Here is a 57,671-nt window from a genome sequence, read left to right on the forward strand (position 1 = left end):
ACTGCAGCTAAGTTAGTACAAGTACTGGATTTTGCTTCACTAGGCATCGAGCTAGTAATAGCTAAAGTCAGAGGTGCGCCATGACTCGTGGAAAATAATAGATTAGTTCTCAGCGAGCGGAATGCCTCAGCCATGGCAGAGGTAGGATCTTGATAGCTAATTAAAGCCACGTCTTTATCAGCATGATGCTTAATGAGTGGTGTAATGCCTAATAAAGGTAGTTTAACAACCTTTTCTAAATCATTGGTGGTTTTAACGCGATCATCAAGAAACTCTAATAAGAACGCCAATACCGTACCTAAAAATAAACCTAGCACTAAACCTAAGGCTAAATTGAGTTTAGTATTAGGTTTATGCTTTGCAAAAGGTATCACTGCGGGGTCAACTACGGATATATTATTGGCCTTGATACCGCCTGCTACACCAATCTCTTTAATACGCTGTAATAAGGCGTCATATAAATTACGGTTGGTTTCCACCTCACGTTTGAGAGTGTTATAGCCAACACTTTTATCATTAAGTTCGGTTAATTCAGCTTTTTGCTTTTCCAAGTCTGCTCTTAAAGCGGCTTCGCGTTGTTGTGCTGCCTTAAGGGCGGACTCTAATTCATCGGTGCTGGTTTGCGTAATTTTATTAGTTTCATCTTGAATTTGTGCCCGTAGTCTACCAATACGCTCTTCAAGGTTCTTTAAGGTGGTTTTGGTAATTGTGGAAGATTCTTGAGTAATCTGAGCGCGTAACTGATCAATGCGTTGAGTTAAATTATTCACTGTACTTGATTGTACAGTACGCGTTTCAACGGCGATTTGTGCTTCTAACTCACTAATTCTTTGTCTTAGATTATTCAGTGTAGTATTACTGACAGTTTGAGTTTCACGTAGAATCTGAGCCTCTAATTCGGCAATTAATTGTTTAAGATTATTAATATTATTACCTTTTACTGTCTGCGTTTCAGCAGTAATTTGACTTCTGATAGTATCAATTTTTTGTTTTAATTGTACCATCGTGGGGTAAAGTGGCTTATAGACTTGTAGTTTTTCTTGATATTCGGCTTGTAAAGTTTGTAGTTGGCGTGTTAAAGCTTGAATAGTAGGATCGGTACTCTGTACCTTGGAGGCTTTAACTTCTGCTTGATAATCACTTTGTAGCTTAGTTAGTTGTTGGCGTAAGCTAGTCACTACCGGATTATCACGGGCAGTAGAGGCTTTTAATTGGGCTTGATACTCACCTTGTAGCTTAGTTAATTCTTGGCGTAACCCACGTACCACTGCATTATCACGTGCCGAAGGAACACTTCTTTCAGCAATATAATCGCCCTCCAGTTTAGCTAATTCTTTGCGCAGGTTTTTAACCACTTCGTTATCATAGGCAGTGGGAGCGGTTAGTTCAGCTTGATATTGGGTTTCTGCTTGAGCTAACTGTTTTTTAAGCTCTTGGATGGTAGAGTTACTGAGTGTTTTGCTCGCACCACTACTAGCACGAGTTTTTTCGTATTGACTTTCTGCCTTAATACGCTCGCTTTGAGCGTCTGATAAAGTCTTGGTTAAGTTTAATAGTGTTTGACCTACTAAAGTTTGCTTATTTTCTGGGTCGACACTAATAATGCCTTTTTCTTTAGTAAAATCAACCAGTTTGCGCTCAGACTCATCTAGCTTACTTTTTGCCTTGATTAGTTCCGTATTTAAAAAGCCTTCTGCATAACTAGCCGCTTCACGCCGCCGCTCTAAATTCATTTGAATGAAGTTTTCGGTTAGCGTATTGGCAATACTAGCGGCTTTGACAGGATCAATATGGTCGTAGGAAACGGTGACAATTTGTGAGTTTTTGACAGGCGATACCGTTAAGCCTGCTAGAAACTTGTTCTCTAGAGGCGGTGCACCCAATTTTTTTGCTAACTCTTCAGGATTAGGCTTAGTGTTGGGTATAACAATATTGTTATTAGTTTCATCGACAATCTCAGTATCACTGTTCTCAGAAACCGTATTGGTAGTACCACCGAATAGAGCTTTGACTTCATCTAGGGTTTCTGCAAAGAAAGGTTTAGCTAATTGTTCACCTGTTAAGTCACTTTCTAAGTTTAACGTATCAATAGTACGTCTAGCTAAGTTACGGCTTTGCAATAACTCATATTGAGTTTGATAAAAATCTTTATCATTGACACGAGTATCTTGTGCTTCAACACCGAACTCTAATAATTTACCGGAAGTCTCTGGCTGAATTTGCAGAGTGGCACTGGCTCGATAAATAGGCGTCATCATTAAAGTGGCAATAAGTGCTACCATAAACACTAGAGCAGCTATGGATATAATTAAGCCTTTACGTCTAACAATGACTTGCCACAATTCACGTAAATCAATTTCATCATCCGCTTCATCATTACTAGGCTCTTGATAAGAGGCCGTAATGACTTGTTGGTTAGCTTGGGAGGGAAAAGCTTGGCGTCGCCCATACTCTGGCGCATTTAACTCGGCATTCATTGGTTCTATTATCCCTGTTTAGTTAATTAATGTATTGAGGGCATTAATAGGGCTGATAAATGATGCAGCCTCTTTGATCCAATAACGGCTATCAGAACGATGTACTACAATCCTATCATCATTTTGTAAATAAGGATCATTAAGCTGACCATTGCGAATCGCAGTAAGGTTGAGGCGGTAAGCTTTCACTTTATTATTAGGTAGGGTACGAAATAGTATCACTTTATCTTTAGAGGCTAAGGTAGTGGGGCCACCTGCTTGTGCAATAGCTTGCATTACGGTCATAGCGCCTTCAATAGCATATACATTGGGCTTGGTGACCTCACCTTCAACAGTCACGCGCTGATTAGCTGCTTCTTTAACCAAAACGGTAATTTTGGGATTATTTAAGCCTTCGGGATGATTGGAGTAGGCTTGCTCGAGCGCACGAGCTAATTCTTGCTGAGTCAAACCTTGGGCTTTGATTTCTTTAATGATTTGTAAAGCAATATAGCCACGCGAGTCGACTCTTACCTCTTGGTTTAAGCCTTCAGCAGGGAAGATTGTAATGGCTAATAAATCTGAGGCTCCAATCCGATATTCAGTTTGAGGAGGAACATAGCTCAACTCATTAATATTGGAAAAAATTTGGTTTCCATTATTCGTCGCAGGACCTGATGTAACAGGAAGACCACCACCTGTGCTACAGCCTGCTAGGGCTAGACAGCATACAATAGATGTGAGATTTAGTTTTAGTTTGTTCATCATATCCAAATTTACTATTCAATCGAAAATCATTAATGGCGACCAAAAAGACGCTGCAAGAAAGTTTTAGACTTAGGACTGTCATTGGCAGCAGGTCGCAAAGGCGTTTTCAGTGGGTCGATGCGTAGGGCAGGTATTGTAGGTACTGAGCTAGGCGCAAGGTTATCCACGATGGCCAAAGGGCGCTCCCACACGCAATAATGGGCTTCTTGTTCACCTACAAGCAATGCAGCAGCTTTAATGCCTTCAGATAAAATAGGCGGACGACGTTCTACTCCATGCGCATCGGTCGCTATTATATGCACATAACCGTCTTGTAGGAATTGTTCCGCATATTTTTTAGCACTGCGTCCAAATTGTCCCGTAATAGCACCCGCTGTAATTTGAATCCAAGCCCCCATACGAGCCGCATCAGTAAACTGCTGGTAGTGCTCGCCTACCCAAGTTAAACGTTCGGGGTGAGTAATCAGTGGAACATATCCCGCATTTAAAAAATTTTCTACTTGTCCCAGAAAATCATTAACCGGAACATGATGTGAAGGCTCTAGGAGAAAATAGCGTGAATGATTAAGCGTTGGAATACGCCCCGTTTTTAACCCCCGCATAACATCCGGGACCATATGGGTATCTGCACCAATCAATAACTTGAGTGGGATTTGAGCAAGATCTAACTGAGTTTGTAATGCATCCAGAGCCGGTGCAATCGTATTTGCACTATTTTCGTATAATCCCGGATAGATATGAGGCGTACAGGCTAAATGCGTAATACCGTCTGCAACTGCCATACGCGCCATGGTCAGTGAGGTTTCTAGATCCTGCGACCCATCACATAGGGCGGGGAGTATGTGGCTATGTAAATCAATCATATAAGATTTTTGTAACACCAATTGGGGAAGCAAACCTTAGGCTAGTATAGCGCAACTTCTGTGTGAAGCGTTATAAATCTTATTTGGGTTTGAATTTAAAGTTAATGTCGATATTTTACTTGGCTTTGTAATAAGTAATTAATTTTATTATAATTTTAAAGAGTGGGTACAGTGTTTAGTATTTGTTAGAGGGTAGACACTTAGGTCTACCCCTACATTTTGTTGTTAAATATAACTACAGAGTTGAATTTAACAACTTTAAGATTTTGGTGTGGTTTTATCTACTTTTGCGGGTTGTTTAGTCGTTTCTGATGGTGGTGTATCTTTGGATAGGTTGGTTGGAGCTGGAGTACTGGTTTGAGTACTACCCAGTCCCTCGGTTAAAGAAATATCAGCTTTGATTTTCTCAAATAATTTAGGGCCAATGCCTTTCACTTCCTGAATTTCTTCTAGGGTTTTAAAACCACCCTTTTCAGTACGATAATCAATAATGGCTTGAGCTTTTTTCTCCCCTACACCTTTAAGCTGTTCTTGTAGAACCTTAATGTCTGCGGTATTGATATTGACTAACTCAGCTAAGACGGTTGAAGAAGAAATGAGACTCATAGCTAAGACAGTGGCTTTTATTAGTTGTTTTATCATGGGGTTTACCTGAGTAGTTTATTATTATGGTTGATTCAACCGTAAAGAAATTTATTATTTATTTTTATATGAAGCTAATTTTTCTGTATTAACGGTTGGTTTAGAGTGCTCCTTCTAAGGTGTAGGTAAAAGCTCGTTTTAGGTTATGTTGACATTTAATAAGCTCAAATGTAGAGGTTTTGATCATAGGTGGTTTGGTTCATGGTGCTACCTGTGTATTGGAAGAGATAGCCATCGAAGGGGATGTAGGTTTGTGTTAAAGCTGGCATTGCCATTCCTACTTAAAATCAACGTCTTCATAAAAATCGGTAATTGGGCAGCATAAGCCTACACAGGTGAGTTCTACGTTGCTATTCTCGCCTGCAAAGCTAAATAGTTCCCATCGGTGGTTTTCGTTGAGGCGAAAAACTTGTACAAGGTATTGCGTAGGGTCAATTAACACATATTCACGCAGACTGGTTAGCTGGCGATAGGCATCAAATTTACCACCTTTGTCATAGTCTTTGGTACTTTCCGAGAGTACTTCAATCACTAGAATAGGTGCATATTTAGTGGTGTTGTGCTCGCGGTCATTGGGGTTGCAGGTGACCATGACATCAGGGTAGAAATAGGCTTTATCGTTGGCGTCGATTTTGAGGCGCATATCAGACATGTAAAGGCTACAGCCTGAGCCGCGAAGATGTGTTTTTAGTGCGTAGTGTACATTGCCTGTCACTTTAACATGCGCATCGGTAGCCCCCGCCATATTGGTGATAGGATTCCAATGTAAAGGGTAGACAAAGCCATTCAGGTACTCGTGTTTCTCGGTGGCAACTGTTTCAGTAGCTAAGTAATCAGCTTCGGTGATAACAGGCTGTTCAGCGAGGTTGCGACTCATGACATATACCTATGTTTTATTGGAGTTAGGTGTCGAGTATAGCAGTTTAGCGTTGGAGTTGCAGATAGGCTTGGGCGCTTAGTTCAGTCCTTAACTCGAAGAGGCTTGTTTTAGGGGAAAGGGGATAATGATGTTAGGGAGAAGGGTAGTAGCTTGAGAAACATTTGAGGGAGGAGCGTGGTGTTCATTACTAGCGGGTAATGATAACTCGGTTGGGAGGTGAGTGGGTTTGAAACCATTAACATGTTGTAATAGTAGTTGATAAATCGTATGCAAATCACGTTGGGAGCAGGCGTATTGTAGTGAGTTAATCACTTGTTGGATTTTAGGCCAAGTTAAGTAGTCTTCATAGGCTTGGCGGATGCGAGGGTGTTGTGTGGTTTGCGCATTATCATCAATCAGTAACTCTTCATAAAGTTTTTCGCCCGGTCTTAAGCCACTAAACTCAATAGCAATATCGCCGTAAGGGTTGGTTTCATCCTTAACCGATAAGCCCTTCAAGTGAATCATGCGCCGCGCTAGATCGACAATTTTAACAGGCTCACCCATATCCAATAAGAACACTTCCCCTCCCTTAGCTAAAGCACCTGCTTGGATCACTAACTGTGCTGCTTCAGGAATGGTCATAAAATAACGAATAATGTCAGGATGGGTGACAGTAATCGGGCCACCTTGCTGGATTTGTTTGCGGAATAAGGGGACGACTGAACCGGACGAGCCTAATACATTGCCAAAACGTACCATGCTAAATTGAGTATATTGGGATTGCTCGGAGATACCCTGTAATACTAATTCAGCCATGCGTTTGCTAGCGCCCATGACATTAGTGGGGCGCACAGCTTTGTCAGTAGAAATTAATACAAAGTGCTTGACCTTATGAGCGAGTGCTGCCTGTGCAGTATGATAAGTGCCTAAAGTATTATTGCGTATGCCCTCAATCGGGTTGTGCTCAACGAGGGGAACATGCTTATAAGCGGCGGCATGGTAGAGCGTTTGAATCTGGTGGGTTTTAATGGTTTCATCAAGTCGCTGGCGGTCTTGTACCGAACCTAACACTGGGGTAATAGGGATAGTTAAACCTTCACTGCGATTAATTTCCAAAAGTTCATGTTCAATTTGATACAGGGCATATTCACTCAGTTCGTAAAGCACGATAGAGCTAGGTTGTTGACGGATAATTTGGCGGCAGAGTTCTGATCCTATAGAGCCACCCGCACCCGTGACCATGACATGGTGATGGTGGATACATTGGCTTAGTAACTCTTGATTGGGTGCTACTGCTTCACGCCCCAGTAGCTCATCTATATCAATCTCGCGTACTTCCTCAATGGAACGCTGCCCGGATAATAGCTCAGTCATGCTAGGTATAGTGCGTACATGTACCGGCAGTGGCTCTAAGGCTTGGATAATTTGGCGCTTGCGGGTGTGAGAGATGAGTGGCATGGCTAAGAAGATGTGTTTCACCCCATAATGTTCAATCAAATGTGTCGCTTGTTCGGGTGAGTGAATAGATAAGCCCTGAATTAGAGACTTATGTAGGCTGGGATTATCATCTAAAAAAGCTACTGCACGATAATGTTCGCTATGTTCTAGGGCTGAGGCTAGTTGTGCGCCTGATTGTCCAGCGCCGTAGATAATAATGGAGGCGCGTTGTTGTTGGTGTTGTCGTGAGTTGAGTAGTTGATAATAGCGGCGCATCAGGTAGCGACTACCACCAGTAAATAATAAAGCGGTTCCCCAGTAGATAGGGTAAATAGATTGAGGGATGCCTTTCCAATTGGCAAGCGTTGCTATGACCCAGAGCACCAATGTGCTTAAGGTTACCCCTATAATCACTGATTGTAAGGCGCGTACTCCCATAAAACGGATAATAGAGCGATAGAGTCCGAGCCTAGTAAAGATGATCAACGTCACTAGGGGAGCAACTAGCATAAGCCAAAGTCCATCATTGAGCTTGGGTGTCCAAGTGCTAAGACGTAGGGCAAAGCTAACCCAAATGGCAAAAGGGAGTATGAGCAGATCTGCACCAAGCATGATGATGCGTTTTTGCCAGCGGGGTAGGGCGAATAGGGTATGTAGGGATTGAGGTGGATTAAACATAGTTATAGGCTCTGAGGCTGTTTATAGTGCTTGTATGTAGCCGGTTTTTAAGAAAGTTATGAGATTATTAGAGTTATTGTACTACCCGATCTCTTTGTCCTTAAAAGTATGGGTGAGCCGACGGTTAAGCCGAAGGCAGAAAAATGAGTTTAGCTTACATTATAATATTATTAAGAATCAGCACCCGGTAGGCGGGTTGGTATTGCCATTTCAGCAGGTGCATGAGCAGAGTTTCCAAAAAGGATTGCAAGGCACGCTTTTCGGATTTACTCATGTCCTCGATTTCCTCGATGATGTGTTCCCAATCTACTTGATCGAATTTGCGTTCGCGCAGGAGTTGTGCTTGTTGTAATGACCAAGTGTAGAGGTCTTGGTCGTAGGTGGCTTGGTTCATGGTGCTACCTGTGTATTGGGTGGGATAGATAAGCGGGCGGGTTCGCCGTGCCTACTTGCGCCGTAGATGTAGTTACGTTTTCCCTGCATATTATCAGGTCAACTCATTGGGGCGATGCTGTAGTGTTTATCCGTTTTTTTGCATGGGGAATGGAACATCTAACCCGACTTCACGCCTGACTCTGCGGTAGATATGGTGTACGGCTATTTCTAAACCAACCGATTCCAGCATTAGGGTGTCTTCGGCGTAATAGGATTCTAATTGCCAATGGGTGCGGCGGCGGTAAACCCGTAGATAGGGCGTTTCTTGCGAAACCACGACGTATTCCAGCAGGGTAGGAATTTGGGTGTAATTATCGAATTTTTCTTTGAGGTCAACCCGCTTGGTTGAGCCAGATAGCACTTCGACAATCAGTATGGGGTTAGTGCGGTAATACGGGTCGTCAGTATTTTCACCACAAGCTGCCATGATGTCAGGGTAATAGGAAAACGGTTTGTTGTCGCGGGTTTTTCCAATCACTTTCATGTCAGATTGCCAGACGCGACAGGTGTCTTTCAGGGCATTATCGATAGCAGAACCAAGTGTATGAGCGATGGTGTTATGGGTTTCACTAGCGCCTGCCATGGCGTAGATTTCACCCTCCACGTATTCGCTGCGGGTATCTACGTCGCGTTCGCCTTCCAGATAGTCATCGAAGGGGATGTAAGTTTGTTTTAAAGCTTGCATTACCATAGGATTGCTTCCGCTCTACTGTGTTGATTTAGTAAATATTTCAACAAGTATAGCAAATTAGCGCTGGTTTTGCTGGTAGGCTTGGGCGGTCTGGTGTAGGGCTTTGTCGACGCTGACGGGGGGCAAGCCAAGCAAGTCGCGGGTTTTGCTGATGTCGATTTGTAGGTGGTCGCAGAAGTGTTGGGTGATGGCGTGCGTGCCCATTAGGATTAGTGCGGTTTCTAGCCAGCCTTGGGGGATGGGGAGTAAGCGTGCAGGTTTGCCTAAGGCGTAGCTGAGGCATTGCAGGAGTTCGGTGATGGAAAGGTCTTCGCCTAGCTCACAATGGCTCTAAACGTGCGCATGATCAGTATGAGGTCTAACAGTACGTTGTGGTTGGTGGCATATTGAGTGTAATAGCGAAGCTTAATCGGCAGTATGGTTTCTTTGTAAGTTTGTTCGGGATTATCAGATTGCCCTAGCAGGGTATTTTCATTTTTGAATTCGATGGATGCTAGATCCGTAATGCCGGGTTTAACGGAGAGTACGACTTCACGCAGGTGCTCTGGGTAACAGGCGACGTATTTGGGGACTTCGGGGCGAGGACCGACTAAACTCATCTTGCCGATGACAACATCGATCAGTTGTGGGAGTTCGTCGAGCTTATAGTAGCGCAGAAACGCACCGGAGCGAGTGATGCGGCTGTCATTGCCAACCGTAATTTGCAGGCCACGCTTTTCTGCATCCGTTACCATAGTGCGGAATTTGTGGATGCGGAAGGTTTTGCCGAATTGTCCAACTCGTTCTTGGCGAAAGAAAATGGGACCGAGAGAATCCCACTTAATCCAGACTGCAATTATCAGAAAAAGTGGGCTAAGTAAAATTAAACCTACAGTGGCAAAGAAAAAGTCGAAGAGTCGTTTTGACATTCTTGTAGAATTCCCTTAATGGCGTTGATAACTCTTGTTTGGTCTTCATCTGTCATTTTGGTGTAGAGAGGCAAACTCACCGCTTGTTCATACGTTGCTAGACTATAAGGGAAATCTTGTGGTTGTAAGTGATAGCTATCACGCCAATAGGGATGTAGGTGTAAAGGGATGAAATGAACACTGCAACCAATGCCATGTTCTGCCATCGCTTCGATAAATTGGTTACGCTCGATACCCATTTGTGGGGTTAAGCGTAGCACATATAAATGCCAAGCGTGTAAATCGCCATCCAGTGCGCTAGGTGGGAAGAGCAGGGGTAAGTCTGCGAGTTCACGGGTGTAGCGTTCTGCCATTTCCTGACGACGTTGTTGGAAACGGTTAGCTTTCTGTAATTGATGGATACCAAGTGAAGAAGCTAAATCAGTAAGATTGTATTTGAAGCCGGGGGCTACCACTTCATAATGCCAAGCGGGTTTGTTGGAGGTGTAGCGGTCGAAAGCATCGCGGCTAATACCATGTAAGCGCATGATTTTGCAGCGGGCGGCTATTTCTGGGTTGCGTGTCACGATCATGCCGCCTTCGCCGGTGGTGATGGTTTTGGTGGCGTAGAAGCTGAAAACGGTGACATCGCTATCCAGTGAGCCAATTAGCTGATCTTGGTAGCGCGTGGGAAGAGCGTGGGCGGCATCTTCCACTACTTTGAGGTTGTGTTTACGGGCAATCGTTAAAATGCTCGTCATATCACAGGCTAAACCGGCGAAGTGGACGGGGATGATCGCTTTGGTTTTAGGGGTAATGGCTGCTTCAATTTTGTTGGGGTCGATATTGAAGGTGTTGGGGGCAATATCAACAAAGACAGGGTGTGCGCCTAAGTACCGGATGACTTCGGCGGTGGCTGTGAAGGTGTAGGGTGTGGTGATGACTTCATCGCCTGCGCTGATACCGATAGCTTCGAGTGCTAAATGCAAGCCAGCAGTGGCAGAGTTGACGGAAATGGCTTCACAATTACCACCGATGAATTCAGCGAAGTCGGATTCAAAGCGTTTGGTTTTGGGACCGGTTGTTACCCAGCCTGAGCGCAGAGAGTCAATAACTTCGTTAATTTCAGCTTCGTCAATATCAGGTAGGGCAAAAGGCAAGAAGTTATTGAGGTTGTTCATGTTTTATTCTCTAATTGCTTTTCCATATAATATTGTCCCTTGATATACCCTGTGATTATGAAGCCTGATTTTATGTAAAAATTAATAGCTACTAAGTTAGAGCAGGTGACATATAAGCCGAGTCTTTTAATTTGGTTGTGTCTACAGTATTCAAAAGCCCACTCCATTAAACAGGTTCCAACTCCCTTGGTATCAGGGCGAGCTGCAATAGATAAGATAATATCACTAGCTTCAACAAATGATTCACTATGTTGAAAACTGTGCTTGAGTTTTTTTAATAAAATTTTAAGTAGCAGCTTGGGTTTAAAAATAAAGTAAAAGAATAATTCCACTCTTTCCTTTTGTTTGAATTGACTGATTTTTGATGGCAAATCTTTTCCAAAAAAAAGGAAGCCAAGCAAGTTGTTTTTTTGTTGGTTAAGACAAGCTATGGAAACAACATCATTACTTAAAAATAAGGAGTAGTATTTTTCTAATAGTTTTTGACTAAGACTTCCTGAAAGATGATCTTTTGGATAGCTTTCTCTATGAGTTTTAGCGACTTCGCTTATCTGGTCTTTTGTTATCGGCTCAACTAAATACTTCATTGATTTATCTCGAATGAATTTACTACTGAACTAATTAGCATGGCTTGATCTGTTGTTAGAGTAGGTGATATTGGCAGACTTATTACTTGACGATGTATCTGTTCTGTCAATAAATATTCATGATTGTTCCACTGCTTAAAGGCTTGTTGTTGGTGAGGTGCTATAGGATAATGAATGAGTGTTTGTATGCCAGCAATATTTAAATGTTTTTGTAATGATTCGCGATTTGATGTTCGGATGACATATAGATGAAAAACATGTCCATCTAGTGATTCTAATGTGCTTTCTAAAGAAATGGGTGTCTGAATGTCTTTATGGTTAATATGCTTGGTGTAAGCAAGTGCAACCTCTTTACGATGTTTTATTTCTTTATCAAGATACTTGAGTTTTACTCGCAATATAGCCGCCTGCATTTCATCGAGTCGGCTATTTAGACCCTGATAGATATTTTCATATTTTTTATGACTGCCGTAGTTGCCAATAGCTCTGACCGTATTAGCTAACTCATCATCGTTAGTCGTAACCGCACCTGCATCACCTAATGCACCTAAGTTCTTACCAGGGTAGAAACTAAAACCTGAAGCATCCCCCCAGCTACCTGCTCTTTTCCCATTAAGAGATGCTCCATGGGCTTGAGCAGAGTCTTCTAGAACTAACAAGTTGTGAGTTTTAGCTATAGCAATAATTTCAGGCATTGGAGCAAGCTGACCGTATAAATGTACCGCGAGTATGGCTTTTGTGTTAGGCGTAATTGCTTGTTCAATTAGATCTGGATTGATATTGTAAGTAGTAATGTCAGGCTCTACTAATATAGGTATTAGTCTGTTCTCCGTGATAGCCAATATAGAAGCAATGTAAGTATTTGCTGGAACAATAATCTCATCACCTTCCTTAAGCTTTCCTAGTTCTTTCCAAGCTCGTAATACTAGAATGAGAGCATCTAAGCCATTGGCAACACCGATGCAATGTTTAGTTCCACAATAGTCAGAAAATTCACGCTCAAAGCTGTACACTTGCTCACCTTGAATATACCAGCCAGAGTCAATAACCTGCCTAACTGCTTCTGTTAATTCATCCTTGTATTGTGAATTAACTGCTTTTAGATCTAAAAAATTAATCAAGTTGCTTGCCTATTTAAAGTATTTTCGTTAAGTTGATAACCTGCCAAGCAGGCTGGACACGTATAATTTTCCAGTTTTGTACCACATTCACAAACATATCCATATTGTTTTGCAGGGTTACCATATACTAATGCATAAGGTACGATATTTTTAGTGACTACACTACCTGCACCTACCATGGCATAAGCTCCGATTTCAATACCACCAATGATCGTAGAGTTCGCTCCAATAGATGCGTGATGATTAATAACTGTTGATAAAAAGCTGATGGGGCGTTGTTTAGAGCGTGGTGTGAAATCATTGGTGAAAGTTACATTTGGACCAATAAAGACATTATTCCCAACTCGCAGACCATCCCATAATTGAACGCCTGATTTTATAGTAACATTATCACCGATCACGACATCATTTTCGATTAATGTTAAAGCATTGATGTTGCAATTATTCCCGATTTTTGCTTTTGCTAAAATAACGCTGAATTGCCAAATTGTAGTATTTTCACCAATATGGCTAGTTTGCACATCTGCTAGAGGATGAATGTTAGAATTGGTTAGTGACATTTAAAAACTCTTGATAGTCACGAATATAATCGTTTTCATCGTAGTATTGGTTAGCTAGAACCATCAGTACGCAATCTGAGGTAAAGTTGTGCATCTCTCTCCAAGTCAAGTCCTCAATAATTAAACCAACAGTGGAGTTATCGAGCGTGATTTCCTCTCGCTGTTTTCCATTGTCTAATATAAATTGACAAGAACCCGTAACACATACAGCTAGTTGTTTTAGATTCCTATGTGCATGAAAGCCACGTGATACACCATGTTTTGTTCCAAAAATATAGTAAACGCGCTTTATTTCAAAGGGTACACTTTTATTAGCTTCCAGCGCGACTAATGAACCACGTTCATCACCAAGCGGTTTAAAATTTACAGTTTTTATTAAACTCATAGACTTTGCTCCACTAAACCTATCAAATATTGTCCATAGCTATTTTTGGATAAATTATTTGCAGCCTGCATTACTTGCTCTTGTGTAAGCCAGCCATTTCGCCACGCTATTTCTTCTAAGCAGGCTACCTTATAACCCTGACGTTTTTCAATGGTTTCTACAAACATCGCTGCTTCTAACAGACTTTCATAAGTACCTGTATCTAGCCAAGCAAAACCACGACCTAAAAGTTCAATATTTAAACTACCACGTTCAAGATATAATTGATTTAATGTGGTTATTTCTAACTCCCCTCGATGTGAAGGTTTTATCTGTTTAGCAAGTTCAACTACATCACTATCGTAAAAGTATAAACCAGTAACCGCATAGCTGGATTTAGGTTTCGTGGGTTTTTCTTCTATGCTGATAACTTTCTTGTTTTTATCAAATTCTACAACACCAAAACGTTCTGGGTCTTTAACTTGATAGCCAAATACAGTGGCACCCATTTTACGGTTGGATGCGCGTTGCAGAATAGGCGTGAAACCTTGTCCCCAAAAAATATTGTCACCTAAAATTAAGCACACATTATCTCTTCCAATAAAGCTTTCTCCGATGATGAAGGCTTGTGCTAATCCATCTGGACTAGGTTGAATGGCATAGCTAAGTTGAATTCCGAAATTATTGCCGTCACCTAATAGTTTTGTAAAATTAGGTAAATCTTCCGGGGTGGAAATGATTAATATTTCACGAATGCCTGCTAACATTAACACAGATAGCGGATAGTAGATCATGGGTTTATCGTAAATAGGCAGTAACTGCTTAGATACGCCCTTGGTAATTGGGTACAAGCGAGTACCAGTACCACCAGCTAAAATAATACCTTTCATTTTGTTGCTACTCTTGATTGGTTTCACCGAGCCGAGTCAACTGGTAATCACCATTCAAGACTCTTTGCCACCATATGGTATTATCTAAATACCACTGTACTGTTTTCTTCATACCACTTTCAAAACTTTCTTTTGGTTTCCAGTGTAGTTCACGTTCGATTTTACTAGCATCAATGGCATAGCGGCGATCATGGCCAGGGCGGTCTTTTACGAAAGTAATCAGGTCTTCGTAGCGTGCTTCTTGTGGGCGCAGCTCTTGCAGAATAGTGCATAGTGTTTTCACCACTTGAATATTCTGTTTTTCATTATGACCGCCGATATTGTAAGTTTCGCCAATCCGTCCCTTGGTTACAACCTGATAAAGAGCATGGGCATGATCTTCTACATACAGCCAGTCACGAATTTGGTCACCTGTACCGTATATGGGGAGAGGTTTGCCATGCAGAGCATTCAGGATAATATGTGGTATTAACTTTTCGGGGAAATGATAAGGTCCGTAGTTGTTGGAACAGTTGGTAATAATCGTCGGCAACCCATAGGTTTTACGCCACGCACGAACGAGGTGGTCGGAGCTGGCCTTACTGGCTGAGTAAGGACTGCTGGGTTCATAAGCCGTACTTTCGGTAAACAGGTGTTTTAGTGCTTGTCCGTTTTCATTAGGATGAGGTAAATCACCATAGACTTCATCAGTGGATATATGGTGAAAGCGAAAGGTCTGTTTACGCATTTCGTCCAAACCTTGCCAATAAGCACGAGCCACTTCTAGCAGTTTATAAGTACCAATGATGTTAGTTTCAATAAAGGCAGAAGGACCATCAATGGAACGATCTACATGACTTTCTGCCGCTAAATGCATAATGGAATCAGGCTGATGTTGGCGAAAGACGCGCTCTAATTCAGTGCGATTACAAATATCCACTTGTTCAAAAAAATAGCGATTTGAATCACTAACCTTTATGAGGTTTTCAAGATTACCTGCGTAGGTTAACTTGTCCAGATTGATAACACTATCATCAGTATTTTGAATAATGTAGCGAATAACTGCTGAGCCAATAAAGCCCGCACCACCAGTAATTAATATTTTCATAAAAATCTTTTAATGAACTTAAAATCGGAAATTTTTGAAATGATGTGATCGTAAAAATAATGAAGCAAAATAGCTCTTAACCATACATTAGGGCTGACCAGATGGTAATTTTTTGCAAGAATAAAAGCTTTCTGTTGAAAAATTTTTCTTCTTCCAGCAGTTATCATCGTATTTTGATTATGAGTCCTGTACATTAAAAGAGGCTCTGCAACATGTGTAAATTCAGTTTCGGCAGCGGCACGTATAACAAAATCCCAATCCTCCTCACGTAGATTCTCATCAAAACCACCTATTTCATCATAAAGTTTTCTTGAGAAAAGCATACTGCCAGCAGGGACATGTTGCCTGATGAAAACAGAATTTAAAATTTTTCCCGACAATGGCTTGGCAGGAAAAAGACGAATAATTTTCCCTGAGTCAGAAACGAATTCCTGGGCCTGAGAAAAGCAAAAATGAGAGTTTCTATTATTTTTTAGCACTTCAATCTGTTTTTCAATTTTAGTTGGTTGCCAATAATCATCTGATGCCAGTAATGCCACATAGTCACCTTTTGATAGTTCACGTATACCACGATTTAGTGTTTTGCATACGCCAATGTTACTTTGTGAAATAAAGTGAAAAGATTTTTTTTCGGCTAATTCAGTCAATAATTCAATAGAGCCATCTCTTGAACCATCATCAATAACTATTAGTTCAATATTTTGATAGGTTTGACTAATTACGCTGTCAATGGCATTAATAATGTATTTCTCATGGTTATAAGACGGTATAATGACACTGACTAAAGGATTCTTATTCATTTTTATTCTGCTAAGATAGATTGGTAAAATTTCAGTAGTTTATTGCTTTCTGAAGACCAATTGTATTTTTCAATAACAGCCTGTCGAGCATTTTTCCCCATTTCTAGCATAAGATTAGGATTAGATAGCAGTTGTTCGAGTGCTTGGCTAATATCCTTAGCTGATTCAGGATTGACACAAATTCCACAATTGTTGTCTTCTATTATTTCCTTCCATAGTGGAAAGTTGGATGCAACAATTGGAAGACCAGCACTCATGTATTCAAACATTTTATTGGGTTGCGATTCGATGTGATTTGGTGCAGGGAGAAAAGTAACAGCAGCTACTCTCGATTGAGACAGTAGTTTTGCTATCGTTTCACGATTTACTTGACCAAAATAATCTACACAAGACCAACCCATACTTGTTTTTAGCTTTTCTTCGATAGCTTTATTTGCAAAAGTACCTGCTATAGCCATAGATTTTTGAGAGCCTAATGCACAAGCATCCACAAGAAAAGAAACCCCTCTTATTTCAGATATTGCTCCAATGTAAATAATATCGTATTGCTTGCTGTGCTGTTCTATTGAATTAAAGTTTAGTTCGTCCACAAAAGGATAGTTATTTATGTCGATAGACTTTGCACCTGCATTACAGAAATGATGATTAATAGATGGTGTGGCAGCAATAATTCCATCAAGCTTTCGTATTGATTTTTTTTCATAATATTTGTATGCAGCAGCGATTAATGCTCTAAAATATTTTGGTATATATGGCTTTTCACTAATATCGTCGGCATAGTTTTCATGTGAATCAAAAATAACTTTAGAGCCGGGAAATTTACTTTTTATTTTTAGACCAATGTGAATCAATTCTGGATCATGAAAATGATAAATATCAGCACGCAAATTTGATGCCATGCGATAGACTTTTTTTGTAGAAAAAAACATGCGAGCCAAGCGATTTCCTGCAGGTTTTCCAGCATCAATAATATTTACACCTTGCTTGACCTCGTTACCTAAACCATCTGCTACAACAAAAGTAACATCGTAGCCATGTTGAGCAAGTGTGACACACTCTTTCAAAAATATTCTTATGTCATATCTTTGGTGAACGGATGAAAAGTGAACTATTTTTTTCAAGACGAAATCCTTTCACGCAAATGTTGCACAATTCTTAATGAAGCTTGACCTCCACCATATAATTGATGGGGATCCTGCACTTTTCTACCGATGTTACGTATCACTGCATCAGCGATTTTTAGGTTATCCGCGCCAACTAACTCGTTGACACCCATTTCAATGAGTTCTACCCATTCAGTTTGATCACGCATAGTGATGCAGGCTTTGCCAAAAAAGAATGCTTCCTTTTGTACTCCACCACTATCAGTGAGTACTAATTGACACTTATCCAATAGCCAGACCATTTCAAAATATCCTACTGGATCGACCAAGCGAACATTCAGTTTTAGCCCTTGCTGTGTAATGAGTTTTCGTGTGCGGGGATGCAAGGGTAAGATAACGGGTACTTGTTCTCGATGAATCTGATTAAGAGCTAGTACAATATTAGCTAAACGTTCTGGATTATCAGTATTTTCAGCTCGATGAAGAGTGGCTAGAACGAATTGTTCTGGTAGAGAAATATTAGGTGGCGCAATAGCATTCTTGGAGAATAGCAGAGCAGCATCTTGCATAACATCGCCAACTTTTAACACTTCCACATTTTTTGTAGCAAAGCCTTCATTATTCAAGTTTTTAACAGCAGTATCAGTGGGGCAAAACAGCAAATCACTAATTTGATCCGTCAATATTCTGTTGATCTCTTCAGGCATTTGCATATTGAAGCTCCGCAACCCTGCTTCTACATGAGCCACCGGAATATGCAGTTTGGCGGCAGCTAATGCACCTGCTAACGTGGAATTAGTGTCGCCATACACCAGTACGCGATCAGGTTTGTGGGATAATAATGCCTGTTCGATTTCGGCAAGCATACGACCAGTCATTTCCCCATGACTACTACTGTTGATATTTAGTTTAATGTCTGGTTTCGGAATGCCAAGCTGATTGAAGAAAATATCTGACATATTAGCATCGAAGTGTTGACCGGTATGTAGCATAATTTCTTTGATGCCACTGGTTTTTCGAATAGCATGAGAAATCACACTGGCTTTGATAAATTGAGGGCGTGCCCCAATAATGGTGATTATTTTCATAAATAATACTCTTGAATTCAATTATCAATTTCATTCTATCGAAAAGTTGTATGCATTAACGGAAAAATGAATGCAGATGAGAGGTAGATTTTTTGAGGTTAGTATATTTTATTAGCACATTTCGATTTTGTTTTTCATGTAATACACAAGTGATATTAAGTAGGACAATGATTGACATCAATTGATACCCTGAAAAAATATTATTTGTCGTCATGGTTACACAAGAAAAAATAATAAAAATGAACAGTGTTATGCCCCACTGGGATGAAATATTACGCATTGCAAGGCGTAAAAGATAAATTATATAAAATCCAAATAGAAAAATACCTAAAATTCCATACCTTTGAATTATCAAAGCGTATTCAGAGTCTATAACAGTTGAAAATTCAGACTTGGCTGGTCCCATACCAAATAATGGTGATTCATAAAAACGTTCTATGGCTAAGGAGAAATTATCTAATCTAATGTTCAAACTTTCATTTTCCCCCTCAGATGTTAGTTGAGCACCCAAATAAATATACTGTAGCTCCAATGAAAATACTAAGAAAATGATTGAGGTAATGAGTAATGTAAGTAAAATAATTTTAATTATGAAATTTAATTTATAGAAGAATAAAAAATAGAAACTGAATGTTGATAGAAATGCACCCAAAATGGTTCTACTTTGAGTTGACAATATCAAAAAGGAAAATAGCAATGCAAAAATTAAGTATTTATATGTTTTTTCTTTTAAAAATAATGTGGTAAAGTAAATACTAAAAAAGCTAGCAATGACTGCGCCGATATTAGGATCAGAGCCAGTAATGGTTATTCGATATCCAGCAAGAGCAGATGCCAAATGTGAACTATCCGCACCTAAGTATTTCTTCAGGAGCCATTCCGCAAGGAAAGGTATATTTAGAACTTGAATGTAGCCGATCAATAAAACAAGTATGGCAGACCAAAATAGTAATTTATGGAGATGTGATAAGCTCGCTATTCCAATAAAAGTTATAGCCATCATGTAAGGTACAAACTGTAAGTATTTTATTGACTCAATAATATCCCCAGAAACAGGCGATGAATAACCAGCCGCCCAAGAAAATAAAGCAGAAATCATAACCATTAACCCTAATGCTAATGGCATAAGTGATGCAGTATTAAAAAAAGATTTCTTTGATAAATGTAATAAAATTATTAAGAAAACTATGGGGCTTATGAGTGTGACGAGATAAATATGTATATCACCAAAGGCTATGGAGGGTAATGTAATTGAGGATAGTAGCCCTAAAAATAGTAAATTAACCATTAATTTATTTGGCCGAGTTGTTTTCTTGATATTTTTATCGTACTGCATTTTAATTTAAGTGGACTTTATGGGGATTTAAATAAATTAACTTTTGATTTTTTAATTTTACAAAAAAGTGTTTCTGTATTACTTGAGTGTGATTTTACGTAAATGTAAAATTTATTGCTTGTCGTGCAATGTCACGAAAAATGAACAAAGCAAATACTAATAAAACACCCCATAACACCATAAGCATTACAACATGGCTTTCACCCAATAAGCTAGCAGCAATAGCTAACATCACGCACATAAGAGAGAAAAAATAGAGTGCTAATCTGGGTATTGGTTGCCACACCAATATGGCAAATTCAGTGCGGCATACAAAGAATATCCAGAAAGAAGCACAAGTACTCGCTGCTGCACCCGCTGCACCGTAATGGGGAATCAACAGGTAATTTCCTATAAGATTTGAAATTAAAGCGATTACTGAAGCAGCTAGCGCAAAAAGCGTTTTCTTAGTGATACCAATACCTACAACCGTAGTTTCAGACAGGGTATAAAGCAATGGAAATCCAAGACAAGCGGCAATAATGTACTGTATGTTATGATAAGCATCTGGCAAGATAAGGTTTATCACCCATGAAAATAGCCCAACAAAGCAAAAGATCAATATTACAATAAATAACACATAATTCGTAACTTGCTGCACTTTATCCAAATTTTTTCCTGAACTTACCCACTTATAAACAGTGGGAGCCCATACTGTCGTGAAAATACTTTGAAAAATAGTCGCTACTGCGGCAAAACTTACGGCGACTGAATAAATACCTAGTTCTTCATAGCTAGATAAAGCACGTAAGAAAACTTTATCTACTGAGATTAACCCCCAATAAGCTAATCCTCCAAAAATAAGTGGGATGGAATAGCGTAACATGCTAAGAATTTTTTCGTTATCAAATTTTTTCGGAATAGCTGCTAAAATTTCTTTGCGTGTATTCCATCCATAAATTATGCAGACTAATAAAATAGATAGAGTGTGTGCTGCGATAATTTGCAGGGTTGTGAAGTTAGAGTCTAGTAATACATATGAACTAATTAGGAAAAGAAAAAACACTTTTGGTAGAACTTGGCTCATTGAAAAAGCCAGCCCTCTTTCTTGCATTCGTAATATCAGGGATAAAAAGCGAGAAATAAATGAGGCTAGCAGGCAGAGCAAGATTAAGATGCCTAAATGCTTATCATCCAAATTAAATAGCCATATCGATATTTTTTCTGGTTGAAATGAAAAGATCACAAGTGTAAATGAAAGTAGTAAAAAGCCAACTCCTATAGTGTTTTTTAGTAGCAAGGGTGTATTGTTGGATTCATGAAACTCGCGAACGTAGGCTTGATCTAGTCCTAAGCTGAAAATTAATAGTACAAAACTAATGGTTACTTGCAGCATAGACAAGCGACCAATGTCATCTGGCGAAAAAAACCATGTAATAACAGGTAAGGTAATTAGACCTATTGCTGCTGAACCAATAGGTCCAATAGAAAAATGTAAAATCTTTTTAGTGTTCAACTAAAGACCTTGAGTAAGTATTTTTTACGCTTTTGATTGGGCTTCATGCGAAAAACTCGCTAACCGCTTGAGTAACAGCTTGTTGAGTTTTACGTTCCATTCCAAACCAAATAGGTAGTCTGACTAAGCGTTCGCTGTCTTGCGTTGTATAGCGGTCAGTACCATGAAACCGCCCAAACTGCTTACCCGCTGGTGCACTGTGCAATGGAATATAATGGAATACAGAAAGAATATTGTTTTTACTCATATGTGCTAAGAATGCTGAGCGTTGCTCTATATCTCTGCATTTGAGGTAAAACATATGCCCGTTTTGCTGGCATTCGGCTGGAGTAATGGGGAGTGAAAGTATCCCGTGCTGTTGCAAATCATTGAAAGCAGTATAGTAGTGATCCCACGTAGTTAAGCGATTGTTATTGATAACTTCTGCACGTTCAAGTTGTCCCCAAAGGTAAGCTGCTTGGATTTCTGAGGGTAGGTAACTACTGCCAATATCAACCCAAGTATACTTATCTACCATGCCACGAAAGAAGAGACTACGGTTTGTGCCTTTTTCGCGTATGATTTCAGCACGCTCTATAAACCGCTCATCATTGATTAATAGTAAGCCACCTTCACCGCCGCTGGTATAGTTCTTGGTTTCATGGAAACTGTATGTGCCGATATGTCCAATTGTGCCTAAAGGTTTGCCTTTATAGGTTGCCATCATGCCTTGAGCAGCATCTTCAACAACAAACAAATTATGACGCTGGGCAATGTCCATGATGGTGTCCATTTCACACCCAACGCCTGCATAGTGTACGGGGACAATGGCTTTTGTTTTGGGAGTAATTGCCGTTTCAATAAGGGTCTCGTCAATATTCATGGTATCAGGGCGAATATCCACGAAAACGATCTTCGCCCCTCTTAGCACAAAAGCATTGGCAGTACTTACAAAAGTATAGCTAGGCATGATGACTTCATCGCCGGGTTCAATACCGATGAGGATAGCCGCCATTTCCAGCGCATGTGTGCAGGAGGTCGTAAGCAAAGCTTTTTTGCAGCCCGTTGTCTCCTCAAACCAGCGATGGCAACGTTTGGTGAATTCGCCGTCACCTGAGATTTTCGAGCTTTTCATTGCTTCCAGAACATATTGCTCTTCATTTCCTGTCAGAGGTGGTTTGTTAAATGGAATCATTTTTGATACTCCTCAAGAAATTGTTTTTCCAGAACTAATAGTTCTTTACTGCGATCTTTAATTTTTTTAGCGGGATTGCCAACATAGATGCTCCATGCTTCAGTTGACTGACGCACTAACGACATTGCGCCCACTGATGTTCCTTCGGCTAAGGTAACGCCGGGCATTATCATTGAGCCAGCTCCAACAATAGAGTGTTCGGCAATGTTAACTGTTGATATAAACTCATTTTTATATTTTTTAGATATATTAGAGTTTGTCATGGTCATTCCACTGTAATCGTCCGACTGTGTGAATATTTTTACGCCGTATGCAAAAGTACAAAAATCACCCACTTTCATGCCTAGTTGACCGCCTGCAAATAAACACATTGGTGTTATGTGTACAAATCTTCCGATTTTGATTTTTCCAGAAATTACACAAAAATCATCTATTCTTGAGTTGTCACCAATTTCTATTTGATTATGATTATAGATGCTGGCTTTTTTGCTGATTTTTACGTTTTTACCGATTTTCTTAAAGCCAAGTTCTAATAGTTCTTGTTCAGTGTAATAAGCCATGGCTTTAATCCTCGAAAATTTTTTGTAACTGTGATTTGAGCGTTTCTTTGTTAAAATAATTTTTTATAATTTCAGAGTTCTTCAGAGATTGCTCTGAACTCAGGCTAGTCAGATTTTCTTCTGAACCAATGTTGTCAAAATTAAAAATTTTAAGGTTCATTTCTGAAAGGGTTTGCCAAGGTGTTATATCATTGCGCATATAGACCTTCTTACCTAAGCCCAACAGCGAGATGGTGTTACCCATTGCTTGCTGGCGTTTGTGTGCGAAAATCGCGATGTCTATATTGGCAAGAAGCTCTAAATATTTATCGAATGGCATAAATTCTGTGAGGGGAATGAATTTTTCACCAAAAATTGCTTTACCTTTTTCGATAATCTGTTTGGCATGGTTTTGATCACCGTAAGAGAGTGGGCAGTATATTTTTATATCTTCGTTCTTGTAAGGAACTAACTTTTCAAGAATTTCTTCATGGTTGTTGCTGGGATCGGCGGAGTTTCCTATCAATATATTGGTACTTTGATCATGTCTTGGGGGCAGATCGTAATCAGTAAAAGTATTGCTAAGATACATGATGCACTCATGATATTTACCTTTTGTACCGTACCATTGTTGTGCTAGGTGATAATCGCCTTCAATGTAAGTTACAAAATTACCTATACGTTTTATGATAAAACTGCGAAGTAGCTCTTTTAGTTTATAGTTTCTGTCATTATTGCCTAATTGATGGTAGTAAAGATCACCACCCCACATAACCCAGTAGCATTTTTTTAGAATCCAAGGTGTAAAAAACAATAAGATAACTAACTTTATATCAAATAAACCATGCAGAATAACTTTATCAGCTTGATGTATTTTCAGTAGAGCTTGGAGATAATATGAAAGCCCATGTCTAACTGTTTTCTTCGCAATATATATATTTTTATCTTTTTTTATAAGCTCTTCTTCCATGCCGCTAGTGAGTAGAAAGAAATGCTTATAATAATCAAAATTTTCTTTGATTAGATTAATGAATTTCGGAGAAAAAGTGTTGCAAGGTAGAATGTGAAGGATTTTTTTTGGCATTTGGCGACTAGTTAATTTTAGGTTTGAGGTTGGCTTTATTTATTTGCTCAAGATTATCTGTACATAATCCTGTTGAATGGCTGTCAAATCCGCCCCCATCGGCAAACTCATCACACGCTGCGCTCTATCCTTCGCAATCGGCGTACAATCCCCACAACACAAATCCCGATAAGCAGGCTGTTCATTCAAAGGCACAGGATAATGCACCGCTGTTGGAATCCCAGCTTCCCTAAACCGCGCTTCCACCTCACTGCGGTTTTCCACCAACACCGTATACTGCGCAAACACACTCGTCCGATCATCCCGCTGCTGTATTCGCTGCACCCCAGCCTCATCCATTAAGGCATTATACCGCTGCCCAATGACAACCCGCTGCTCCACTTCCCAATCAAACCGTTCCAGCTTCGCCAGCACCACCGCACATTGCAGCGTATCCATCCGCCCACCCACACCCACACGGGTATGGTAATAACGCCGACTCTGCCCATGAATCCGAATCTCCCGACAAGCCTGATAAATGGCATCATCATCGGTAAAAATCGCCCCACCATCCCCATAACAACCCAAGGGCTTACTCGGAAAAAAACTAGTACAACCAATCGTAGAAAGATGACAACTCTTCCTACCCTTATACGTCGCCCCGAAACTCTGCGCTGCATCCTCAATCACTGGCAAATTATACTTCGCCGCAATCGCATTAATCTCATCCATATCCGCAGGTTGACCATACAAACTCACTGGCATAATCGCCTTAGTCCGTTCAGTAATTTTAGCCTCAATCAAACCCGCATCCATATTACAAGTATCTGGCTCAATATCCACAAACACCGGCTTTGCACCCAACAACACAATCACCTCAGCCGTCGCCACAAAGGTAAACGGCGTGGTAATCACCTCATCCCCCGCACCAATCCCCAATGCCATCAAGCTGATCAACAAGGCTTCCGTGCCACTGGCCACCGTAATGCAATGCTTCGCACCCGTATAAGCGGCGAGCTTCTTTTCCAGTAGTTCCACTTCTGGCCCCATGATATACGTGCCATGTTGCAAAACCGCATGAATATTACGCTGTAATTGCGGACGGATGGCACGTTGCTGGACAGCCAAATCAATAAACGGCATCTTTTCTGGCTTTTTTGACCATGCTGCCAAACCTTGCTCCAGTAACTCTTTCGGATGCAAGGCAAGTATCTTTGAGGATTTCAAAAACCACTTATCACGGGTGATAATGACCGGGTTAGGCAAATACTGCTCTGCCAGAAAACCAATTAACTGATCTTCCAGATCATCCCCGACCTCAGCATCCAGCGTAGCCAACTCATCCCCCACTTGTGGCAGTGGCTTGAGCAAGCTACTCAATTCTTGTAACAAGACACGAGCCGCCTGAATCGATTCACGCCGATTCTGAGCATCTTTTGCCAAGGCACGCTCAAGCAAGTAATACACCGTACTCAAGGTATGGGGTGCATACCAAGCCTCTACTTCACCATTACGTACCAACTCCAGCACGCTCACCGCATCTGCGTAATAAGCCCCGCGTGCAGCCAAAGCATCAACCAAGACATTGGTATCAAAAACGAGCTGTATTTGAGTGTGTTTATAGCTATTAACGACCAAAATAACGTTCCTCTAGGGCATCCTGTAACATTTGCTCATCATCACCAATACTAGAGCTAGGGCGCGTCAAAGCTAATCTACCCAACAGTTGATTTAACCGCTCCTGAAGACTTCCGGGCTTTGCTGGCGGTACTTTTCCTAATGTTTCAGGTACAGGCAAATCGACGAACCAATCGCGAGCTTCCAGAAGTGCCTCGTCCGGTATTTCCACCTGGTAGCGCATGGGGGCATCGGGTTTTAAATAAATCGGATGTACAAACTTTACCTGACCGTGTTGAACAATAATTTCTGCTTGCATGGTATTATCCTTACGTTGTGACCTGACCCGCTTTAAGCATATAGGCTTTGCCGGTATGCGGGCAAATTGCCATCCCGTCACCGGTCAGTGGCAAATCCAGTTTTTCACCGTGTTCGCTCATCCAGCCAATCTGTTTGGCAGGTACACCCACCATCAGCGCGTAAGCAGGTACATCTTTGTTAACAACAGTACCTGCACCGATAAAGGCAAATTCTCCAATGGTAACACCACAAACGATGGTACAGTTAGCCCCTAACGTTGCACCACGTTTGACTAGGGTATTGCGGTATTCATCCTTACGCTCCACTAATGCCCGTGGGTTATAAACATTGGTAAATACCATGCTAGGGCCGCAAAACACTCCATCTTCCAGTATTACATTGTCATACACAGAGACATTGTTCTGCACTTTGCATTGATTGCCGATCACGACCTTGTTGCCAACGAAGACATTTTGCCCTAGGGATACACCATTACCAATACGAGCACCTCCGCATACATGTGCCCAGTGCCAAACCCGACTACCGGAACCAATTTGAGCACCTTCATCAACGATAGCAGTGGGGTGGATAAAAATGTCATTCACACCTAAAACTCCAATGGCAAAGAGATAGTCTTACCATCACGTGCCGACAAATAAGCTGCAATCAATAGTTCCAGCGACTTTAGACCTTCACGCCCATCCGTCTCAGGTTCAGCATGACCACGCATTACCTCTACTATATTGTTGTAATACAGCGGATGCCCAAAGCCATACACCGAAGTGGTTTCATAATTGGCACTCTGAATGTGTGCATCATAATCACGTGGTTCGTCAAACTGCCATAGCTGAATGTCGTTAACCGCAACTCCACCAATGCGTACTGTGCCTTTATCACCTAAGATCGTGATTGAACCTTCTAAGTTTTTGGGATAAGTCAGCATAGTAACTGCCATAGAACCTAGTACCCATTGCGCCAGCGCACGTTTAATACGCCCGTATCTTCCACCTCAATATCACGGGTGGTGCTGGTCATGGCTTGAACTTTATCTACTGGACCTATGAGCCAATCTAATAAATCAACATAATGGCTAGCTTGATTCATGAATGCACCGCCATCGAATTCCCATGTACCTCGCCAGCCATTACCTTGGTCATAGTAGGATTGAGGACGCGTCCAAAATACATTGAGATGCACCATGTGAATTTTGCCGAAACGTCTTTCCTCAGTGGCGCGTTTGAGTAATTGTAAGGTGGTATTGCGGCGGTTCTGCTTGACTACAAATAACCGAACGCCTGCCTCATCACAGGCTTTTACCATGCGTACCCCATCAGACCAACGAGTAGCCATCGGCTTTTCAGTGATGACATGTACACCGTATTTGGCAGCTAATACAGCTTGGTCGGGATGTAGACCACTGGGTGTACATAACGCCACCAGATCAGGTTGGTGGCGCTGTAACATGTCTTCCATACGAAGGTACGCGGGTACATCGAAGCGCTCTGCATAAGGAGCTGATTGAGTAGGATCAATATCACAAACAGCGACTAGCTCCAGATCTTGTTGATGCTGCTCAATAGAGCCAAAATGATTTTTGGCAATACGCCCGCAACCTACAACAGCTATGCGGATTTTACGGTCAGTAATGGTAGGGAACATAGTTATAGACGCCATACGGTAATGTGAAGTGCCTGCAAAGCAGCAGGATCGTATAGAGATTTGATGTCAGTGAGTACCGGTTTACTACCCCGTAGCAATGCATGCAATTCTTGTGGCTTCAGTTTAGTAAATTCTTGGTGCGCTACAGCAACAATTAAGGCATCAACAGGAGCTTGAGGGGTAAGTTGAGTGAGCTTGACCCCTGAATATTCAGCCGCTACTTCTTCAGCATTAGCCCAAGGGTCAGTGACTACTGGAACCACGCCAAAGTCTTCCAGTTCGCGAATAATATCAATCACTTTAGAGTTACGTATATCAGGGCAATTTTCCTTGAACGTAACCCCCATTACGCCTACTCGTGCACCGTTAGGATTTACACCATTTTGAATCATCTTTTTGACCGTAGTACGTGCAACATAGCGACCCATATTGTCATTAATACGCCGACCTGCAAGAATCACTTGGGGAATATAGCCTAGTTTTTCTGCTTTATCAGTCAGGTAATAAGGATCAACACCAATACAATGGCCCCCAACTAAACCTGGGCGAAAGGGTAAAAAGTTCCACTTGGTTCCAGCAGCTTCTAAGACACTCACTGTATCTATGCCCATCCGTGAGAAAATAATACTCAACTCATTCATTAATGAAATATTTAAATCACGTTGGGTATTTTCAATGATCTTAGCGGCTTCGGCGACTTTAATGCTAGGTGCTAAGTGGGTGCCTGCTTTAATAATCTGTTGATAAAGTTGGTTAACATAGGCGGCGACCTCAGGAGTAGAGCCGGAGGTTACTTTTTTAATAGTAGTTAAGGTATTAACTTTATCACCGGGATTAATACGTTCGGGAGAGTAGCCTGCGAAAAAATCTACGTTAAACTGCAAGCCTGATACGCGCTCAATCACAGGAATACAATCTTCTTCGGTAGCCCCCGGATATACGGTAGATTCATAAATGACTACATCACCCCTTTTAATAACCTTTCCTATACTTTCGCTAGCTTTGATGAGAGGCATTAAATCAGGACGTTTATGTTCATCAATCGGGGTGGGTACGGTGACAATAAAGATATTTGCATCCCGTAAATCATCTAATTGGGTCGTATAGTGTAGGTGCTTAGCTGCTTGTATTGCTTCGGGCGTCGTTTCTAGCGTGTGATCATTACCCCCTTTGAGTTCCTCTATACGTGCTTTATTGATGTCAAAGCCGATGGTGGGGAGGATTTTGCCAAACTCGACCGCTAGGGGCAGACCAACATAGCCTAAACCAATGATAGCAAGGGTTGATTCTTCAATAGTTTTCATGAGTTTACGATATTTTTAAAGATAAAATAAGCTAGAAAGGCCAGTAAGGATAAATTGTAGACTTAAACAATTATAGGATTTTATATCAGGCAAAATATTGTATATATTACCTTGCCACATCCAAGCCCACTTCCTTACGCACCCGCCGATAAATATACTGCACAGGCACATCTAACTCGACCGACTCTAAACGAAACGTATCATCAGTCCGATACCGCTCAAGCTCCCATGAAGTACGTCGCCGCCACAAACGCACTAGAGGTACATCTTGCGATACCACCACATATTCCAGCAAACTAGGAATAGTCGTATAATTATCAAACTTTTCTTTCAGGTCAGTGCGTTCAGTACTGTCCGATAATATTTCTACAATTAGGGTTGGGTTGGTACAAATATACTCATCCTCATCCCGAATAGAACAAGTTGCCATAATGTCAGGGTAATAAGCAAAATACTCACCTTTTTGCTGAGCCACTGTCTTCATATCAGACTGCCACACCCGACACTCTTCTCTCAGATGTGTTTCGATCAAAGCATGAAACGAGCTAGCAATAGTATTATGCGTTCTACTTGCACCTGCCATAGCATAGATACGCCCCGCTACATACTCACTGCGCATGTCAACATCATGCTCACCTAAAAGATAGTCTTCCAGTGAAACAAAGTCATATTTTAGCGCCTGTGCCATACTTATCACCTGCTCGAATGTAGTGAATACTGAGCGTATCAGCGTAGAATTAACGTTGCAAATGCCATTGTTTAGTCACTTCCAAACAAATCACGCGTATAAACCTTATCGGCTACATCTAGTAACTCATCCACCATACGATTAGCGACAATCACATCACTCATCTGTTTAAAGGCGTCTAAATTACGAATGACGGCTGAGCGGAAAAAGGTTTCCTCTTCTAGAACAGGCTCATAAACCACCACATCGATGCCTTTAGCCTTGATGCGTTTCATAATCCCTTGAATACTAGATGCACGGAAATTATCCGAACCTGCTTTCATAATCAAACGATAGATGCCTACCACACGCGGATTTTTAGCAATAATGCTGTCAGCAATAAAGTCTTTGCGTGTGCTATTAGAGTCTACAATGGCACGGATTAAGTTCTGTGGCACTTGATTATAGTTAGCGAGTAACTGCTTGGTATCTTTAGGCAAACAATAACCACCATAGCCAAACGAGGGGTTATTATAATGATTCCCGATGCGTGGATCTAAACTGACACCCTCAATAATTTGCTTACTATTTAAGCTATGTGTCGCAGCATAAGTATCTAACTCATTAAAATAAGCTACTCGCATTGCCAAATAAGTATTAGCGAATAATTTAATCGCCTCAGCTTCGGTAGCGTCTGTGAGTAGTACTGGAATATCTTTCTTAATAGCCCCTTGTTGCAGCAACTTGGCGAACAGTTGCGCCCGCTCTGAGCGTTCACCCACCACAATACGCGAGGGGTGAAGATTGTCATAGAGCGCTCGACCCTCGCGTAAAAATTCAGGCGAGAAAATAATATTGGGGCTACCCGTCTGCTTTTTAATCTGCTCCGTATAACCTACCGGAATAGTCGACTTAATGATCATGACGGCTTGTGGATTGATGGTCATTACATCTTGAATCACAGCCTCAACTGAGCGGGTATTAAAGTAATGAGTTTGAGGGTCGTAATCGGTGGGAGTGGCTATAATCACGAAATCAGCATTGGTATACGCATCTACTTTATCGAGGGTTGCACGAAAGTTAAGGTCTGTACGTTTAAGATAAGCTTCAATCTCTGTATCAACAATAGGGCTAATGCCCTGATTAAGTTGTTGAACTTTAGATTCAACAATGTCTAAGGCTACGACCTCGTGAAAGGGCGCGAGTAACATAGCATTAGACAGCCCTACATAACCAGTTCCGGCAACTGCAATTTTCATAATAGTGATTAATTTTAAGTAATTTAGATACGCTACCGCCCTACTGTGTCATTCCAAGTACTAGGCGAGTATATAGTGTGGGTCAATGGAAAAAATTAATGGAGATTATATTATATAGTGATCATCAAAGGATTTACTGAAGATTTAGTCTTTGATATTAATTAAGCTTAGATAGAATGCTCATCATCATTTAGTCAATAATTTAAGTATAAATTAAGGTTATAGATAAAACATAGCTTAGCTCTACATGCCCGAAAGGATAGTGCATGAGAGCTAAAAATTCCAGCTAGAAATCGCTCGTTGGTAGCATTTTACGTTTTTTTGGATCATAGCTTGCGAAAAAATAAATTCTGGTTATAATAATTACCTCTTCAGTTTACAGGCATATAGCTCAGTTGGTTAGAGCACCACCTTGACATGGTGGGGGTCGTTGGTTCGAGTCCAATTATGCCTACCAAACTTGATCTCAAATACTGTTTTTATAAAAATTAAATTTTATCCTTTAAGTATTTAACTACCCCCAATCCCCCCGCTTTGCCGCTTGCTAAACAGGCATTCAGTAAATACCCGCCAGTGGCTGCTTCCCAATCTAACATCTCGCCTACACAAAAGACTTGCGGTAATACTTTGAGTTGCAAATGCTCATCTAAAGCATCCCAACAGATACCACCAGCCGTACTAATCGCCTCATCTAGTGGTGTAGTGGCATGAGTAGTAACAGGGCAATGCTTAAGCCATTGGCAGATCAATGGTGTGCTAGCCTCTTTGGGTAAAGACTCAAAGATTAGTGCTGTTTTAGCACGATCTAGTCTGAGCTTGCTTTTAAAATAGGCTCCCCATGTCTTAGTGTGGGGTTTGGCTTGTAAGATCTTGAGTAATTGGCTCTCAGTGTAGTCGGGACACAGATCAAGATAAAAGGTAGCTTTACCATAAGCCTCTATAGCATCACGGATTCGAGCGGAAAAAGCATACATCAAGCTTCCCTCAACCCCACGCTCCGTTAGCATTAGCTCACCTTTGCGCGTTTCTATCTGCCCCTGAAAGTCAGTGAAGGTCAAGGTAATTGCTTTAATAGGATGACCGGCGCACTGTTCTGTTAAATAAGTGCTCCAATTAACTAAAAATCCACAGTTAGAGGGTTTAAAGGGGCTAAGTTTGACTCCTTTAGCGGCTAGTACAGTATACCAAGCTCCATCACTACCTAGTTTTTTCCAACTCGCTCCGCCTAAGGCAAGTACTAAGGCTGCATAAGGGCGAGTCACAATTTGCTCAGGGTTTTGCAATACGATTTCATTAGTATCATTCCAGCCTAGCCAGCGATGGCGCGGGTGTAGCTGTAGCCCTTGACGTTTAAGCCGTGCCAGCCAAGCACGTAACAAAGGGGCTGCTTTCATTTCTTGAGGGAACACGCGACCCGAAGTGCCGATAAAAGTGGTAATACCGAGATCATGACACCATTGACGTAATGCTTGGTTATCAAACGCACGTAATAAGGGCGTAAGCTGAGCTTGGCTCGTACCATAACGTGTTATAAAGGTCTCAAACGGTTCCGAGTGGGTGATATTCAGACCGCCAATACCGGCTAATAGAAATTTGCGCCCCACAGTGGGCATAGCATCGTATAAGTCGACTTTAAAACCCGCTTGTAAAATTTGCTCTGCCGCCATTAGCCCCGCAGGTCCTCCACCAATAATCACTACACTATTTTTCAAGGCTAGATTCCTGTCTGATACGTCAAGTGTTGGTCTACTAATAAAAGTATGAAAGTGCACCTAATTTTTTGTAACAAAAGTGTCATAAATCTTTTATTTCCCTAATGGGTTGCGGATAATGCGCCACTTCCCCCATTGTAGAGAGATTGAATCATGGTCGCTAAGAGTTATATATCGAGTTTGTTCGGTAAATCCCCCATTCGACCGCTACAAGAGCACATGGCGGGTGTATATGAGGGCGTGACCCACCTAGTCCCTTTAGTCCAAGCCATGAATACTAAAGATGAAACCACCGTATCAAGTGCGCATCAAAAAATCGTAGATAGTGAACATGCCGCAGATGTGATGAAAAAAGCATTGCGTCATCATCTACCACGTAGCTTATTCATGCCCATGGATCGGCGTGATTTACTCGATGTACTCCTAATGCAGGACAAAATTATTAATCTAGCCAAAGATATTGCGGGTTTAGTCGTCGGGCGCAAGATGGTACTACATGAGAGCCTACAAGAGCCATTCTTGCAATTCACCGTTCGTTGCACGGAAGCGGTAAAGCAAGCTTTAGAAGTGATTAATGAGCTAGATGACTTACTAGAAAGCGGCTTTAGAGGGCGTGAAGTGGGGCATGTGGAAGACATGATTCATGTATTAGATAAGATCGAAAATGAAACGGATCAAATGCAGGCCAAGTTACGTCATCAACTGTTTGACCTAGAAGACTCGATGCGTGCTACGGATGTGATGTTTACCTACCGTCTGATCGATTGGATGGGCAATGTGGCAGATGATGCGCAGCGCGTGGGTAGTCGTTTACAGCTCATGTTAGCCAATTAAGGAGTACTCTCATGGACTTTATTTTTGAGGGTATGAACCTTTACATTTTATTAGCCGCTGTTTTTGGTTTATTTATGGCGTGGGGTATTGGCGCAAATGACGTGGCTAATGCTATGGCAACATCGGTTGGCTCTAAAGCGATTACTATTAAACAAGCTTTGATTATTGCAGCTATTTTTGAATTTGCAGGGGCTTATTTAGCAGGAGCAGAAGTCACTGAGACCATACGCAAAGGGCTAGTGCAGCAAGACGCCTTTGCAGGTAATCCAGAGCTAGTGATTTGGGGAATGCTGGCGTCTTTATTAGCGGCTGGATTGTGGCTTTTAATAGCGACTCAACAAGGCTGGCCAGTATCAACCACTCATACGATTGTGGGCGCTATCGTAGGATTTGCAGCAGTAGGGGTTGGAACCCATGCCGTGGATTGGGGCAATGTAGGCTCGATTGCTATGAGTTGGGTCTTTTCGCCAGTCTTGGCGGGAATTGTTGCCTTCGTGGTTTTTATGAGTATTCAAAAACTTATTATTGATACCCCCAACCCCTTGGAGAATGCACGGCGCTTTGGTCCCTTATACCTATTTTTTGTCGGCTTTATTCTATCACTGCTCACGATCAAAAAAGGCTTGAAATACGTGGGTATTCATTTCAGTGATAGTGCTGAGTTAGCAGTCGCTTTAGCGATTGGAACAATAGTCGCTTTAATCGGTTATCTATTAATTAATAGAGTCAATATTAGTTCAACTTCAGAGAGTAGTACTACCGCACGGCGACGTTCTCAGTACTCTAACGTGGAGAAAATTTTTGCAGTGATGATGGTGTTTACGGCCTCGGCTATGGCGTTTGCTCACGGCTCTAATGATGTCGCCAATGCAGTAGGTCCGATGGCAGCGGTACTAAGTGCAGTACACAGTGGAGCCGTAGAGGCTAAAGCGGCTGTACCCTCATGGGTATTATTATTAGGAGCGATAGGCATAGTCATTGGTTTAGCTACCTTGGGTTATAAAGTCATTGCGACCGTAGGGACTGAAATTACTGAATTAACACCTACTCGTGGTTTTTCTGCTGAGTTTGGTACCGCTTTAACCGTAGTGATGGCATCGTATACGGGCATTCCGATTTCAACGACTCATACATTAGTGGGGGCGGTATTAGGGGTAGGCATTGCACGAGGCATTGCGGCGATTGATCTTAGGGTAATGGGCGGTATTTTACTGTCATGGATGGTGACTTTGCCAATGGGTGCCATTCTGTCGATTTTGTTTTTCTTTATGCTCAAAGGCATGTTTAGCTAATTTCACCTCGTTTAAGCACCAAAACGTAGGGGCAAATCTAGGTGTTTGCCCCTAGCTGTATAAGGCTCCAAAGCTCTGATAAGCCTTATTTTAAGGTACAGAGTATTAATTCAATTTTTTCACTGGGGCATTAGCGAGTACCGCTTTTACTTCCTCTTTGCTGGTGTGGCGAATATCTTTACCATTGACCAGATAAATCACATACTCACACACATTACAGCAATGATCACCGATGCGCTCTAGAGCACGCGCACACCACACCACATTCAGACTGTGCTTAATATTGCGCGGATCTTCCATCATCATGGTAATCAATTGACGGTAGATAGCCTCAAACTCGCGGTCAATCTCTAAATCTGTCTCAGCCACTTGCATGGCGCGGGTAGCATCTACTCGTGCAAACGCATCTAGAGTATCGCGCAACATGAGTTTGACGTGCTCACACAAATGACGTAAAGCGAGCGTTAAATTAGTATCGAGTTGTTCTGAGGCTTCAGCCGCATAACGACCGATTTTTTCAGCCTCATCACCAATGCGCTCTAAATCGGTAATGGATTTAATAATCGTCAGGATTAAACGTAAATCGACCGCAGCAGGTTGGCGGCGAGCGATAATACGCGCACATTCTTCATCAATAGCCACTTCCAGTTTGTTAACCTTATAGTCATTACGTGCTACTTCAGCGCCTAACTCGCTATCTTTTTCCAGTAATGCTTTGACAGCATTACTGAGCTGCTCTTCTACCAAACCACCCATTTGTAGTACGTGGGTACGTACTACTTCCAATTCTTGGTTATAGGTGTGAGAGGTATGTTGTGTAATCTCCATGCAGATACCCCCATATTAACCGAAGCGTCCGGTAATATAATTTTCTGTTAATTGATGCTCAGGATTAGTAAACACGGTATTAGTATCATTCACCTCGACTAATTTGCCTAAGTGGAAATAAGCAGTACGTTGTGAAATACGTGCCGCTTGTTGCATCGAGTGAGTCACGATACAAATCGTGAACGATTGACGTAACTCCTCAATCAACTCTTCAATAGTAGCCGTGGCAATCGGGTCTAGTGCCGAGGTAGGCTCATCCATCAGAATCACTTCTGGACTCACGGCAATAGTACGGGCGATACATAAGCGTTGCTGCTGCCCACCTGATAAACCTGTTCCAGGTGAGGAGAGGCGATCTTTTACCTCATTAAACAACCCCGCTTTTTTCAGGCTATCTTCCACAATATCATCTAGTTCAGCTCGATTGGCAGCTAGCCCATGTAAGCGTGGACCATAAGCCACATTGTCATAAATAGATTTAGGAAAAGGATTCGGCTTTTGGAATACCATACCTACGCGTGCACGCAACAGCACGGGATCTAGGTCTTTACTATAGATGTCCATACCATCTAAGAGTAGTTGCCCAGTGACCTTAGCATCTTGAATAGTGTCGTTCATGCGATTGAGACAGCGTAGATACGTGGATTTACCACAGCCTGAAGGGCCAATCATGGCAATCACTTCATTGCGTCCAATATCTAAATCGACATCAAAAATGGCTTGCTTAGCTCCGGCGTAAAACACATTCACTGCCCGCGTTTTAAACTTAGCATTGTCTAATAAAGGTTTACCTACTGTATGAGTAATAGCAGCAGAGAACTCATCGCGGTTTTCGGCACGGGTAGTAGCATCTAGCATAGGGTTTGAACTCGTAATAGCACTCATAGGATCACCAACGTCTCTCAAAGCGTTTTCTTAATAATACCGCTAATAAATTCATAATGACTAAAAAGCCCAGCAAGATCAAAATAGCTGCTGAGGTTTTAGCTGTAAAGGCACGTTCGGGGCTGTCTGACCACAAGTAAATCTGCACCGGTAAAGCTGCGGCAGGATCAGTAATGGAAGCAGGGACATCAATAATGAACGCTACCATGCCGATCATGAGCAGAGGAGCGGTTTCCCCTAGTGCTTGTGCCATTCCAATAATGGTTCCCGTTAAAATACCAGGCATAGCCAACGGTACAACATGGTGAAAGACCGTTTGTACCTTGGAGGCCCCTAAGCCAAATGCCGCTTCACGTATTGAGGGTGGCACAGCCTTAATGGCTGCACGGCTAGCAATAATAATAGTGGGTAGCGTCATTAAGCTCAGCACCAGTCCACCCACCAAAGGGGTAGAGCGCGGTACGCCAAAAAACTGAATAAACACCGCTAAACCTAATAAACCAAACACAATGGAAGGGACAGCAGCAAGATTATTAATATTAACTTCAACTAAATCCACCCAAAAATTATTTTTCGGAGCGAACTCTTCCAAATACACCGCTGCCGCTACGCCAATCGGGAAAGAGAGGGCTAAAGTAATCAACATAGTATATAAAGAACCGACTAAGGCACTTAAAATACCGGCTTGTTCAGGTTCACGCGAATCACCATTAGTAAATAAAACACTATTAAAACGGTTATCTACTTGACCTTTGGCTTTTAACTCATCCAGCCATTGCGTTTCATAAGGCTTTAAACGGTCATTGCCTTCTTTGTAATAAACATCACTGTCATCATTACTCAAAAACCATATCGCTTGCTTAGTACCAAGAAGGTTGGGATTTTCTAATACCATTGCTTGTAAACGATAGGGTGCATTAGAACTAATAATATTTTTTAAGGCACGTTTTTCATTACGTCCATTCACATTAGGGAATTGTTGTGCTAAAGCATCATTCACTAACACGCTATAATCCGCACGGCGTAACTCTTCAGGCGTAGATTGTGCAGTCACACCCAGTTTTTCAGCATTAAACTCAATATTCAGTTGAATATAATGATGGGTAAAAGCAGGAAGCGCTTTATAGGTAATATCAGCTAGTAAAATTACTAAGAATAATAAGCTGATCACAATAGAAGCTACACCGTACCAACGAAAACGTTTTTCACGGCTATAGCGTTTTTGCAAGCTCACTTTAACTTTTTCAGTGGTTGCACTCACAGTGGGGGTAGTGATATTAGTCATATTGCTCACGATATTTGCGTACAATGTGCAAGGCAATCACATTCAATACTAGGGTCATTAAGAACAGCGTTAAACCTAGGGCAAAGGCAGCTAAGGTTTTAGTGCTATCAAATTCTTGGTCACCGGTGAGTAGGGCAACAATTTGGACTGTTACGGTAGTCACGGCTTCCAAAGGATTAATAGTGAGATTGGCCGACATACCTGCTGCCATTACCACAATCATAGTTTCACCAATGGCACGCGAGGCCGCTAATAAAAATGCGCCCACAATCCCCGGCAGAGCGGCGGGAATAATCACTTGTTTAATGGTTTCCGATTTAGTCGCACCCATACCATAAGAACCATCGCGCATCGCTTGCGGTACGGCATTAATCACATCATCCGAAAGCGATGACATAAACGGGATAATCATAATACCCATAACAATACCGGCTGCGAGTGCACTTTCAGAGGCAACGCTTAAGCCTAATGCTTCACCCGTATCACGAATAAAAGGTGCAACCGTTAGTGCGGCAAAGAATCCATAAACCACAGTAGGAATACCGGCTAAGACCTCAAGAGCGGGTTTAGCAATATTACGCACGGGCTTAGAGGCATATTCAGATAAATAGATAGCGGACATTAAGCCCAAAGGGACAGCGACTAACAAAGCAATAGCTGAAATTAATAAGGTTCCCACTAATAGGGGTATAAAACCAAAACTACCGGAACTACCTACCTGATCAGCACGTAATGCCGTTTGCGGACTCCAATGCGTGCCAAATAAAAAGTCCAGTATCGATACATCACTGAAAAAGCGTATCGATTCAAAGAGTACCGAAAACACAATACCCGCTGTAGTTAAAATCGCAATAGAGGCACACGATGCCATGAAAAACGTTGCGACTTTTTCTACCCGATTACGTGCGCGTAACTCAGGCTTAATGAGGCGTAAGCCATAAAATATTCCGAGTATAGCTAATACTAACACCAGAACCGTTTTAGCCATATTGCTAATATTGAGAATACTTTGGTAATACTCCGCCGCTTGTTTTTGAGTGGGGTCGGTCAGCTCATTAATATTGCCCTGATTAACTGCACTTTGAATGCGATTCATAAACAATCCAATTTGTTCAGTGGATTGGCTTTGAATTTCAACGGGTAAACTGTTGCTTACTAAACTGGTAGCGATAGGGGTATTAAAAGTGTTCCAAAGTAATAAAATTACTAAGGCAGGTATGCCGCACCAAATAGCCACCAAATGACCATAATAGCCGGGTAGGGAGTGTAAATTACTGCCCTTGCGTTGGGGATTGGGTTTAGCTAAGGCGAGGGAGCGCTTACGCCCGATGACATAACTAAAACCCACTAATAACAGCAAGATCAATAAAATATTGGCTGTATTCATTCAGTCACCGATCAATAATAGAAGGTACTTAAAACTAAAAAAGCAGGATGGTTATACACCACCCTGCTGAATCACATAATATCCAGTCCATTGGACTATTAGACTATTTTTATAATGACGTTTTAATCAGTGCATGCTCGCTCTGTAAGCCAACTAGGGAGGTTGCCAGTTAGAGACACAAGGGGCAGACACTGACTAGGCGTCTTATAAACCGGTTAAAGCAGTCATCGCTTTACCGTCAGCGGCAAATTTAGCGCGTTCTTCAGCAGGCATAGGAATCATGCCTTTATCGGCTAGATAACCCTCATCACCCCAAGCAGCATCGCTGGTAAACTCAGCTACAAAGTCTTCCAGACCTTTGATAGTGCCCACATGCTCTTTTTTCACATACATGTATAAAGGACGTGAAACAGGGTATTTACCTGCTGCGATAGATTCAAAGGAAATGTCTACACCATCAATTTTCGCACCCTTCACTTTCTCGCTATTTTGATCAAGGAAGCTAAAACCGAAAATACCTAGTGCATTTGGATTAGCATTAAGCTTTTGTACGATTAAGTTGTCGTTTTCGCCGGCTTCAACATAATGTCCGTCTTCGCGTATACCTTCACAAATGGCTTTGAATTTAGCGTTATCATCTTTTTCTAGTTTTTTGACCCAATCAAAGCTTTTGCAGCCTTCATGCATCACCATCTCAACGAAAGCATCACGCGTACCGGAGGTAGGTGGTGGACCTAGTACTTCGATTTTAGTATCAGGTAGGTTGGCGTTGATTTGCTTCCAAGTGGTGAATTTATTAGCAGCGGTTGTACCATCTTCTTGTGGCACGTCTTTAGCTAATGCCATAAAGAGTTCTTTACGGCTCAGGTCAAAGCCACCTGCATCCTTAGCGTTCGCAATAGCAATGCCGTCATAACCGACTTTAACTTCAACCGCGTTTACGCCATTCTTTTTACACATTTCTAATTCAGAGTCTTTAATGCGACGCGAAGCATTAGTAATGTCTGGAGTAGCCACACCTACACCCGAACAAAATAGCTTCATACCGCCCCCAGTGCCAGTAGCTTCAACTTTAGGCGCGGGATTGCCCGTTTTCTTAGCATAGTTCTCAGCGACTGATGTAGAGAACGGGAAAACGGTGGATGAACCAACGATCTCAATATTGTCACGCGCTTGTGCAGCACCAAAACCCATTAATAAACTAGCTGCCACGAGCCATGTTAATGATTTCATGCGGAAGTCTCCATCGAGTCCGAAGTTAAGATGTCGCTAGTCTAAGGATTAAATATGACAATTGTATGACAAGGTTAGGAGGTATTACTCAAGGCGGTGATGGAGTAATAAACACAAAAAAGCGTTTGCCGCCTCAATAGCGCACACTCATAATGACGAGCTTTAAAAAGAAATGAATTGCCTTATGCCTATTATCCGTCGTCTTTGGCGCTTAAGCGCTTTATTCATCCATTTACTAATAGGGGTGGTACTCGCTCTTGTTTTAACAGGTATTTTGCGCAAAACCTATCAACATGACGTGTTTAAGCGAGCTAAACAATGGTGGCTCAAACGCTTAGCTTCTATTACGGGTGCGGAAGTGATAATCAGTGGTGAACCCTTGTTACAGCGCGTGTTATGGGTGGCTAATCATGTGTCATGGTTAGATATTGGGGTAGTAGGGGGCGTGGGTGTCCCGCGCTTTTTATCTAAAATTGAAGTGAAAAAATGGCCTATTGTTGGCTGGTTAGCTACTCAGGCGGGGACTTTATATATAGATCGTGGACAGTCTGGCGAAACAGCCGCCGAAGCAGTGCGCCAAGCTTTATTACAAGGGGATAGAGTCGCCTTATTTCCAGAGGGCACAACGACCGACGGTAAAAATGTCAAACACTTTTTTGCGCGTATTTTTGCACCCGCCTTAGATACTGAAACCCCTGTGCAGCCTGTGGTATTACGCTACACCGATCAACAAGGGGCAGCTTTAGAGTCTGTACCTTATGTGGGGCAGCAAAACTTATTAATAAATTTATGGCGTGTGACTGGCCTACCGCGTTTTAAAGCCCATATTCAATTTTTGCCTCCGATAGCTACAGCAGGCTTAAATCGTAAAGAGGTAGCGACTCAGTGCGAAGAACTCATTAGAGCCGAACTATTAGCAAATCATAGCAGCGACCTAGTAAAGGATTAAAAATCTTAATCCTTTACCCACTATATCATTATACTTTGACAGCCTGAGTAGTCGATTTAGGTCTTTGTTGGGCTTGGCGCATGGTTTCGATATTCCGTTGCACTTCTTGGCTGAGTTCGGTGCTTAAATGTGGGTTAGCTTGTAACCAAGCCTCAGGCCATTGAATTTTATCCACGCTAAAGCTCAATGGGTCAACCGCTAAAGGCGCATCAAAGTCTGAAGTAGTTAAATCAAATACGCCGTTATCAAAAGGTAAGCCATTAGCTTTGCGTCGAATCATAACGGTCTCGCGTACATTATTTGAGGCATTGACTAAAGCTCGATGGTGGCAATAGGGGTTATTACCACGTCGATCAAAAAATACATGCGCCGTCCAGTTACACGCTCCCCGACAGAGTGCGGCAAAATCACAAGTCTTACAAAATCCCCATAAGTGCTCAGTACCTGCTGCTGTACCCGCTTTGAGATTAAAGGTTAATTCATCGCGCTCAGTCAGGATTTCAACTAAGGATGCATCTCGGATAGAACCACCTGAATACGCCGCTGTCGGTAGGGAAGGGCAGCCTTTGATGGTTCCATCGGCTTCAATGCCAATGGTGCTTAAGCCTGCATAGCAACCACGCCAAAAGCTAAACTCCGTTTCGCGCCCAAAGCCTCTCAGCATGCGATCATAAGGACCATAATAGCCGTAGTTGTTACCGGGTTGCACATAAAAGCCTTGTTGATAACCACGTTTAGCCAAATGAGCGAGTAGAGGATGAAAAATGAGTAGCTCATGGGGCTGCATCAATATGTCGGAATTATCGGCTGCATTCCCCATAGGCACGGTCATTTGGATTTGCCACGCTTTAGCGCCAGCGTCGACAAGCGCTTGATAGAGTAGAGGAAACTCTGGGGCGGAGAGGCGATTGACTTGGGTATTAGCACCAAAATACAGTCCCACTGCATTTAAATGCTCCATTGTTTCAAACGCATAGCGCCAAGAGCCTATTTTACCGCGTAACTTATCATGGGTTTGACGCATACCATCGACCGATACCGAGATTTGATTAATCCCTGCATCTTTCATACGTTGTGCGGTAGTGCGATTGATACCATAACCCCCAGTAGTCATAGAACAGATCATACCTTGGCGGGTGATTTCCTCGGCTATATCTAACCAATCAGAGCGCAAGAATGCCTCTCCACCAATCATGGTTACTTCGGTGATACCTACCTCCGCCATTTGACGCACTAAATCAAAAGCTTCAGCCCTAGATAACTCATTGACGCGTGCTTCACCTGCCCGTGAGCCGCAATGAGTACAGGCTAAATTGCATTTGAGCGTCGTCTCCCAGACGGCATAACTTTTACGCCGCGAACTAAAATTAGGAGCTGCTGAAGTAGCTTGTGACATAGCCAAGGTTCCTCTTATCGTGGGACTCAATTGAATGTAATGATGTTAACTACCCTAAGCTGAAGCTTCTATGGCTTGTCTAGACCATATAACTGAATGGCTCCATATACTGCTTGAATCGGCGGATTATTATCAATCGGATCAGGCTGAATGACGCCATACACGGGTTGCACCATACCATCCGGTGGCAATACCACCCCATATACGGGTTGAATATCGGGCGGCTGAATAACGCCATACACAGGTTGCGCAATAGGTGCAGGCGCGGGCGCTGGATTAGGTGCAGGAAAGCTTTTAACTAGCTGCATTAAAATTTGGCGAATCAAAGACGCTAGATCGATATAAGTGGCTTTATTAGGAGTAAAGGGATTATTCATCCAATTTAATTGCTGGCTAGCACGGCGCACGTTGCTGGTCTGGTCGCCTAATGAAGCACGCGGTAATAGGGTATTTCCAGCGCGATTATTGCTGGAGGAAATATTGGTCATTTAAGTTGGCTCCTTATTGTGAGTTCATAAACTCAACTATAAGACGCCCAGCAAAGAAGTGCTGATTCAGTAGGGTAAATGGCAAGGCTAAAAAGATAGGCGGAGGTTTTGCTAGGAGCTGATGGTGCATCAGCTCGATCAATGGTTAACGACTGCCTAGTTTCTTTTCTGTACCGTTCAATAAATTTTGAATATTGCTTTTATGGCGATAATAGATAAAAGCAGTCATTACTAATAAGCCTATGAATACCCCGCCGTTTTGGGTCATGAGGTAAAAATAAAGAGGGGCGAGTAGGGTAGCGGTTAAAGCGGCTAGTGAGGAGTACTTAAAGACACGAGCCATAATGAGCCAAGTAGCAATCGTGATCATCGCCGCTGGGAAATTGAGGGCTAGATAAACCCCAATAGCAGTCGCCACCCCTTTACCGCCTTCAAAACCATAAAAAACGGGATATAAATGCCCTAAAAAGGCGGCTAACCCTATTAATACTTGCCATTCATAGCTATAGCCTAGGACGTAGTGTGCTACAAAAACCGGGATGAAACCTTTTAAGCCATCGCCTAGTAAGGTAATAATGGCAGCCTTTTTACCCCCAATTCTGAGCATATTAGTAGCTCCGGGGTTTTTAGAGCCCGTAGAGCGTGGGTCGGGTAAGTTCATTGCTTTGGCGGTAATAATTGCGGCTGAGATGGAGCCTAATAGATAGCCAGCGATCACAATTAACCACGGCATTAGGCTAGATAGTTCTGGATACATTACAATAGCTCCCCTTAATCAATTGGCGCTTAACTTAGCAGGATTTTGGTTAAGTGTCGCAGCTTTTGTAAGGAGCCAGAGTGAGCCAAGCCTTAGTCAGTATGAAGAGTGTCTATAGTGTAACCGAAGGGCAGGGGCGTCCTATCTTGGTTTTGCATGGTTGGGGAATGAATCAAGCCGCATGGCAACCGATTCGAGCGCAGTTAACTCAACACGCTCAAGTCACATGGGTCGATTTGCCCGGACATGGACAAAGTGAAGCACAAACATTAGGTACACTAGAGCAATTAGTGCAAGTGCTCGAACCGCTAGTGCAAACTAATACTTGCATTATAGGCTGGTCATTAGGTGGGTTGGTCGCGCAAGCTCTTGCGTATGCTTTGCCCGATAAAGTGGCGCGTTTATTGCTGATTGGTAGCACGCCGTGCTTTGTGCAAAAACCTACTTGGCCGTATGCACTTGCGCCAGAAATCCTAGAGCAGTTCGCCACTAATTTAGAGACGCATTATGAAGCCACAGTAAAGCGCTTTTTTGCCTTACAATTTATGGGCACACGGCATCATCCTGCTGATCTCAATCAATTGCGCGATGCGATTTTGCAATATCCCGCACGCTTACCCGCTCTGCATCAGGGTTTAGAGTTATTGCGCTCGGTGGATTTTTCTACACGACGTTTACCTGTACCGAGTCGCTGGATTTTAGGACGCTTGGATAAGTTAGTACCGATTCAAGTAGCGGAAGTATTAGAGCAACAAGGGTATGAGGTAATGGTTTTGCCCCATGCCTCGCATGTACCTTTTGTGACACATACTTCAGAATTTTGGGCTGCGGTGGAGCCGTTTATTTATGACTAATCAGGCACAGGCACATGTACTAGATAAACGTAAAACTCGTCTTGGTTTTGAACGTGCTGCACACAGTTATGATAAAGCGGCATTATTGCAGCGCGAAGTGGGGCTAGAGTTATTGGAGCGTTTGGACTGGATTAAGTTGACTCCACAACGAGTACTCGATCTAGGGTGTGGTACGGGTATGATGGCTGAGGCACTTCTTAAACGCTATCCCAAGGCAGAGATTATTGGCGTGGATATAGCCTTTAATATGGTGTTGCAAACCATCAAGCGCCGACATTGGTGGCGTAAGCCTTTGGGGGTGTGTGCGGATGTGCAAGCGCTACCTTTTGCCAATCAGAGCTGTGATATGCTGATTTCTAATGTCATGTTGCAATGGTGTAATGATTTAGTGCCTGTTTTTAAAGAGTGTGCGCGGGTGTTACGCCCAGAAGGATTGATCACCTTTGCCACTTTTGGTCCTGATACTTTAAAAGAGCTGCGGGCTAGTTGGGCTAAGGTGGATGGTTATCCGCATGTGAGTCGCTTTTTAGATATGCATGATGTCGGGGACGCTTTATTGGCGGCGGGTTTTCGTGATCCAGTCGTGGATCGCGAGGATAAAATACTCACTTATGCCGAGGTGAAAGGCTTGTTGCAAGATTTAAAAGCGATTGGGGCGAATAATGCTACTCAAGGTCGAGCGATGGGTTTGATGGGTAAACAACGTTTGCAAGCGCTGTATCAAGCGTATGAGAGCTTTAGACGCGTCGATGGTAAATTGCCTGCTACCTATGAAGTGATTTTTGGTCACGCTTGGGCGCCAAAACTCATCCCTAGTGCTCAGCCTGAGCGTTATATTCCTATTAAAGTGCTGTAAAGCGCGGAGTGTAAGCTTGTGAGGAGCTTGTCTAGTGCTTTAGAATAGGCGTATTAATTCCAATGTCCGACAGTTTTTCTGTAACCATAACGACTATAAACAATACGCTGAGCAGGGTTTTAGCTGGCTCAGATCAATAGGTCTATTTGCATCCACGGTTTACAGCATTTTCTTCTAGCCAAGAAGGGATAGATTCCTATACATTCTTGCCACAATAATCCCCGTGCAACCGATACCAACGGGGATAATGGATTATGATAAAACCGCCAAGGAGCAACATAACAATGTCAAACTCGACTATTATCTATACGCTGACTGATGAAGCGCCGCTACTCGCTACCTACTCGTTTTTACCCATTATTCAAGCCTTTGCTAAACCGGCTGGCATTGATGTGGTCACGAGCGATATTTCGGTAGCGGCTCGCATCCTCGCCGAATTTCCTGATTATTTAACCCCCGAACAGCAGGTTCCGAATAACCTTGCAGAATTAGGTCGGTTAACTCAAGAGCCTACTACCAATATTATTAAACTCCCCAACATCAGTGCTTCTTTGCCGCAATTGACAGCAGCGATTCAGGAGTTGCGGGCTAAGGGTTATAACGTTCCTGAATACCCAGAAAATCCGCAAACGGATGAAGAAAAAACCATTATCAAACGTTATGCCAAAGTACTCGGTAGTGCAGTCAATCCGGTATTGCGTGAAGGCAACTCAGACCGTCGTGCACCCGCTGCGGTTAAGCGCTATGCCCGTAATAATCCTCATAAAATGGGCAAATGGAGTCACGCATCGCGTACCCATGTGTCACATATGACCCACGGTGATTTTTATCACGGTGAAAAATCCCTGACGATGGATCGGGAATGTGATGTCAAAATGGATTTCGTTACCAAAGATGGGCGCGTAATCGTATTTAAAGAAAAAACTCATATTCTCAAAGATGAAATCATTGACAGTATGTTTATGAGTAAAAAGGCATTATGCGATTTTTACGAAGCGGAGCTACAAGATGCTAAAGAAACCGATATGTTGTTCTCTTTGCATGTGAAAGCCACCATGATGAAGGTGTCGCATCCTATTGTGTTTGGGCATGCGGTTAAAGTGTTTTACAAAGACTTATTTGCTCAATACGGCGACTTATTTAAAGAGATTGGGGTAAAACCTAATAATGGTATGAGTAGCGTGTATGAGAAAATCAAAAGCCTGCCCGAAGAAAAGCGCAATGAAATCCTAGCCGCTATTAAAGCGTGTGAAGCTGCACGCCCACGTTTAGCCATGGTCGATTCTGATAAAGGGATTACTAATTTACATGCCCCTAATGATGTCATCGTAGATGCCTCTATGCCCGCCATGATTCGTGATGGCGGTAAAATGTGGGGACCTGATGGCAAATTACATGATACCAAAGCCATTCAGCCAGAAAGTACTTTTGCCCGCATTTATCAAGAAGTGATTAATTTCTGTAAAACCAATGGCTCATTTGATCCGCGTACTATGGGGACTGTGCCCAATGTGGGACTAATGGCACAACAAGCCGAAGAATATGGCTCACATGATAAAACCTTTGAGATTCCAGAAGCGGGTGAAGCACGTATTGTGGATGATCAAGGCAAGGTACTCATGGTGCAAAATGTCGAGGAAGGCGATATTTGGCGCATGTGCCAAACTAAAGATGCAGCGGTAAAAGACTGGGTGAAATTAGCAGTAACACGCGCCCGCTTATCTAAAACACCAGCCGTCTTTTGGTTAGACCCTTATCGTCCCCATGAAAATGAATTGATTAAAAAGGTGAATCGGTATTTAGAGGATTATGATCTCACGGGCGTTGAAATTCATATTATGTCGCAATTACGCGCTATGCGTTTTACCTTAGAGCGTGCTTTCCGTGGTTTTGATACCATTTCAGTAACGGGTAATATTCTGCGCGACTATCTCACTGATTTGTTCCCCATTTTAGAGTTGGGTACGAGCGCTAAAATGCTCTCGATAGTCCCATTAATGGCAGGCGGTGGCTTATTTGAAACGGGTGCGGGTGGATCAGCGCCTAAGCATGTGCAACAATTAGTGAAGGAAAACTATCTGCGTTGGGATTCTTTAGGTGAGTTTTTAGCGCTAACCGTCTCTATTGAAGATGTCGCCCAAAAAACAGGCAATCAAAAAGCCCAAGTGTTAGCTGATACCTTAGATCGTGCTACTGAAAAATTACTTGATAATAATAAATCACCTGCCCGTAAAGTCGGTGAGTTAGATAATCGCGGTAGTCATTTCTATTTAGCGCTGTATTGGGCACAAGCTTTAGCGGAGCAGACAGAATATGCTGAGTTAGCCGCTAAGTTTGCACCGTTAGCGAAAACCTTGTCCGAACACGAAGCTCAAATAGTGGCGGAATTAAATGGGGTACAAGGTCAGGCGGTGGATTTAGGCGGCTATTATGCAGTTGATCCAGCGAAAACCAGTGCAGTCATGCGTCCTAGTTCAACCTTGAATAATGCCTTGGAGTTAGTAGCCTAAGGTTTAGATATAAAAAAGCCAGATAACTCAGAAGGTTATCTGGCTAATTAAATCTAAGTCAGTTGTTGTTCAAATAAAGCCACTAGCCTAGATTAGGGCCTCTTAAAGTCAATATCTAACGTATCTCAAGTCACCGCTTTCATGAGAGTTGCGGCCTAAATCAAATTCTAGCCATTTGCGTAAGTAGTTGGGATCGCTGTCCTTGTGAAAAATACCTTCTCGACAACCATTGCTAACCTTTAATACGCAGGGCACATTGTAAGCACCCAAACGCTCAATGAGTCTGGGGCTTGTATCACTATTAATAACTCAAGTTGCGCGAGCTCATGAGAGCAGAAACTTAAAGCTCAGGGCTAACAGAAAACTCATGAGCTTAAGCTGAAAACCATGGGCAGTCACCGTGTGCAGGTGCTTAGGCATGAGCTGCTCCAACAAGCTTCCGGTGGTTTCCACCACCTTACGTTTAAGCTGCCGCCAATAGGTCACGTAAGTAGGGACGGGACGCTTCGAGTTAGCCTTTCTTAAGGGGGATAACGTGAGCTGAACCTCTGCCCATTCGTCTTCAAACGCATAGTCATTGTAGGCTTTATCTCCCAGAATTTCAGACCCTTTCGGTAAGTCTAAATCAAACTGTTTTAAGGCTTTAACATCATATTGTCACACACCGCGATCGGGAAACTATCCACCACATAAAGATCCGAGTCGTTAAGGTCGCGCCAATACCGCCCTAGGCATTGAAATAACTGCCTTATCACTTCGGATAACTGATGCACGCGCCGGTTAAAGCGACTTTTGCTCAACCTCTGAGGGATATATTCCATGGGGAGTTCTCGTTTAAAGGGTTTGTTTTCGTCGATAGACTTTAAACGATCCTCATGGATTTTTCCCTAGCTCACTCGCGCAACTTGGGTTTTACTTATCCAGATGACCAGTTATTACCACTGGCGCAAGCCGTAAAAATCGTAGTGGATGATAAAGCCAAGTACGTTGACTGGAGTGAGCGCGAAGATATTAAAGCCGAGCTCAAGGTCGATTTGATCATGTTGCTGCATCAATATGGCTATCCTCCAGTAGATCGAGATGAGGTGTATAAAGAGATTTTTGAGCAGGCTGAAAACTTTAAGCGTCATCGCCTAGCGAATAAATTAGCTTGATTGGTATAACTCCTGCATAGTCTTTAATGCTCAGCCTATAATTGATAACAAGCTACGAGAGGAGTAGGTAGTATGCAATTAACTTTTATCTCTGATACTCACGGTAAACACCCTTTTTTAAAACTAGGACAGGGCGATGTGCTGGTACATTGTGGTGATTTCAGTACCATCGGTGAGCTCGAGGAGGTGGAAGATTTTGCCGTATTTATGGGCAAGCAAAAGTTCCAACACAAGATTGTGATTGCGGGTAATCATGATTGGAGTTTTGAGGATGATCGCCGCCTAGAGGCTGAAGCATTATTTAGCAAGAATGGCGTGATCTATCTAAATGATTCGGGGATTGAAATTAATGGCTATTATTTTTGGGGTTCGCCCATTCAACCCGTATTTTGTCATTGGGCTTTTAATCGCTCGCGCGGCAAAGAGTTGCAGGAGCACTGGCGTAAGATTCCACACTATACGGATATTTTAATCACGCACACTCCGCCTTATGGCATTTTAGATCTGTGTTATGACGGTGAGCAGGTAGGGTGTGAAGCGCTATTAACGGCAGTGGAGCAGATTAAACCGCGTATTCATGCCTTTGGACATATTCATGAAAGTTATGGCATTTTAGAGCAGGGTGAGACTTTATTTATTAATGCCTGCTCGTTAAATGAAGATTATCAGTTTAAAAATCCACCGATTAAAATAGAGCTTTGATGTTAATAACTTACTTAACAAAAGCTATTGATGAACCTTCTTAATCAGCACCCTAATACATTATGCTAGTTAATACGGAAGCCAAAATTTTACCCATCGCACAACAAGGCGAAGCAGTGTTAGCCCAAGTCGCTCAGCTTGTTATTGATCCTTTGCACCCTAGTATTCAGACCTTAATTCAAGACATGCACGCCACTATGTTAGCGGCAAATGGGGTAGGCATTGCAGCACCACAAGTGTTTCAATCCTTAAGGATTATTATGGTGGCTTCGCGTCCTAATCCGCGTTATCCCGATGCGCCTCCTATGGAGCCTATCGCTATGATGAATCCAGAGATTAATTGGTATTCTGATGAGATGTGTTTAGGGGAAGAAGGGTGCTTAAGTGTGGCGAATACGCGTGCTTCAGTAGCGCGTGCCGAGCGCTTAAAAGTCACTTATATCAATCAACAAGGTGAAACCGTAGAATCTGAATATAGTGGTTTTGTCGCACGCATTATTCAACACGAAGTCGATCACTTAAATGGTGTGTTGTTTGTAGATCGCTTAGACCCAGACTTAATGTAGAGCATAAGCACAATAAAAAACCCGCTATCACAGCGGGTTTTTCATAAGTATTAACTAACCAAAGCTTTAAGCTTGTTTTTCTGGCAATTGCACGCGGATATTCAATTCACGCAATTGCTTAGCAGGTACTTCAGCCGGAGCGCTGGTTAAGGGGCAAGCGGCGGTTTGAGTTTTTGGGAACGCTATCACGTCACGAATCGACTGGCTGCCCGTCATCAGCATTAATAAACGATCTAAGCCAAAGGCTAAACCACCGTGTGGAGGGCAACCGTATTTTAAAGCATTGAGTAGGAAGCTGAATTTCTGCTCGGCTTCCTCATCAGAAATACCTAATAAATTAAACACTTGCTTTTGCATGTCCATGCTGTGAATACGAATCGAGCCACCGCCGACTTCAGTACCATTTAATACCATGTCATAAGCACGCGATAAGGCTTCACCCGGATTAGTCATCCAATCATCACCTTTAGGGGCAGTAAAGGGGTGATGGATAGCTACCCAACGGTTTTCTTTATCGTCAAATTCAAACATAGGGAAATCAACTACCCAAAGCGCAGCCCAATCCCCTTGCAGTAAATTCAAGTCTTGACCCACCTTCAAGCGTAGCGCACCCATCGCATCATTCACAACCCGCGCTTTATCTGCACCGAAGAAAATCAAATCGCCATTTTGTGCTTGAGTACGATCTAGAATATTTTTGACTACGGCATCAGGTAAGAATTTTAAAATTGGCGATTGTAAGCCTTCCATACCGGCATTCAGATCATTGACTTTAATATAAGCCAGACCCTTAGCACCGTAGCGCCCCACGAATTTGGTGTAGTCATCAATATCTTTACGTGATAACTGATCACCATTAGGCACACGTAGCGCCACAATACGGCTATTCGGATCTTTAGCAGGGGCTGCGAATACTTTGAACTCCACTTCCTGCATTAAATCTTTTACTTCGACAAATTCTAGCGGATTACGCATATCCGGTTTGTCTGAACCAAAACGGTGCATAGCCTCAGAATAGGGCATACGTGGGAAAGGATTAGGCAGGTCAATATTAAGCACTTCTTTATAAGTGGCCCGCATCATGCCTTCCATCAGATTCATAATATCGTTCTCGTCCATAAACGAGGTTTCAATATCAATCTGAGTAAACTCAGGCTGACGATCAGCCCGTAAGTCTTCATCACGGAAGCAACGCGCAAATTGATAATAGCGATCCATACCTGACATCATCAGCAATTGCTTAAACAACTGTGGTGATTGCGGTAGTGCAAAGAATGACCCCGGATGAGTGCGACTAGGCACTAAATAGTCGCGTGCACCCTCAGGGGTTGCTTTGGTGAGCATTGGGGTTTCTATGTCGAGGAAGCCATTATCTTCTAAATAGCGGCGAATAAATCCGGTAACACGCGCCCGTGTTTGAAAACGTTGCTGCATTTCAGGGCGGCGCAGATCGATATAGCGATAAGTTAAGCGTGTTTCCTCACCCACATTGTCTTCATCTAATTGGAAGGGAGGAGTCGCTGCTTCATTGAGAATGTTGAGTTCTTTAGCTAAGACTTCAATTTTACCGCTGAATAAATCGGGGTTTTCGCTTCCTTCTGGACGGCGACGTACTACACCAGTGACTTGTAATACATATTCATTACGCACCCGTTCCGCTTTAGCAAACATTTCTTGTGGATTAGGATTAAACACGACCTGCACTAATCCCGCCCGATCACGTAAATCGACGAAAATCACGCCCCCGTGATCGCGCCGACGGTTGACCCAGCCGCACAAAGTAATGGTTTGATCTAGCAAGCTTTCATCCACTTGCCCGCAATAATGGCTGCGCATCATAGTATAGTTCCTGACAATCATTTATTGAGTTGGCTTAAGCGCCTCTAGAAATGGGCCCTATTATTAGAGTTGGCTTATTATGAGAGGCACTTAGAAAACCAGAGATGGTAAGCTTTGCCAGCTTCAGGTGCAAGATAATGAGACCGACTTTCCACAAAACTCACCCACAAAAGTAGGCGTTTGTAGAGTTGTCTGTAGAAGGGTCTTGGCGGCAAGAATGCCGCCTTGAGGTGGATTAGGATGTTAGAGTGAGGAGTAACCTACCCCAATGCTAAATAAACCTAAGTTATAATCACCGCCAATGTGTTCGTATTCGGTGCGGATTTTCCAGTTATTATCAATCTCGTATTCTGTCCCACCACCAATAAGCATACCTGTGGCAGATTTTTTCACTTCACTAGCAATGACTTGTGTGTCTACCACATTTTTAACCGTGCCCTTAGCATTTAATTTCACCGCACCGACTTTACCTAAGACCGAGAAGCCATTTTTGCCTACGGGTAAATTAACCACGCCGCTAGCACCTGTACCGCTAATATCCAGATCTTCAATCGTGCCTAAATTATGATACGCCAATTCTAAGGATACTTTTTCAGTAATATCGTAGCCACCATAGAGTTTCCAAGCACCACTTCTGCAACTATCATCGGCAATAAAACAGTCGGTTTGATAAATGCCTGCACTTAGACCACCATAAAAACCGGTTAAATCCGGTGCTTTTTTTTCGGGGGAGACAAAAGCATCATAAGAGGAGTCGGCATAGCTAAAGGGAGCTAGCAAGCCAAGAGAGGCAGCAGCTAACCATTTGGGAAATAATTTCATAGTCGCCCTGTATTGTTATTATTGATAGTTTATTTATAGTTATTTTATTAAGAGGGCGGAGGTTTCATACCCTCTTAAATCATTTAATAGTTAAAAATTAAAAGCTAGAAGGTTTTATAATTAGCTCCGACAGAAAAAGTATGAGCATTCATATCCCCTCCCACCTTTTCATATTCACCGCGTACTGTTAAATTATCACCTAATTTATAATCAGCTCCAACGCCTAGAATTAAATCAGTACCGCTATTATCCATCGGTTCGCTACTACTGGAGCTACTAGAGCCACTATATTGAGGGGTAATTTCAGTGGGAGCATTCCACGCTAAAAAGCCTACACGTCCAAAGACATCAACCTTATCAAATAAACCTGTCGATACTTTAGCACTAGCACTTAAACCGGTCGGGTCTGAATCCCACAAGGCTTTAGAAGTGCCTGTACCACCCCAAAACTCATAGTGTCCAAAATTGTGATAGCTTAATTCAGCGGCTATTTTTTCGGTGGCTTGGTAGCCTGCATAGGCTTTCCACGAGGTGTCGGTACAAGTGGCATCACCACACATAAAGCCACGTCCGCGATCTGAGCTGGAGATATAGCCCATAGCAGCACCGAAATAGACTTTGCCTGCTTGGTAGTCACCGACTAATGGCGCAGCGTCTTCGGCATAATCATCAGCGGTTAGGGAACCTGCATGAGCTGTAGTAGTAACTAGAAGTGTAGTAACTAATGTCGTAGCCCAATGAAGTAATTTCATAGTGACACCCTATATTATTTTGTCGTTGAGAATGGGTTTTATGTTATTGCTGCTAAGTTTAAGAAGAATTGGGCTATAACTCAGTTTTTTCGGATAAATGGGGAAAGATCTAAAAGGCTGGTTGAGCTAATAGGATTTACTTTGATTATAAAGTAAACAATAAGAATGAAAAATAAGCACGATAAGACTCGTGCTTATTGAGCTATCCCTTTATCCTTTAGGGCAATGTATTAGGGAGTCAATTGAAAGTTATCAATATAAACCTGATTAGCTTTACTAGGCGCACGTCCCGTATAAAAGACATTAAATAATAGACGTTCAATCGTCAGCTTATCGGTTTGGCGGAAGCGTAATCCCGTTTTATTTAATACCGTTTTGCCATTCAGTGTAGTTGTCACCGCTCCATTACTTTGATTAGGGGCGTTGACTTTAATAGTGGTTTTGACTTGATACCACTGACCTTTATTCAGAGGGGCGGTGTTCCAAGCCCAAAAATCGCCTTTGGAGCCGGATTGATCCATATGATACACATATTGCCCCACACTACCGTCGCCTTTCCAAGCCGCTCCCACACTCCAACTATTGTTGCCATTAGGCTTAGTACCTTCAGGATGAGGCACAACGCTTCCTATACCGGGTAAACGCCCACCTGCACCAAAATCAAAATTCGGAGCCAAGCGCAACCAATAGCTATAGGTTAATTGTTCAGCGCGTGTACCCATGTGTGGTTTCCATTGTACACAGGCGTCACCTCCGCGCTCTGCACAACCGGCATGACCCGACGGCAAGGTAATTTGTAATACTTTACCCGCTCGCCCCGTTCCTCGCACAATCGAGGCGTATTTCATACCAGTATCATTCCAATTGGGGCAGTTCCAATCGCGGAAAAATTCCCGTTGGTTATAAACGCCCAAGGTCGCATTTTCAAAATTCACAACCATAGGGCGACCACTCGCTAGTGGAGTGATCCCATTACAATAGGCTTGCAAGTAGAACACCTTATATAAGCGGTTTTCTCCGGGCTTAGTGCCTGCTTGAGTGGGAATGCGCATATTCGACAGATAGCTCCACACCGGATGAGTGAGCGGAGGCACAGGGTTACTATTATAGGTCACTAAAATACGATCCCAGCGTTTATAGCTAGCATTCCATTGTAATTTAGCGGCTACATCAAACTTTTGATCTGGATTAGTCATCTTGATGATGGTGACTTTATCCTGAATACCACGCGCAGCGGCAGCTTGTGCGGAGGTAGTGATAACACTACTCAGCAGTAGTAGTCCTAAACCTAAGGCTTTAAAAGTTAGTTTCATTAATGAGTGTTCTCCATGGGGTTTATAGCATCTAACCAGCAATATTAATTGGAGTAGGCTAGGTTAGGGGTAGTATTAATTGAGTGTAGTCTAGGTTAGCAGAGATAAGAGGTGTAGTAGGTCAGGGGATTAATGTTAAAGTGTAGGGGTGGTTATTAATATTTCATGAGATGCCCGTTTATGAGTGATACCCCCGAAGCTCCCACCTTATTCCAAGCCTTTGCCTACTGGCTCAAGCTGGGTTTTATTAGCTTTGGAGGTCCTGCGGGGCAAATTGCACTGATGCACACCGATCTAGTGGAGCGTAAGCGCTGGATTTCGGAGCGACGTTTTCTCCATGCTTTAAACTACTGTATGGTGCTTCCCGGTCCTGAGGCGATTCAATTAGCGATTTATATTAGTTGGCTGTTGCACGGTATTGTGGGTGCGGTCATGGCGGGTGTGCTGTTTTTCTTGCCTGCCTTTTTAATTTTATCGGGGTTAGCTTGGGCGTATTTGGAGTGGGGTCATCTGCCAGTTGTGCAAGGATTATTCTATGGCATTAAACCGGCTGTGGTAGCAGTCGTGCTATTTGCCGCGTGGCGTATTGGTTTACGGGTATTGAATAATCCTCTGTTATGGGCAGTAGCTATAAGTTCGCTCGTGGCTATGCTATTGGGTATTGGCTTTCCTTGGATAGTGTTAGCAGCGGCTTTAGTTGGGGTATTAGTGGGGCACTATAAACCCAACTATTTCCAAGCCAGTGCTAGCCATGCCCAAAGCACTCGCTCTTATGGTAAAGCAGTGATTGATGATGATACTCCTACACCTCAACACGCTCAGTTTTCATGGTCTAAGCTCATCATAACCCTAGTAGCCTTTTTCTTAATTTGGGCAGGAGTATTGTGGCTAATCGCAGGTCAACCCACTTTACAGACGATGGGGGTATTTTTTACTAAAGCCGCTTTTTTAACGATCGGGGGTGCGTATGCAGTATTGCCCTATGTGTCAGAGGCAGCAGTGAAAACCTATGCTTGGTTAACTGCGCCACAAATGATGGATGGTTTAGCCTTAGGAGAAAGCACCCCGGGACCATTAATTATGATTGTCACTTGGGTGGGCTATATGGGCGGAGTGGCAAAAGACGTGGTAGTGAATCCTGTGCTAGCCGGATTATTAGGCGCTAGTGTTGCCACCTTTTTCACTTTTTTACCTTCGTTTATGTTCATCATTGCAGGTGCGCCTATAGTTGAGTCGACGCGCGATAGTTTAAAACTCGCCGCCCCTTTAACGGCAATTACTGCGGCTGTGGTCGGTGTGATTGTTAATTTAGCCCTCTTTTTTGCCTACCACACGTTCTGGCAGGTTACACCTGCTAGTTCTTTCCTGAGCCGAGTGGATTGGTTTGCTATAGCGCTAGCCCTAGCTGCTTTTATAGCCTTATGGAAGTATAAACGCGATGTTATGTTGGTATTAGCAGCGAGTGCGCTGATGGGTTTAGCAGCGTTTATGCTTTAGTAACATTAATATTAGCTTCCCTAGGCTAAATCTTTAACCCATTTCCATCATCCAATCATCCACACTCTTTAGCTCACTGCTGAAATTGATCCCAACCAGTACCTTCGGGCGTGGGTCGTCACGGAATGCGCCGGCATAATCGCGGCTTTTGATCTGTTCCATCGCCACTTGTGCGCTTTTATCCAGCTTGAATTCGAGAATGTAAATATGTGTTGCTGTCTTCACCACGCAATCCACCCGCCCATTATTTTCATTTACTTCGGCTTCAGAGTATTGCCCCAGATAGAAAAACGTTAGGTAAATGAGGCTGTGGTAATACGCTTCACGGTCTTTAATGAAAATCTGATAAGGGATTTTCTTAAACATGGTTTTAATGACTTCAATCAGAGCGGGCATATCGTTGTTATCGAAGGCGTCACTGAGCTGTACCACCATTGGCGTAGTATAGGCTGGCTCAACATGCGCCCATTCTGCCATCAGAAAAATCAGCATCGCGTTACGCACTTCACGGTTGGGGTAGTCGAGCCAATACATACCGCGCTTGTCTTGGCTTTGCAGGGTCAAATAGCCGGTCTGAAACATCACTGGAATTAGTTGCAAGGTTTCCAAGTCGTAATTACCCAGCATTAATTCATCGACTTTGAAGGTATCCAGCCGATAGACCTTATCACGGTGCATCAGCTTAGGGAGGAAGGTAGGTGTGCCGGATTCAAACCAGAAATTGCGAAAGGCTTGCGCTTGAAAAAAGCTCAAAATCGAATAAGGGTTGTAAACTGAGGACTCTAAATCCCACCGATAGCCGTTATACCAGTAGCGTAATTGTTCCAGTAATGTTTCGCGGTCAACT

54 protein-coding genes, 1 tRNA gene and 1 pseudogene (2 of these 56 only partly in view) are annotated in these 57,671 nt (G+C 42.5%); 11 read left to right on the forward strand and 45 right to left on the reverse strand.

The window, feature by feature from the left end:
* The 31 genes and pseudogenes from IPL34_RS11185 to IPL34_RS11340 all read right to left on the reverse strand — a co-directional run.
* Positions 1–2,477 carry the 5' portion of a polysaccharide biosynthesis tyrosine autokinase gene (locus IPL34_RS11185; protein ID WP_296841535.1) on the reverse strand. Its footprint begins 535 nt before the window's first position, so the window shows 2,477 of its 3,012 coding nt (coding positions 1–2,477); it begins with the start codon at positions 2,475–2,477; the stop codon falls past the left edge of the window.
* Between the two features lie 18 nt (positions 2,478–2,495).
* Complete coding sequence (locus IPL34_RS11190) at positions 2,496–3,224, reverse strand: polysaccharide biosynthesis/export family protein (protein WP_296841536.1); 729 nt, start codon at positions 3,222–3,224, stop codon at positions 2,496–2,498.
* 29 nt (positions 3,225–3,253) lie between these two features.
* Positions 3,254–4,087 carry a CpsB/CapC family capsule biosynthesis tyrosine phosphatase gene (locus IPL34_RS11195; protein ID WP_296841537.1) on the reverse strand — a complete coding sequence of 278 codons (834 nt, stop codon included), beginning with the start codon at positions 4,085–4,087 and terminating at the stop codon, positions 3,254–3,256.
* A gap of 258 nt (positions 4,088–4,345) precedes the next feature.
* Positions 4,346–4,729 (reverse strand): helix-hairpin-helix domain-containing protein, encoded by a 384-nt coding sequence (locus IPL34_RS11200; RefSeq protein WP_296841538.1) that lies wholly within the window; start codon positions 4,727–4,729, stop codon positions 4,346–4,348.
* 277 nt (positions 4,730–5,006) lie between these two features.
* Positions 5,007–5,606, reverse strand: a complete 600-nt coding sequence (locus tag IPL34_RS11205) for a Uma2 family endonuclease (RefSeq protein WP_296841539.1) — start codon at positions 5,604–5,606, stop codon at positions 5,007–5,009.
* A 90-nt stretch (positions 5,607–5,696) separates the two neighbouring features.
* The gene (locus tag IPL34_RS11210) at positions 5,697–7,706 is read right to left on the reverse strand and encodes a nucleoside-diphosphate sugar epimerase/dehydratase (RefSeq protein ID WP_296841540.1); all 2,010 of its coding nucleotides are present in this window, start codon (positions 7,704–7,706) and stop codon (positions 5,697–5,699) included.
* A 154-nt stretch (positions 7,707–7,860) separates the two neighbouring features.
* Positions 7,861–8,100, reverse strand: a complete 240-nt coding sequence (locus IPL34_RS11215) for a DUF29 domain-containing protein (protein ID WP_296841541.1) — start codon at positions 8,098–8,100, stop codon at positions 7,861–7,863.
* 126 nt (positions 8,101–8,226) lie between these two features.
* A complete protein-coding gene (locus IPL34_RS11220; protein WP_366931040.1) occupies positions 8,227–8,832 on the reverse strand; it encodes a Uma2 family endonuclease in 606 nt (201 codons plus the stop codon).
* A 314-nt stretch (positions 8,833–9,146) separates the two neighbouring features.
* Complete coding sequence (locus IPL34_RS11225; RefSeq protein ID WP_296841543.1) at positions 9,147–9,740, reverse strand: sugar transferase; 594 nt, start codon at positions 9,738–9,740, stop codon at positions 9,147–9,149.
* Positions 9,701–10,900, reverse strand: coding sequence for a DegT/DnrJ/EryC1/StrS aminotransferase family protein (locus tag IPL34_RS11230; RefSeq protein ID WP_296841544.1), 1,200 nt, complete (start codon positions 10,898–10,900; stop codon positions 9,701–9,703). The genes IPL34_RS11225 and IPL34_RS11230 overlap by 40 nt, the downstream gene beginning before the upstream one ends.
* Positions 10,897–11,487, reverse strand: coding sequence for an N-acetyltransferase (locus tag IPL34_RS11235; RefSeq protein WP_296841545.1), 591 nt, complete (start codon positions 11,485–11,487; stop codon positions 10,897–10,899). Before IPL34_RS11235 ends, IPL34_RS11230 begins: the two co-directional genes overlap by 4 nt.
* Positions 11,484–12,608: a DegT/DnrJ/EryC1/StrS aminotransferase family protein gene (locus tag IPL34_RS11240; RefSeq protein WP_296841546.1), complete on the reverse strand. Its 1,125-nt coding sequence runs from the start codon at positions 12,606–12,608 to the stop codon at positions 11,484–11,486. The genes IPL34_RS11235 and IPL34_RS11240 overlap by 4 nt, the downstream gene beginning before the upstream one ends.
* Complete coding sequence (locus IPL34_RS11245; RefSeq protein WP_296841547.1) at positions 12,605–13,168, reverse strand: acyltransferase; 564 nt, start codon at positions 13,166–13,168, stop codon at positions 12,605–12,607. Before IPL34_RS11245 ends, IPL34_RS11240 begins: the two co-directional genes overlap by 4 nt.
* Positions 13,149–13,553, reverse strand: a complete 405-nt coding sequence (locus IPL34_RS11250; RefSeq protein ID WP_296841548.1) for an FdtA/QdtA family cupin domain-containing protein — start codon at positions 13,551–13,553, stop codon at positions 13,149–13,151. The genes IPL34_RS11245 and IPL34_RS11250 overlap by 20 nt, the downstream gene beginning before the upstream one ends.
* Positions 13,550–14,422 (reverse strand): glucose-1-phosphate thymidylyltransferase RfbA, encoded by an 873-nt coding sequence (rfbA, locus tag IPL34_RS11255; RefSeq protein ID WP_296841549.1) that lies wholly within the window; start codon positions 14,420–14,422, stop codon positions 13,550–13,552. The genes IPL34_RS11250 and rfbA overlap by 4 nt, the downstream gene beginning before the upstream one ends.
* A 7-nt stretch (positions 14,423–14,429) precedes the next feature.
* Entirely contained in the window at positions 14,430–15,509 is a 1,080-nt protein-coding gene (gene rfbB, locus IPL34_RS11260; RefSeq protein WP_296841550.1) for a dTDP-glucose 4,6-dehydratase, read from the reverse strand.
* Positions 15,506–16,309 (reverse strand): glycosyltransferase, encoded by an 804-nt coding sequence (locus tag IPL34_RS11265; protein WP_296841551.1) that lies wholly within the window; start codon positions 16,307–16,309, stop codon positions 15,506–15,508. The genes rfbB and IPL34_RS11265 overlap by 4 nt, the downstream gene beginning before the upstream one ends.
* A 2-nt stretch (positions 16,310–16,311) precedes the next feature.
* Positions 16,312–17,430, reverse strand: a complete 1,119-nt coding sequence (locus IPL34_RS11270) for a glycosyltransferase family 4 protein (RefSeq protein WP_296841552.1) — start codon at positions 17,428–17,430, stop codon at positions 16,312–16,314.
* Positions 17,427–18,500 carry a non-hydrolyzing UDP-N-acetylglucosamine 2-epimerase gene (gene wecB, locus IPL34_RS11275; protein WP_296841553.1) on the reverse strand — a complete coding sequence of 358 codons (1,074 nt, stop codon included), beginning with the start codon at positions 18,498–18,500 and terminating at the stop codon, positions 17,427–17,429. The genes IPL34_RS11270 and wecB overlap by 4 nt, the downstream gene beginning before the upstream one ends.
* A gap of 55 nt (positions 18,501–18,555) precedes the next feature.
* A complete protein-coding gene (locus tag IPL34_RS11280; RefSeq protein WP_296841554.1) occupies positions 18,556–19,599 on the reverse strand; it encodes an O-antigen ligase family protein in 1,044 nt (347 codons plus the stop codon).
* A gap of 331 nt (positions 19,600–19,930) precedes the next feature.
* The gene (locus IPL34_RS11285) at positions 19,931–21,331 is read right to left on the reverse strand and encodes an oligosaccharide flippase family protein (protein WP_296841555.1); all 1,401 of its coding nucleotides are present in this window, start codon (positions 21,329–21,331) and stop codon (positions 19,931–19,933) included.
* 43 nt (positions 21,332–21,374) lie between these two features.
* Positions 21,375–22,505 carry a dTDP-4-amino-4,6-dideoxygalactose transaminase gene (gene rffA, locus IPL34_RS11290; RefSeq protein ID WP_296841556.1) on the reverse strand — a complete coding sequence of 377 codons (1,131 nt, stop codon included), beginning with the start codon at positions 22,503–22,505 and terminating at the stop codon, positions 21,375–21,377.
* The gene (locus IPL34_RS11295) at positions 22,502–23,065 is read right to left on the reverse strand and encodes an acyltransferase (protein WP_296841557.1); all 564 of its coding nucleotides are present in this window, start codon (positions 23,063–23,065) and stop codon (positions 22,502–22,504) included. Before IPL34_RS11295 ends, rffA begins: the two co-directional genes overlap by 4 nt.
* Positions 23,066–23,069: 4 nt before the next feature.
* Entirely contained in the window at positions 23,070–24,128 is a 1,059-nt protein-coding gene (locus IPL34_RS11300) for a TDP-N-acetylfucosamine:lipid II N-acetylfucosaminyltransferase (protein WP_296841558.1), read from the reverse strand.
* Between the two features lie 39 nt (positions 24,129–24,167).
* Positions 24,168–25,745, reverse strand: a complete 1,578-nt coding sequence (locus tag IPL34_RS11305; protein ID WP_296841559.1) for an aminotransferase class I/II-fold pyridoxal phosphate-dependent enzyme — start codon at positions 25,743–25,745, stop codon at positions 24,168–24,170.
* Complete coding sequence (locus IPL34_RS11310) at positions 25,735–26,043, reverse strand: hypothetical protein (RefSeq protein WP_296841560.1); 309 nt, start codon at positions 26,041–26,043, stop codon at positions 25,735–25,737. The genes IPL34_RS11305 and IPL34_RS11310 overlap by 11 nt, the downstream gene beginning before the upstream one ends.
* Positions 26,044–26,053: 10 nt before the next feature.
* The gene (locus IPL34_RS11315; protein WP_296843062.1) at positions 26,054–26,620 is read right to left on the reverse strand and encodes an acyltransferase; all 567 of its coding nucleotides are present in this window, start codon (positions 26,618–26,620) and stop codon (positions 26,054–26,056) included.
* 11 nt (positions 26,621–26,631) lie between these two features.
* A pseudogene (locus tag IPL34_RS11325) lies at positions 26,632–27,698 on the reverse strand (Gfo/Idh/MocA family oxidoreductase).
* The gene (locus tag IPL34_RS11330) at positions 27,686–28,987 is read right to left on the reverse strand and encodes a nucleotide sugar dehydrogenase (protein ID WP_296841563.1); all 1,302 of its coding nucleotides are present in this window, start codon (positions 28,985–28,987) and stop codon (positions 27,686–27,688) included. Before IPL34_RS11330 ends, IPL34_RS11325 begins: the two are co-directional and overlap by 13 nt.
* A gap of 106 nt (positions 28,988–29,093) precedes the next feature.
* The gene (locus IPL34_RS11335; protein WP_296841564.1) at positions 29,094–29,675 is read right to left on the reverse strand and encodes a Uma2 family endonuclease; all 582 of its coding nucleotides are present in this window, start codon (positions 29,673–29,675) and stop codon (positions 29,094–29,096) included.
* Positions 29,676–29,746: 71 nt separating this feature from the next.
* Positions 29,747–30,913 (reverse strand): nucleotide sugar dehydrogenase, encoded by a 1,167-nt coding sequence (locus IPL34_RS11340; protein ID WP_296841565.1) that lies wholly within the window; start codon positions 30,911–30,913, stop codon positions 29,747–29,749.
* Positions 30,914–31,293: 380 nt separating this feature from the next.
* Between IPL34_RS11340 and IPL34_RS11345 the strand changes: the two genes are divergently transcribed.
* Positions 31,294–31,370: transfer RNA gene (locus IPL34_RS11345), tRNA-Val, on the forward strand.
* A gap of 31 nt (positions 31,371–31,401) precedes the next feature.
* Here the strand turns inward: IPL34_RS11345 and IPL34_RS11350 are convergent.
* Positions 31,402–32,625 carry a TIGR03862 family flavoprotein gene (locus IPL34_RS11350; RefSeq protein ID WP_296841566.1) on the reverse strand — a complete coding sequence of 408 codons (1,224 nt, stop codon included), beginning with the start codon at positions 32,623–32,625 and terminating at the stop codon, positions 31,402–31,404.
* Between the two features lie 153 nt (positions 32,626–32,778).
* On the opposite strand from IPL34_RS11350, the gene IPL34_RS11355 reads away from it, so the two are divergent.
* Positions 32,779–33,459 carry a TIGR00153 family protein gene (locus tag IPL34_RS11355; protein ID WP_296841567.1) on the forward strand — a complete coding sequence of 227 codons (681 nt, stop codon included), beginning with the start codon at positions 32,779–32,781 and terminating at the stop codon, positions 33,457–33,459.
* 11 nt (positions 33,460–33,470) lie between these two features.
* The gene (locus IPL34_RS11360; protein ID WP_296841568.1) at positions 33,471–34,751 is read left to right on the forward strand and encodes an inorganic phosphate transporter; all 1,281 of its coding nucleotides are present in this window, start codon (positions 33,471–33,473) and stop codon (positions 34,749–34,751) included.
* 105 nt (positions 34,752–34,856) lie between these two features.
* Here the strand turns inward: IPL34_RS11360 and phoU are convergent, their stop codons facing one another.
* The 5 genes from phoU to IPL34_RS11385 form a co-directional block, all read right to left on the reverse strand.
* Entirely contained in the window at positions 34,857–35,579 is a 723-nt protein-coding gene (phoU, locus tag IPL34_RS11365; protein WP_296841569.1) for a phosphate signaling complex protein PhoU, read from the reverse strand.
* Between the two features lie 15 nt (positions 35,580–35,594).
* Positions 35,595–36,437, reverse strand: coding sequence for a phosphate ABC transporter ATP-binding protein PstB (gene pstB / locus IPL34_RS11370; protein ID WP_296843063.1), 843 nt, complete (start codon positions 36,435–36,437; stop codon positions 35,595–35,597).
* Positions 36,438–36,468: 31 nt separating this feature from the next.
* Positions 36,469–37,749 carry a phosphate ABC transporter permease PstA gene (gene pstA / locus IPL34_RS11375; protein ID WP_296841570.1) on the reverse strand — a complete coding sequence of 427 codons (1,281 nt, stop codon included), beginning with the start codon at positions 37,747–37,749 and terminating at the stop codon, positions 36,469–36,471.
* Positions 37,742–39,136, reverse strand: a complete 1,395-nt coding sequence (gene pstC, locus IPL34_RS11380; protein WP_296841571.1) for a phosphate ABC transporter permease subunit PstC — start codon at positions 39,134–39,136, stop codon at positions 37,742–37,744. Before pstC ends, pstA begins: the two co-directional genes overlap by 8 nt.
* A gap of 204 nt (positions 39,137–39,340) precedes the next feature.
* Positions 39,341–40,369 carry a PstS family phosphate ABC transporter substrate-binding protein gene (locus IPL34_RS11385; protein WP_296841572.1) on the reverse strand — a complete coding sequence of 343 codons (1,029 nt, stop codon included), beginning with the start codon at positions 40,367–40,369 and terminating at the stop codon, positions 39,341–39,343.
* Positions 40,370–40,553: 184 nt separating this feature from the next.
* Here IPL34_RS11385 and IPL34_RS11390 point away from each other — a divergent pair, with 184 nt between their 5' ends.
* Positions 40,554–41,318 carry a 1-acyl-sn-glycerol-3-phosphate acyltransferase gene (locus IPL34_RS11390; RefSeq protein WP_296841573.1) on the forward strand — a complete coding sequence of 255 codons (765 nt, stop codon included), beginning with the start codon at positions 40,554–40,556 and terminating at the stop codon, positions 41,316–41,318.
* A gap of 28 nt (positions 41,319–41,346) precedes the next feature.
* Here the strand turns inward: IPL34_RS11390 and IPL34_RS11395 are convergent, their stop codons facing one another.
* The 3 genes from IPL34_RS11395 to plsY all read right to left on the reverse strand — a co-directional run bounded on the left by IPL34_RS11395 (position 41,347) and on the right by plsY (position 43,959).
* Complete coding sequence (locus IPL34_RS11395; protein ID WP_296841574.1) at positions 41,347–42,714, reverse strand: radical SAM protein; 1,368 nt, start codon at positions 42,712–42,714, stop codon at positions 41,347–41,349.
* Positions 42,715–42,782: 68 nt separating this feature from the next.
* Positions 42,783–43,202 carry a hypothetical protein gene (locus IPL34_RS11400; protein WP_296841575.1) on the reverse strand — a complete coding sequence of 140 codons (420 nt, stop codon included), beginning with the start codon at positions 43,200–43,202 and terminating at the stop codon, positions 42,783–42,785.
* A 145-nt stretch (positions 43,203–43,347) separates the two neighbouring features.
* Positions 43,348–43,959, reverse strand: a complete 612-nt coding sequence (gene plsY / locus IPL34_RS11405; RefSeq protein ID WP_296841576.1) for a glycerol-3-phosphate 1-O-acyltransferase PlsY — start codon at positions 43,957–43,959, stop codon at positions 43,348–43,350.
* Positions 43,960–44,039: 80 nt separating this feature from the next.
* On the opposite strand from plsY, the gene IPL34_RS11410 reads away from it, so the two are divergent.
* The 6 genes from IPL34_RS11410 to def all read left to right on the forward strand — a co-directional run bounded on the left by IPL34_RS11410 (position 44,040) and on the right by def (position 50,601).
* The gene (locus IPL34_RS11410) at positions 44,040–44,813 is read left to right on the forward strand and encodes an alpha/beta fold hydrolase (protein WP_296841577.1); all 774 of its coding nucleotides are present in this window, start codon (positions 44,040–44,042) and stop codon (positions 44,811–44,813) included.
* Positions 44,806–45,669 carry a malonyl-ACP O-methyltransferase BioC gene (bioC, locus tag IPL34_RS11415; protein ID WP_296841578.1) on the forward strand — a complete coding sequence of 288 codons (864 nt, stop codon included), beginning with the start codon at positions 44,806–44,808 and terminating at the stop codon, positions 45,667–45,669. The genes IPL34_RS11410 and bioC overlap by 8 nt, the downstream gene beginning before the upstream one ends.
* Before the next feature lie 284 nt (positions 45,670–45,953).
* On the forward strand, positions 45,954–48,179 hold the full coding sequence (locus IPL34_RS11420; RefSeq protein ID WP_296841579.1) for an NADP-dependent isocitrate dehydrogenase: 2,226 nt from the start codon (positions 45,954–45,956) through the stop codon (positions 48,177–48,179).
* An 875-nt stretch (positions 48,180–49,054) separates the two neighbouring features.
* Positions 49,055–49,333 (forward strand): type I restriction enzyme endonuclease domain-containing protein, encoded by a 279-nt coding sequence (locus tag IPL34_RS11425; RefSeq protein ID WP_296841580.1) that lies wholly within the window; start codon positions 49,055–49,057, stop codon positions 49,331–49,333.
* Between the two features lie 72 nt (positions 49,334–49,405).
* Entirely contained in the window at positions 49,406–50,035 is a 630-nt protein-coding gene (locus tag IPL34_RS11430; RefSeq protein ID WP_296841581.1) for a metallophosphatase domain-containing protein, read from the forward strand.
* Positions 50,036–50,097: 62 nt separating this feature from the next.
* Entirely contained in the window at positions 50,098–50,601 is a 504-nt protein-coding gene (gene def, locus IPL34_RS11435) for a peptide deformylase (RefSeq protein WP_296841582.1), read from the forward strand.
* Between the two features lie 66 nt (positions 50,602–50,667).
* Here the strand turns inward: def and aspS are convergent, their stop codons facing one another.
* The 4 genes from aspS to IPL34_RS11455 all read right to left on the reverse strand — a co-directional run bounded on the left by aspS (position 50,668) and on the right by IPL34_RS11455 (position 55,327).
* Entirely contained in the window at positions 50,668–52,437 is a 1,770-nt protein-coding gene (gene aspS / locus IPL34_RS11440; RefSeq protein ID WP_296843064.1) for an aspartate--tRNA ligase, read from the reverse strand.
* Between the two features lie 246 nt (positions 52,438–52,683).
* On the reverse strand, positions 52,684–53,262 hold the full coding sequence (locus IPL34_RS11445) for an outer membrane beta-barrel protein (protein WP_296841583.1): 579 nt from the start codon (positions 53,260–53,262) through the stop codon (positions 52,684–52,686).
* 104 nt (positions 53,263–53,366) lie between these two features.
* A complete protein-coding gene (locus tag IPL34_RS11450; protein ID WP_296841584.1) occupies positions 53,367–54,014 on the reverse strand; it encodes an outer membrane beta-barrel protein in 648 nt (215 codons plus the stop codon).
* A gap of 230 nt (positions 54,015–54,244) precedes the next feature.
* Entirely contained in the window at positions 54,245–55,327 is a 1,083-nt protein-coding gene (locus tag IPL34_RS11455; RefSeq protein WP_296841585.1) for a polysaccharide lyase, read from the reverse strand.
* Between the two features lie 180 nt (positions 55,328–55,507).
* Between IPL34_RS11455 and chrA the strand changes: the two genes are divergently transcribed.
* On the forward strand, positions 55,508–56,824 hold the full coding sequence (gene chrA / locus IPL34_RS11460; protein ID WP_296841586.1) for a chromate efflux transporter: 1,317 nt from the start codon (positions 55,508–55,510) through the stop codon (positions 56,822–56,824).
* 33 nt (positions 56,825–56,857) lie between these two features.
* Here the strand turns inward: chrA and IPL34_RS11465 are convergent, their stop codons facing one another.
* A protein-coding gene (locus IPL34_RS11465) for an ATP-binding protein (protein WP_296841587.1) crosses the window boundary here: on the reverse strand, positions 56,858–57,671 show its 3' portion. 728 nt of this gene lie beyond the right edge of the window; the window shows 814 of its 1,542 coding nt (coding positions 729–1,542); its start codon lies off the right edge, out of view; it ends in the stop codon at positions 56,858–56,860.

The organism is Thiofilum sp. (assembly GCF_016711335.1).
Taxonomy (GTDB): Bacteria; Pseudomonadota; Gammaproteobacteria; order Thiotrichales; family Thiotrichaceae; genus Thiofilum.

Excerpts from the sequence above, each read along its gene's own strand:
- IPL34_RS11190 (WP_296841536.1), bottom strand. The coding sequence starts at position 3,224 with ATGATGAACAAACTAAAACTAAATCTCACATCTATTGTATGCTGTCTA.
- IPL34_RS11195 (WP_296841537.1), bottom strand. The coding sequence starts at position 4,087 with ATGATTGATTTACATAGCCACATACTCCCCGCCCTATGTGATGGGTCG.
- IPL34_RS11200 (WP_296841538.1), bottom strand. The coding sequence starts at position 4,729 with ATGATAAAACAACTAATAAAAGCCACTGTCTTAGCTATGAGTCTCATT.
- IPL34_RS11205 (WP_296841539.1), bottom strand. The coding sequence starts at position 5,606 with ATGAGTCGCAACCTCGCTGAACAGCCTGTTATCACCGAAGCTGATTAC.
- IPL34_RS11210 (WP_296841540.1), bottom strand. The coding sequence starts at position 7,706 with ATGTTTAATCCACCTCAATCCCTACATACCCTATTCGCCCTACCCCGC.
- IPL34_RS11215 (WP_296841541.1), bottom strand. The coding sequence starts at position 8,100 with ATGAACCAAGCCACCTACGACCAAGACCTCTACACTTGGTCATTACAA.
- IPL34_RS11220 (WP_366931040.1), bottom strand. The coding sequence starts at position 8,832 with ATGGTAATGCAAGCTTTAAAACAAACTTACATCCCCTTCGATGACTAT.
- IPL34_RS11225 (WP_296841543.1), bottom strand. The coding sequence starts at position 9,740 with ATGTCAAAACGACTCTTCGACTTTTTCTTTGCCACTGTAGGTTTAATT.
- IPL34_RS11230 (WP_296841544.1), bottom strand. The coding sequence starts at position 10,900 with ATGAACAACCTCAATAACTTCTTGCCTTTTGCCCTACCTGATATTGAC.
- IPL34_RS11235 (WP_296841545.1), bottom strand. The coding sequence starts at position 11,487 with ATGAAGTATTTAGTTGAGCCGATAACAAAAGACCAGATAAGCGAAGTC.
- IPL34_RS11245 (WP_296841547.1), bottom strand. The coding sequence starts at position 13,168 with ATGTCACTAACCAATTCTAACATTCATCCTCTAGCAGATGTGCAAACT.
- IPL34_RS11250 (WP_296841548.1), bottom strand. The coding sequence starts at position 13,553 with ATGAGTTTAATAAAAACTGTAAATTTTAAACCGCTTGGTGATGAACGT.
- rfbA (WP_296841549.1), bottom strand. The coding sequence starts at position 14,422 with ATGAAAGGTATTATTTTAGCTGGTGGTACTGGTACTCGCTTGTACCCA.
- rfbB (WP_296841550.1), bottom strand. The coding sequence starts at position 15,509 with ATGAAAATATTAATTACTGGTGGTGCGGGCTTTATTGGCTCAGCAGTT.
- IPL34_RS11265 (WP_296841551.1), bottom strand. The coding sequence starts at position 16,309 with ATGAATAAGAATCCTTTAGTCAGTGTCATTATACCGTCTTATAACCAT.
- wecB (WP_296841553.1), bottom strand. The coding sequence starts at position 18,500 with ATGAAAATAATCACCATTATTGGGGCACGCCCTCAATTTATCAAAGCC.
- IPL34_RS11280 (WP_296841554.1), bottom strand. The coding sequence starts at position 19,599 with ATGATTTCTGCTTTATTTTCTTGGGCGGCTGGTTATTCATCGCCTGTT.
- rffA (WP_296841556.1), bottom strand. The coding sequence starts at position 22,505 with ATGATTCCATTTAACAAACCACCTCTGACAGGAAATGAAGAGCAATAT.
- IPL34_RS11295 (WP_296841557.1), bottom strand. The coding sequence starts at position 23,065 with ATGGCTTATTACACTGAACAAGAACTATTAGAACTTGGCTTTAAGAAA.
- IPL34_RS11300 (WP_296841558.1), bottom strand. The coding sequence starts at position 24,128 with ATGCCAAAAAAAATCCTTCACATTCTACCTTGCAACACTTTTTCTCCG.
- IPL34_RS11310 (WP_296841560.1), bottom strand. The coding sequence starts at position 26,043 with ATGCAAGCAGAAATTATTGTTCAACACGGTCAGGTAAAGTTTGTACAT.
- IPL34_RS11330 (WP_296841563.1), bottom strand. The coding sequence starts at position 28,987 with ATGAAAACTATTGAAGAATCAACCCTTGCTATCATTGGTTTAGGCTAT.
- IPL34_RS11335 (WP_296841564.1), bottom strand. The coding sequence starts at position 29,675 with ATGGCACAGGCGCTAAAATATGACTTTGTTTCACTGGAAGACTATCTT.
- IPL34_RS11340 (WP_296841565.1), bottom strand. The coding sequence starts at position 30,913 with ATGAAAATTGCAGTTGCCGGAACTGGTTATGTAGGGCTGTCTAATGCT.
- IPL34_RS11355 (WP_296841567.1), top strand. The coding sequence starts at position 32,779 with ATGGTCGCTAAGAGTTATATATCGAGTTTGTTCGGTAAATCCCCCATT.
- IPL34_RS11360 (WP_296841568.1), top strand. The coding sequence starts at position 33,471 with ATGGACTTTATTTTTGAGGGTATGAACCTTTACATTTTATTAGCCGCT.
- phoU (WP_296841569.1), bottom strand. The coding sequence starts at position 35,579 with ATGGAGATTACACAACATACCTCTCACACCTATAACCAAGAATTGGAA.
- pstB (WP_296843063.1), bottom strand. The coding sequence starts at position 36,437 with ATGCTAGATGCTACTACCCGTGCCGAAAACCGCGATGAGTTCTCTGCT.
- pstA (WP_296841570.1), bottom strand. The coding sequence starts at position 37,749 with ATGACTAATATCACTACCCCCACTGTGAGTGCAACCACTGAAAAAGTT.
- pstC (WP_296841571.1), bottom strand. The coding sequence starts at position 39,136 with ATGAATACAGCCAATATTTTATTGATCTTGCTGTTATTAGTGGGTTTT.
- IPL34_RS11385 (WP_296841572.1), bottom strand. The coding sequence starts at position 40,369 with ATGAAATCATTAACATGGCTCGTGGCAGCTAGTTTATTAATGGGTTTT.
- IPL34_RS11390 (WP_296841573.1), top strand. The coding sequence starts at position 40,554 with ATGCCTATTATCCGTCGTCTTTGGCGCTTAAGCGCTTTATTCATCCAT.
- IPL34_RS11395 (WP_296841574.1), bottom strand. The coding sequence starts at position 42,714 with ATGTCACAAGCTACTTCAGCAGCTCCTAATTTTAGTTCGCGGCGTAAA.
- IPL34_RS11400 (WP_296841575.1), bottom strand. The coding sequence starts at position 43,202 with ATGACCAATATTTCCTCCAGCAATAATCGCGCTGGAAATACCCTATTA.
- plsY (WP_296841576.1), bottom strand. The coding sequence starts at position 43,959 with ATGTATCCAGAACTATCTAGCCTAATGCCGTGGTTAATTGTGATCGCT.
- bioC (WP_296841578.1), top strand. The coding sequence starts at position 44,806 with ATGACTAATCAGGCACAGGCACATGTACTAGATAAACGTAAAACTCGT.
- IPL34_RS11420 (WP_296841579.1), top strand. The coding sequence starts at position 45,954 with ATGTCAAACTCGACTATTATCTATACGCTGACTGATGAAGCGCCGCTA.
- IPL34_RS11425 (WP_296841580.1), top strand. The coding sequence starts at position 49,055 with ATGGATTTTTCCCTAGCTCACTCGCGCAACTTGGGTTTTACTTATCCA.
- IPL34_RS11430 (WP_296841581.1), top strand. The coding sequence starts at position 49,406 with ATGCAATTAACTTTTATCTCTGATACTCACGGTAAACACCCTTTTTTA.
- def (WP_296841582.1), top strand. The coding sequence starts at position 50,098 with ATGCTAGTTAATACGGAAGCCAAAATTTTACCCATCGCACAACAAGGC.
- aspS (WP_296843064.1), bottom strand. The coding sequence starts at position 52,437 with ATGCGCAGCCATTATTGCGGGCAAGTGGATGAAAGCTTGCTAGATCAA.
- IPL34_RS11445 (WP_296841583.1), bottom strand. The coding sequence starts at position 53,262 with ATGAAATTATTTCCCAAATGGTTAGCTGCTGCCTCTCTTGGCTTGCTA.
- IPL34_RS11450 (WP_296841584.1), bottom strand. The coding sequence starts at position 54,014 with ATGAAATTACTTCATTGGGCTACGACATTAGTTACTACACTTCTAGTT.
- IPL34_RS11455 (WP_296841585.1), bottom strand. The coding sequence starts at position 55,327 with ATGAAACTAACTTTTAAAGCCTTAGGTTTAGGACTACTACTGCTGAGT.
- chrA (WP_296841586.1), top strand. The coding sequence starts at position 55,508 with ATGAGTGATACCCCCGAAGCTCCCACCTTATTCCAAGCCTTTGCCTAC.